General features: G+C 40.9%; 57 protein-coding genes (1 of these 57 running past the window's edge). 30 read left to right on the forward strand and 27 right to left on the reverse strand.

The window, feature by feature from the left end; translation table 11 throughout:
• The 4 genes from BGO42_RS06470 to BGO42_RS06485 form a co-directional block, all read left to right on the forward strand.
• On the forward strand, positions 1-218 hold a 218-nt coding region (locus BGO42_RS06470), incomplete at its 5' end, for a hypothetical protein (protein WP_286748953.1).
• A 201-nt stretch (positions 219-419) separates the two neighbouring features.
• Complete coding sequence (locus tag BGO42_RS06475; protein ID WP_273246057.1) at positions 420-1,040, forward strand: DUF6705 family protein; 621 nt, start codon at positions 420-422, stop codon at positions 1,038-1,040.
• A 117-nt stretch (positions 1,041-1,157) separates the two neighbouring features.
• A complete protein-coding gene (locus tag BGO42_RS06480; RefSeq protein ID WP_273246058.1) occupies positions 1,158-2,186 on the forward strand; it encodes a hypothetical protein in 1,029 nt (342 codons plus the stop codon).
• The gene (locus BGO42_RS06485; RefSeq protein WP_273246059.1) at positions 2,146-4,455 is read left to right on the forward strand and encodes a hypothetical protein; all 2,310 of its coding nucleotides are present in this window, start codon (positions 2,146-2,148) and stop codon (positions 4,453-4,455) included. Before BGO42_RS06480 ends, BGO42_RS06485 begins: the two co-directional genes overlap by 41 nt.
• 35 nt (positions 4,456-4,490) lie before the next feature.
• Here the strand turns inward: BGO42_RS06485 and BGO42_RS06490 are convergent, their stop codons facing one another.
• Together BGO42_RS06490 and BGO42_RS06495 are read right to left on the reverse strand one after the other, a co-directional pair.
• Positions 4,491-5,009: a DUF6265 family protein gene (locus BGO42_RS06490; protein ID WP_273246060.1), complete on the reverse strand. Its 519-nt coding sequence runs from the start codon at positions 5,007-5,009 to the stop codon at positions 4,491-4,493.
• Positions 5,010-5,023: 14 nt separating this feature from the next.
• Positions 5,024-5,518 (reverse strand): SRPBCC family protein, encoded by a 495-nt coding sequence (locus tag BGO42_RS06495; RefSeq protein ID WP_273246061.1) that lies wholly within the window; start codon positions 5,516-5,518, stop codon positions 5,024-5,026.
• A 108-nt stretch (positions 5,519-5,626) separates the two neighbouring features.
• Here BGO42_RS06495 and prfA point away from each other — a divergent pair, with 108 nt between their 5' ends.
• The 3 genes from prfA (at position 5,627) to BGO42_RS06510 (ending at position 8,673) form a co-directional block, all read left to right on the forward strand.
• On the forward strand, positions 5,627-6,700 hold the full coding sequence (gene prfA, locus BGO42_RS06500) for a peptide chain release factor 1 (protein ID WP_177733249.1): 1,074 nt from the start codon (positions 5,627-5,629) through the stop codon (positions 6,698-6,700).
• Positions 6,701-6,831: 131 nt separating this feature from the next.
• Complete coding sequence (gene pyrF / locus BGO42_RS06505; protein ID WP_273246062.1) at positions 6,832-7,650, forward strand: orotidine-5'-phosphate decarboxylase; 819 nt, start codon at positions 6,832-6,834, stop codon at positions 7,648-7,650.
• 225 nt (positions 7,651-7,875) lie between these two features.
• The gene (locus tag BGO42_RS06510) at positions 7,876-8,673 is read left to right on the forward strand and encodes an ABC transporter substrate-binding protein (protein ID WP_273246064.1); all 798 of its coding nucleotides are present in this window, start codon (positions 7,876-7,878) and stop codon (positions 8,671-8,673) included.
• Between the two features lie 51 nt (positions 8,674-8,724).
• Here the strand turns inward: BGO42_RS06510 and BGO42_RS06515 are convergent, their stop codons facing one another.
• The 7 genes from BGO42_RS06515 to BGO42_RS06545 form a co-directional block, all read right to left on the reverse strand.
• Positions 8,725-9,330 (reverse strand): hypothetical protein, encoded by a 606-nt coding sequence (locus BGO42_RS06515; protein ID WP_273246065.1) that lies wholly within the window; start codon positions 9,328-9,330, stop codon positions 8,725-8,727.
• A 44-nt stretch (positions 9,331-9,374) separates the two neighbouring features.
• Entirely contained in the window at positions 9,375-10,871 is a 1,497-nt protein-coding gene (locus BGO42_RS06520; RefSeq protein WP_273246066.1) for a DUF3570 domain-containing protein, read from the reverse strand.
• A 3-nt stretch (positions 10,872-10,874) separates the two neighbouring features.
• Entirely contained in the window at positions 10,875-11,081 is a 207-nt protein-coding gene (locus tag BGO42_RS06525; RefSeq protein WP_177733260.1) for a DUF4266 domain-containing protein, read from the reverse strand.
• Entirely contained in the window at positions 11,078-12,073 is a 996-nt protein-coding gene (locus BGO42_RS06530) for an FAD:protein FMN transferase (protein WP_177733262.1), read from the reverse strand. The genes BGO42_RS06525 and BGO42_RS06530 overlap by 4 nt, the downstream gene beginning before the upstream one ends.
• Entirely contained in the window at positions 12,070-12,504 is a 435-nt protein-coding gene (locus BGO42_RS06535; protein ID WP_273246067.1) for a thioredoxin family protein, read from the reverse strand. The genes BGO42_RS06530 and BGO42_RS06535 overlap by 4 nt, the downstream gene beginning before the upstream one ends.
• 9 nt (positions 12,505-12,513) lie before the next feature.
• Complete coding sequence (locus tag BGO42_RS06540) at positions 12,514-13,872, reverse strand: GEVED domain-containing protein (RefSeq protein WP_273246068.1); 1,359 nt, start codon at positions 13,870-13,872, stop codon at positions 12,514-12,516.
• A 138-nt stretch (positions 13,873-14,010) separates the two neighbouring features.
• Positions 14,011-15,402 carry an HTTM domain-containing protein gene (locus tag BGO42_RS06545; RefSeq protein WP_273246069.1) on the reverse strand — a complete coding sequence of 464 codons (1,392 nt, stop codon included), beginning with the start codon at positions 15,400-15,402 and terminating at the stop codon, positions 14,011-14,013.
• Positions 15,403-15,505: 103 nt separating this feature from the next.
• Here BGO42_RS06545 and BGO42_RS06550 point away from each other — a divergent pair, with 103 nt between their 5' ends.
• The 3 genes from BGO42_RS06550 to BGO42_RS06560 all read left to right on the forward strand — a co-directional run bounded on the left by BGO42_RS06550 (position 15,506) and on the right by BGO42_RS06560 (position 19,515).
• A complete protein-coding gene (locus tag BGO42_RS06550) occupies positions 15,506-16,864 on the forward strand; it encodes a putative porin (RefSeq protein WP_273246070.1) in 1,359 nt (452 codons plus the stop codon).
• A gap of 30 nt (positions 16,865-16,894) precedes the next feature.
• Positions 16,895-17,989 carry an imelysin family protein gene (locus BGO42_RS06555; RefSeq protein ID WP_177733271.1) on the forward strand — a complete coding sequence of 365 codons (1,095 nt, stop codon included), beginning with the start codon at positions 16,895-16,897 and terminating at the stop codon, positions 17,987-17,989.
• 143 nt (positions 17,990-18,132) lie between these two features.
• On the forward strand, positions 18,133-19,515 hold the full coding sequence (locus tag BGO42_RS06560; protein ID WP_273246071.1) for a di-heme oxidoreductase family protein: 1,383 nt from the start codon (positions 18,133-18,135) through the stop codon (positions 19,513-19,515).
• A 236-nt stretch (positions 19,516-19,751) separates the two neighbouring features.
• Here BGO42_RS06560 and BGO42_RS06565 read toward each other — a convergent pair whose 3' ends face one another.
• Positions 19,752-20,471 (reverse strand): DUF4197 domain-containing protein, encoded by a 720-nt coding sequence (locus BGO42_RS06565; protein ID WP_273246072.1) that lies wholly within the window; start codon positions 20,469-20,471, stop codon positions 19,752-19,754.
• Positions 20,472-20,682: 211 nt separating this feature from the next.
• On the opposite strand from BGO42_RS06565, the gene BGO42_RS06570 reads away from it, so the two are divergent.
• On the forward strand, positions 20,683-22,170 hold the full coding sequence (locus BGO42_RS06570) for a catalase (protein ID WP_273246073.1): 1,488 nt from the start codon (positions 20,683-20,685) through the stop codon (positions 22,168-22,170).
• A gap of 194 nt (positions 22,171-22,364) precedes the next feature.
• Positions 22,365-25,793 (forward strand): methylmalonyl-CoA mutase family protein, encoded by a 3,429-nt coding sequence (locus BGO42_RS06575; RefSeq protein ID WP_273246074.1) that lies wholly within the window; start codon positions 22,365-22,367, stop codon positions 25,791-25,793.
• 71 nt (positions 25,794-25,864) lie between these two features.
• Here the strand turns inward: BGO42_RS06575 and BGO42_RS06580 are convergent, their stop codons facing one another.
• From BGO42_RS06580 to BGO42_RS06595, 4 genes are all read right to left on the reverse strand, one after another.
• Positions 25,865-26,941 carry an endonuclease gene (locus tag BGO42_RS06580; protein ID WP_177733281.1) on the reverse strand — a complete coding sequence of 359 codons (1,077 nt, stop codon included), beginning with the start codon at positions 26,939-26,941 and terminating at the stop codon, positions 25,865-25,867.
• A 213-nt stretch (positions 26,942-27,154) separates the two neighbouring features.
• Positions 27,155-28,249, reverse strand: coding sequence for an endonuclease (locus BGO42_RS06585; protein ID WP_273246075.1), 1,095 nt, complete (start codon positions 28,247-28,249; stop codon positions 27,155-27,157).
• 14 nt (positions 28,250-28,263) lie between these two features.
• Positions 28,264-29,478 (reverse strand): RsmB/NOP family class I SAM-dependent RNA methyltransferase, encoded by a 1,215-nt coding sequence (locus BGO42_RS06590; protein ID WP_273246076.1) that lies wholly within the window; start codon positions 29,476-29,478, stop codon positions 28,264-28,266.
• A 49-nt stretch (positions 29,479-29,527) separates the two neighbouring features.
• Positions 29,528-30,400, reverse strand: a complete 873-nt coding sequence (locus BGO42_RS06595) for a helix-turn-helix domain-containing protein (RefSeq protein WP_273246078.1) — start codon at positions 30,398-30,400, stop codon at positions 29,528-29,530.
• A gap of 103 nt (positions 30,401-30,503) precedes the next feature.
• Between BGO42_RS06595 and BGO42_RS06600 the strand changes: the two genes are divergently transcribed.
• Complete coding sequence (locus tag BGO42_RS06600; RefSeq protein WP_273246079.1) at positions 30,504-30,863, forward strand: DUF983 domain-containing protein; 360 nt, start codon at positions 30,504-30,506, stop codon at positions 30,861-30,863.
• A 43-nt stretch (positions 30,864-30,906) separates the two neighbouring features.
• Positions 30,907-31,980 (forward strand): WD40/YVTN/BNR-like repeat-containing protein, encoded by a 1,074-nt coding sequence (locus BGO42_RS06605; RefSeq protein WP_273246080.1) that lies wholly within the window; start codon positions 30,907-30,909, stop codon positions 31,978-31,980.
• A 25-nt stretch (positions 31,981-32,005) separates the two neighbouring features.
• Here BGO42_RS06605 and BGO42_RS06610 read toward each other — a convergent pair whose 3' ends face one another.
• The 3 genes from BGO42_RS06610 to BGO42_RS06620 all read right to left on the reverse strand — a co-directional run bounded on the left by BGO42_RS06610 (position 32,006) and on the right by BGO42_RS06620 (position 33,508).
• A complete protein-coding gene (locus BGO42_RS06610) occupies positions 32,006-32,449 on the reverse strand; it encodes a sensor of ECF-type sigma factor (protein WP_177733293.1) in 444 nt (147 codons plus the stop codon).
• 4 nt (positions 32,450-32,453) lie between these two features.
• The gene (locus tag BGO42_RS06615; protein ID WP_177733295.1) at positions 32,454-32,867 is read right to left on the reverse strand and encodes a hypothetical protein; all 414 of its coding nucleotides are present in this window, start codon (positions 32,865-32,867) and stop codon (positions 32,454-32,456) included.
• Positions 32,868-32,965: 98 nt separating this feature from the next.
• Positions 32,966-33,508, reverse strand: coding sequence for an RNA polymerase sigma factor (locus tag BGO42_RS06620; RefSeq protein ID WP_177733297.1), 543 nt, complete (start codon positions 33,506-33,508; stop codon positions 32,966-32,968).
• 189 nt (positions 33,509-33,697) lie between these two features.
• On the opposite strand from BGO42_RS06620, the gene BGO42_RS06625 reads away from it, so the two are divergent.
• A complete protein-coding gene (locus BGO42_RS06625; protein ID WP_177733299.1) occupies positions 33,698-34,369 on the forward strand; it encodes an HAD family hydrolase in 672 nt (223 codons plus the stop codon).
• A 34-nt stretch (positions 34,370-34,403) separates the two neighbouring features.
• On the opposite strand, the gene BGO42_RS06630 is transcribed toward BGO42_RS06625, so the two are convergent.
• Together BGO42_RS06630 and BGO42_RS06635 are read right to left on the reverse strand one after the other, a co-directional pair.
• On the reverse strand, positions 34,404-35,690 hold the full coding sequence (locus BGO42_RS06630; protein ID WP_273246081.1) for a cryptochrome/photolyase family protein: 1,287 nt from the start codon (positions 35,688-35,690) through the stop codon (positions 34,404-34,406).
• Positions 35,691-35,700: 10 nt separating this feature from the next.
• Positions 35,701-36,189 carry an SRPBCC family protein gene (locus BGO42_RS06635; RefSeq protein ID WP_273246083.1) on the reverse strand — a complete coding sequence of 163 codons (489 nt, stop codon included), beginning with the start codon at positions 36,187-36,189 and terminating at the stop codon, positions 35,701-35,703.
• Positions 36,190-36,323: 134 nt separating this feature from the next.
• Here BGO42_RS06635 and BGO42_RS06640 point away from each other — a divergent pair, with 134 nt between their 5' ends.
• The 6 genes from BGO42_RS06640 (at position 36,324) to BGO42_RS06665 (ending at position 42,056) form a co-directional block, all read left to right on the forward strand.
• Positions 36,324-37,169 (forward strand): DUF2911 domain-containing protein, encoded by an 846-nt coding sequence (locus tag BGO42_RS06640; RefSeq protein ID WP_177733304.1) that lies wholly within the window; start codon positions 36,324-36,326, stop codon positions 37,167-37,169.
• 164 nt (positions 37,170-37,333) lie between these two features.
• Positions 37,334-37,900 (forward strand): RNA polymerase sigma factor, encoded by a 567-nt coding sequence (locus BGO42_RS06645; RefSeq protein WP_273246084.1) that lies wholly within the window; start codon positions 37,334-37,336, stop codon positions 37,898-37,900.
• Positions 37,897-38,439, forward strand: a complete 543-nt coding sequence (locus tag BGO42_RS06650) for an anti-sigma factor (RefSeq protein WP_273246086.1) — start codon at positions 37,897-37,899, stop codon at positions 38,437-38,439. Before BGO42_RS06645 ends, BGO42_RS06650 begins: the two co-directional genes overlap by 4 nt.
• Positions 38,420-39,478: a hypothetical protein gene (locus BGO42_RS06655; RefSeq protein WP_273246087.1), complete on the forward strand. Its 1,059-nt coding sequence runs from the start codon at positions 38,420-38,422 to the stop codon at positions 39,476-39,478. Before BGO42_RS06650 ends, BGO42_RS06655 begins: the two co-directional genes overlap by 20 nt.
• Positions 39,479-39,562: 84 nt before the next feature.
• The gene (locus tag BGO42_RS06660) at positions 39,563-39,691 is read left to right on the forward strand and encodes a hypothetical protein (protein ID WP_273246089.1); all 129 of its coding nucleotides are present in this window, start codon (positions 39,563-39,565) and stop codon (positions 39,689-39,691) included.
• A gap of 22 nt (positions 39,692-39,713) precedes the next feature.
• Entirely contained in the window at positions 39,714-42,056 is a 2,343-nt protein-coding gene (locus tag BGO42_RS06665) for an outer membrane beta-barrel family protein (protein WP_273246091.1), read from the forward strand.
• 46 nt (positions 42,057-42,102) lie between these two features.
• Here the strand turns inward: BGO42_RS06665 and BGO42_RS06670 are convergent, their stop codons facing one another.
• Genes BGO42_RS06670 through BGO42_RS06680 form a run of 3 tightly spaced genes read right to left on the reverse strand, consistent with a single transcriptional unit; the run spans position 42,103 to position 43,857 of the window.
• Positions 42,103-43,071: a hypothetical protein gene (locus BGO42_RS06670; protein WP_273246092.1), complete on the reverse strand. Its 969-nt coding sequence runs from the start codon at positions 43,069-43,071 to the stop codon at positions 42,103-42,105.
• Positions 43,072-43,074: 3 nt separating this feature from the next.
• Positions 43,075-43,389 carry a DUF3817 domain-containing protein gene (locus tag BGO42_RS06675; RefSeq protein WP_177733316.1) on the reverse strand — a complete coding sequence of 105 codons (315 nt, stop codon included), beginning with the start codon at positions 43,387-43,389 and terminating at the stop codon, positions 43,075-43,077.
• Between the two features lie 3 nt (positions 43,390-43,392).
• Positions 43,393-43,857 carry a hypothetical protein gene (locus BGO42_RS06680; protein ID WP_273246093.1) on the reverse strand — a complete coding sequence of 155 codons (465 nt, stop codon included), beginning with the start codon at positions 43,855-43,857 and terminating at the stop codon, positions 43,393-43,395.
• Between the two features lie 164 nt (positions 43,858-44,021).
• On the opposite strand from BGO42_RS06680, the gene BGO42_RS06685 reads away from it, so the two are divergent.
• The gene (locus BGO42_RS06685; protein WP_273246094.1) at positions 44,022-45,323 is read left to right on the forward strand and encodes an Ig-like domain-containing domain; all 1,302 of its coding nucleotides are present in this window, start codon (positions 44,022-44,024) and stop codon (positions 45,321-45,323) included.
• Positions 45,324-45,332: 9 nt separating this feature from the next.
• A complete protein-coding gene (locus BGO42_RS06690; RefSeq protein WP_273246096.1) occupies positions 45,333-46,175 on the forward strand; it encodes a polysaccharide deacetylase family protein in 843 nt (280 codons plus the stop codon).
• On the opposite strand, the gene BGO42_RS06695 is transcribed toward BGO42_RS06690, so the two are convergent.
• Together BGO42_RS06695 and BGO42_RS06700 are read right to left on the reverse strand one after the other, a co-directional pair.
• Positions 46,176-46,778, reverse strand: coding sequence for a TetR family transcriptional regulator (locus tag BGO42_RS06695; protein ID WP_273246098.1), 603 nt, complete (start codon positions 46,776-46,778; stop codon positions 46,176-46,178).
• A 323-nt stretch (positions 46,779-47,101) separates the two neighbouring features.
• Complete coding sequence (locus tag BGO42_RS06700; RefSeq protein ID WP_177733326.1) at positions 47,102-47,296, reverse strand: cold-shock protein; 195 nt, start codon at positions 47,294-47,296, stop codon at positions 47,102-47,104.
• 230 nt (positions 47,297-47,526) lie between these two features.
• Between BGO42_RS06700 and BGO42_RS06705 the strand changes: the two genes are divergently transcribed.
• Positions 47,527-48,249, forward strand: coding sequence for a pseudouridine synthase (locus BGO42_RS06705; RefSeq protein WP_177733328.1), 723 nt, complete (start codon positions 47,527-47,529; stop codon positions 48,247-48,249).
• A 52-nt stretch (positions 48,250-48,301) separates the two neighbouring features.
• On the opposite strand, the gene BGO42_RS06710 is transcribed toward BGO42_RS06705, so the two are convergent.
• Positions 48,302-48,442, reverse strand: a complete 141-nt coding sequence (locus BGO42_RS06710) for a hypothetical protein (RefSeq protein WP_177733329.1) — start codon at positions 48,440-48,442, stop codon at positions 48,302-48,304.
• Positions 48,443-48,631: 189 nt separating this feature from the next.
• On the opposite strand from BGO42_RS06710, the gene BGO42_RS06715 reads away from it, so the two are divergent.
• The 4 genes from BGO42_RS06715 to BGO42_RS06730 all read left to right on the forward strand — a co-directional run bounded on the left by BGO42_RS06715 (position 48,632) and on the right by BGO42_RS06730 (position 53,134).
• Positions 48,632-49,174 (forward strand): helix-turn-helix domain-containing protein, encoded by a 543-nt coding sequence (locus BGO42_RS06715; RefSeq protein WP_273246101.1) that lies wholly within the window; start codon positions 48,632-48,634, stop codon positions 49,172-49,174.
• An 88-nt stretch (positions 49,175-49,262) separates the two neighbouring features.
• Positions 49,263-50,201, forward strand: a complete 939-nt coding sequence (locus BGO42_RS06720) for a hypothetical protein (protein ID WP_273246102.1) — start codon at positions 49,263-49,265, stop codon at positions 50,199-50,201.
• A gap of 299 nt (positions 50,202-50,500) precedes the next feature.
• Entirely contained in the window at positions 50,501-51,316 is an 816-nt protein-coding gene (locus BGO42_RS06725; protein ID WP_502686360.1) for an alpha/beta hydrolase, read from the forward strand.
• Positions 51,317-51,493: 177 nt separating this feature from the next.
• Positions 51,494-53,134 carry a patatin-like phospholipase family protein gene (locus BGO42_RS06730; protein ID WP_273246105.1) on the forward strand — a complete coding sequence of 547 codons (1,641 nt, stop codon included), beginning with the start codon at positions 51,494-51,496 and terminating at the stop codon, positions 53,132-53,134.
• Here the strand turns inward: BGO42_RS06730 and BGO42_RS06735 are convergent, their stop codons facing one another.
• Positions 53,135-54,136 (reverse strand): alpha/beta hydrolase, encoded by a 1,002-nt coding sequence (locus BGO42_RS06735; protein WP_177733339.1) that lies wholly within the window; start codon positions 54,134-54,136, stop codon positions 53,135-53,137.
• 235 nt (positions 54,137-54,371) lie between these two features.
• Between BGO42_RS06735 and cls the strand changes: the two genes are divergently transcribed.
• Entirely contained in the window at positions 54,372-55,847 is a 1,476-nt protein-coding gene (gene cls / locus BGO42_RS06740) for a cardiolipin synthase (protein WP_286748964.1), read from the forward strand.
• Positions 55,848-55,980: 133 nt separating this feature from the next.
• Positions 55,981-56,730, forward strand: a complete 750-nt coding sequence (locus BGO42_RS06745) for a metallophosphoesterase family protein (RefSeq protein WP_273246109.1) — start codon at positions 55,981-55,983, stop codon at positions 56,728-56,730.
• A gap of 8 nt (positions 56,731-56,738) precedes the next feature.
• Here BGO42_RS06745 and BGO42_RS06750 read toward each other — a convergent pair whose 3' ends face one another.
• A protein-coding gene (locus BGO42_RS06750; RefSeq protein ID WP_273246111.1) for a tetratricopeptide repeat-containing sensor histidine kinase crosses the window boundary here: on the reverse strand, positions 56,739-57,671 show its final stretch. Its footprint extends 1,065 nt past the window's final position; only the last 933 of its 1,998 coding nucleotides appear in the window; its start codon lies beyond the right edge, outside the window — the gene reads right to left on this strand; its stop codon occupies positions 56,739-56,741.

Below are 57,671 nucleotides of genomic sequence, written 5' to 3' on the forward strand. Positions count from 1 at the left end.
AGCCATATAAGATGAGTGGTTTCGTTTATGATATTACTGGAGTAGTGAATCCTGCTTATCCTTTAGGTGTAAAAGGGCAGTTGAGTATGGAAATAAACCCAGTTAACCTGAACACAGCGCAATGGAAAGTAATATTACCTATGGGAATGCGTGGCTCAGACGAACCAAGTACTTTTACGATACCCACTAACATAACACTAACAAAAGTTAATCAGTAACATAAAAAAGCCGGGAAGTTTTATCGGGTTTTATATACTTTTTGGGACTACTATTCAATGACGATATTGCAGCAATTTGTTTGTTACAACTGACCTAATTGCTATCAGGTTTTTGTGTTATATCATATAGACATATTTTTTAATTAGTGATTATATATCCGTTTAGTCTGAGATAAGTTAATCCTGTTAAACTCATATATTATGAAAAAAATAGTATACCTGTTTTTATTAATATTTACAGTCTTTTTTTCTTATGCACAGACAGAGAAAACAGTGGACATAAGACAATTTTACAACTCTAATTTTAAAAAGAGTCCTCTAATCGCTTATTACTACTATAAGGATGTAAACAATTATTTTACTCCATTTATCGGAACCTGGATTTATCAAAACGGAAACCAAACTTTTGTTATAAGATTTTGGAAAGAAACGAAAGCCAGCTACATCAATGAAAATCCGAAGTTTTATATAGATGAATTATGCGGACACTATAAATTAGTTCAGAATTACGGGCAGCCAAATGAACAGGTTATTTATACATCTGAAAAAAATATAGGTAATTCAGTCACCCCATGGTCGACAATTATTATTGCGGGTAAAGCGTTAGAGAATTATAAGATGACAGGACAAGTATTTGATGTTGCCGGTGTCTTAAATCCTTCATACCCAACAGGAGTAAGGGGAAATTTAGAAATGACAATCAATCCGGTTAATCCTGATACGGCGCAATGGGAGGTAACTTTACCTATGGGAATGCGTGGCTTAGGCCAGCCAAGCACTTTTACAATACCCACTAACATAACACTAACAAAAGTGAATTAAAATAACAATAAAAAAAGCTCGTTTTAAATATTAAAACAGGCTTTTTTTGTTGTTAATACATTCAGAAAATAACATAACTTTAATACGGATTTATCTTAAAAAGAAATACAGGCTAAAATGAAAAATGTTATATTCTCAGGAATGGCTGCCTTGCTGTTTTTGTCATGTCAGCACAAGATTGAAAATGTGGAAAAAGCGTTCTATTACTGGAAAAGTTATGATGGGTATTTTTCAAACAGGGAGGATTCGATTGTTAAAAAGCTGCAGGTACAAAAATTATATGTCAAATTTTTTGAAGTTGACAATAGCAATGAAATGGGAAATTATCCGGTTTCAAAGACCAATCTGAATTTTTCAATGCCCAAAGGCAATCTGCATATTATTCCGACGGTTTACCTGAAAAACAAAGTTTTCAGTCAAAGCAGTAAGGGAAGTCTGGATACACTGGCAGACAATGTTCATTTCCTGATTGAGAAATATTGTAAGGAACGATTCGGGAAGCAGCCGGAAGTTAAGGAATACCAGATGGACTGTGACTGGACTTTAAAAACGAAGGACAATTATTTCTATTTTTTAAAGAAACTCAAATCCCTTTCCGGGAAACAGATCAGCTGTACGCTGCGCCTGTATCCGTATAAATACCCTGATAAAATGGGTGTGCCTCCGGTGGATAAAGTGACGTTAATGTGTTATAACCTGATTAATCCGCTGGAAAGTTCCCGTAAAAATTCGATACTGGACCTTGAGGAATTAAAAAGCTATTTGCCTGCTAAAAAGAAATATCCGCTGCATCTGGATGTTGCGTTACCGGTTTATTCCTGGCTGCAGGTATACCAGAACAATCAGTTTTCAAAAGTGGTTTATACCGATATTAAAGCGGTAAAGAAAATCCTGAAACCTGTAAAACCGTTATGGTATGAAATTACGAAAGATACGGTTGTGGAAGATGTGTATCTGCGGATTGGCGACCGGGTTAAACTGGAAGAGCTTACTGCCGGAACGATCCGGCAGGCTATCCGGATTATCAAAAAGAATGTGGCCTTTGATAAGACAACCACAGTGACCCTTTTTCATTTAGACGAACAACAATTAAGCAATTGCAGCGATGAAGAACTTTCTGCTTTTTATTCTGATTTTAGTCAGTAAACCGCTTTTTGCCTGCGGGTTTTATCCTTACGGAGAAGAACTGCGCTTTTCATTCTTTAATCCGAATGTTTTCCGTTATTACGGCTATTCGGAATTTAATTATTCTTCGGATTCGTTTAAGCCAAAAGCGCTATATGAAGAGGAAGAAGCAGAATTATCGCCTAATGAGGTGTTGTGGCTGCGGTATTGTAACCATAAAGTTCCTGCTTCGGCTGTCTGGGAGGTTTTGTATGGAGATAAAACGATCGGGAATGATAATAAAATGCTGCAGTATTTGCACCGGCAGCAGGATTGGGAAGCAATCAATTACCTGAAATTTGCCAAGAGCTGTGAGTTTTTTAACACCTGGCTGGATGATCCCTGGGAACGCCGCTCGGGAGCAATATTGCCGGAACGGACCAAACAGATCGACAAAGCCATCCGGCTGTCTAAGCAGGTTGCGAATAATGAAATAAAACGCCGCTATACTTTTTTAGCCATTCGGCTGGCCTTTTACAATAAGGATTTTGCAACCATCCGGAAGTTGTATGATACCGTGTTTAAGAATCAGGGCAATCAGGATATTCTGAACTACTGGAGTTTGTATTTCAGAACTTTGGCTGAAACAGACAAGGCACTGGCTAATTTTTATGCCGCCAGGGTTTTTGAAAATGCCCCGGACAAACGTTTTATGATTGCCCAGCAATATAATACAGCTGTTCCTATTGATCAGGTTTTGAAATATGCTGCAACAAACCAGGAAAAAGCAAGTGTTTATTTTTTAGCCGGTATTTTAAAACACGACAGAGCTTTGGAAAATCTGGAAAAAACATACCGGTACAATCCCAGATCGGAAGCGGTAAATTTTCTTTTGTTGCGGGAAGTCAATAAAATTGAAGACTGGATTTTTACGCCTTATTATTCCTTGTTCAGTCCGTCCGTAACGTCATTTTGGGAAGATAATTCCGTGAAAATTGTTTTAAAAAGGGTTGAAAACGACAGGGACTATGCCCGGAAAGTTTTGCGTTTTGTCAATACCGTGAATATAAACAAGGTTGAAGATGCCGTATTCTGGAAAACTACTAAGGCACATTTGCTTTTTATCACGAAAGACTATTCGGAAAGTTTGGTACTGATCGGGCAATTGGCTCAGGAAAATAAATCGAATACAGCCCTGTTAAAACAGTTAGCGCTGCTAAAGGCATTAAATCTCACCGCTAATCAGGCAAACGGGAAGGCTGTTATTCCGGAAGAAGTACAAACAATCATTCTTAAGAATAAAGACAACCAGAAATTTATTTTTGCTTTGGGCAGGGAGTTAGAGTATAAAGGAAATACAACAGATGCCGCTTTGCTATATACCCGATTAGGAAATGGTGATCGTTACAGTTCGGAGGTGGTTTGGAAAACACAAAAGAACAAAGGGGATACCTATTTCGATTTTTATGACAATTATTTTGATTATGTGAATGTCATGTATACTCCGAAACAACTGGAACGGCTGATAGGCGATATACTGGCTAACCGAAATAAAAAGGACGTTTTCTCTGCCTGGAAATATAACGGATTGCAAAAGGAAATACCCCGCTTGTATGATTTGCTCGGTACAAAATACATCCGCCGGAATGAGTTGCCTGCTGCCCTGGCGGGTTTTAAAAAAGTAACGCAGGATTTTTGGGATAAAAAATATACAGCCTGGGAAAAAACAGCTAGTTATTGGGATTACAGCAATGTGTTTGACAAAAATCCATTTTATGAATTGAATTATACCCCGAAATTTATTGCGGTAAAAGATTCGATGCGACTCACCAAGACCAGTATAACCCGCCAGCTGATCAGGTATCTCAATAAAGCAGATAATCCGGCAGAGCAAAACCGGGACTATTATTATTTTCTGGCCGCCAATTGCTATTACAACATGACGCAATATGGGAATGCCTGGATGATGCGGCGTTATTCCTGGTCAAGCAGCGGCAATCACAGCGTACTGGAAGATGAATCGGAATATTACGAATGCAATCTGGCTAAAAAATATTACAGGCTGGCACTGGAAAATGCTAAAACCCGGAAGTTTAAAGCGTTGTGTCTGCGAATGATCGGGAGATGTGAAAAGAATAGATTGGCCTATCGTTATCCGGATCGTTATGGCTCGGACATAAAGGATTATGACAGCTATCTTCTGGGTAAGAACCGCTATTATTCCGATTTAAAGAATAATTACAGTGACGATTATACATCGTTAACCAGCGACTGTTCTTTCTTTGAAGATTATTTCAAAGCACGCCGCTAACAAAAAACGCGTCATTTATGACGCGTTTTTTGTGGTTATGATTTTTTCTTCATCGGATAACTTTCCTTGCTTTCTTTTCCGTTTTTCATTCCGGAAATTGCTGCGACCAGGCTATCGTTTGTAATCTTGTTATACGTGATCTTCTGCGGGAAATCATGTTTCGGGTTTTCAAAAACCAGAAGCTGATCTGTGCTGCTGGTCAATTTAAAAGTAACCGGCTTGCCGTCGTTTTGATTTTTAACGGTAGGGATATAAAACAAACTGTCCATTTTTTGTTCCAGTACAACACTTTCGGTATGAACGGTGTCTTTACCCGTCACAAAGTAGGTCTGTGCGGTTAGCGTACTGTCGTTTAGTCTGGTCCAGGTTTCGGTTAAAACACCTTCTTTGGAGGTATTGCCCCATTCGCCAACCAGCCAGGAAGCCTTGTCAATCAGGGCATAGGTTTTTGCTGCGGGTTCCGGGGCTGTGGTTTCCGTTTTTTCTTTTTTCTGGCAGGAAACCACCAGAGCCGTCATTGCGATTGCCGCCAGTGTGATACTTTTTTTAGCCATAATTATCAGGGTTTTTAGTTGTTGAGCATTGGTTTTAAATTAGGATTCCTGTTTCTTAAATCCAGTCCGCCTTCATAAACGGATTTCAGATTCACCAGATAAAAGGACCAGCCGCTGTGACAGCCCAGACGGATTTCTTTTTTGGAATGATCATCTGTCGGAATGTCTTTTTGAGTCAGTTCGACCAGTACATATTCTTTGTGGTCGGTAAGTTTGATTGCAACCAGGCACGATCCGGCAAAGGTAAACTGAAGGGCATCCCTGCCGTTAGCTTCGGTAAATGTTCCCATCTCCATGACATCATACAAATACCAGTTCCATTCATAGCGAAACCCTTTTTGAACCGGGGTGTTTTTAGCGATGATATTTCCGTCGGGATCGAAATTATTGGCATTGCTCAGGAACCATTTTTCTATTTCGGAAGCCTGTGTCCAGGCAGCATAAAGTTTTGAAATAGTAGTGTTTATGGCAATCCTTATCGTGAATGTAGTCCAATCGAAATTTTCCATAACCGCTTGATTTTAATTTCAAATGTATAAAAAAAATCTACAGGGCTACTGTTAGAAACTAAACGGATTTTTTTGTAATTTTGCACTCCAATAAAGGAGAAACAAAAGATGTTAGACAGACTTCAAATAGTAAAACAACGTTTTGATGAGATTTCGGACTTAATTATCCAGCCGGATGTTATTGCCGACCAGAAGCGTTATGTACAGTTAAATAAAGAATACAAGGATTTAAAAGCATTGGTTGAAAAACGCGATGAGTATGTAAATCTTGACGGGAATATTAAGGAAGCGAACGAAATAATTGCCGACGGTTCTGATGCGGAAATGGTAGAAATGGCCAAATTGCAATTGGATGAAGCAAAAGAACGCTTACCGGAACTTGAAGAAGAAATCAAGTTCTTGTTGATCCCGAAAGATCCGGAAGATGCTAAAAACGTAATGGTGGAGATCCGTGCCGGTACCGGAGGAGATGAAGCCAGTATTTTTGCCGGCGATTTATTCCGTATGTATACCAAATACTGTGAAGGTAAAGGATGGAGAACATCTGTAGTGGATATGAACGAAGGAACTTCGGGAGGATTCAAAGAGGTTATTTTTGAAGTAACCGGAGAAGATGTGTATGGTACTTTAAAATTTGAAGCAGGTGTTCACCGTGTACAGCGTGTTCCGCAAACGGAAACTCAGGGACGTGTTCACACTTCGGCAGCGACCGTTATGGTACTTCCGGAAGCAGAAGAATTTGATGTACAGATTGATATGAATGATGTGCGTATTGACTTTTTCTGTTCGTCAGGTCCTGGTGGTCAGTCGGTAAATACAACAAAATCGGCTGTACGTATGACACACATTCCAACCGGTTTGGTGGCACAGTGTCAGGATGAGAAATCGCAACATAAAAATAAAGATAAAGCACTAACGGTATTGCGTTCCCGTTTATACGAAATGGAATTGGCAAAGAAACAGGAAGAAGATGCTAAAAAACGTAACTCACAGGTGAGCAGCGGTGACCGTTCTGCTAAAATCCGTACCTATAACTATCCGCAGGGACGTGTTACCGATCACAGAATCGGATTGACATTATACGATCTGGACGGGGTAATGAACGGAAGCATCCAGAAAGTAATCGACGAATTACAATTGGTAAGCAACACCGAGAAATTAAAAGAAAGCGAAGTATTTTAATTTTTTTTAAATGCAATACTATCAAAAAATGTCACACGGAAGAACAATCTAAGTGTGGCATTTTTTTTAACCTTTTGGCAGCTTTCTGAAACTTTCCGAAATTTGCCAGTAATCATAAACAACACACTACTTTGACAACACAACAACTAATTCAGCAGATTCAACAAAAAAAATCATTCCTGTGCGTGGGCCTGGATGTCGATTTGAATAAAATTCCAAAGCACCTTTTAGCACTGGAAGATCCTATTTTCGAATTCAATAAAGCAATCATCGATGCCACACACGATCTTACCGTTTCCTACAAACCGAATACAGCTTTTTATGAAGCTTACGGAATTAAAGGCTGGCAGTCACTGGAAAAAACAATCCGTTATATTAATGAAAAGTATCCGGACATCTTTACAATAGCCGATGCTAAAAGAGGAGATATCGGAAACACGTCGTCTATGTATGCAAAAGCTTTTTTTGAAGATCTGAATTTCGACAGTGTAACCGTGGCGCCATATATGGGGAAAGACAGTGTGGAACCGTTTTTAGCTTTTGAGAACAAACACACGATAATGCTGGCCTTAACGTCCAATGAAGGAGCCTTTGATTTCCAGACCCAAATGGTGGATGGCGCAGAGCTGTATAAAAAAGTAATTGCAACTTCCAAAGAATGGAAGAACAGCAGTAACCTGATGTATGTGGTTGGGGCAACCAAAGCAGAATATTTTACGGAGATCAGAAAGATCATCCCGGATAGTTTTTTATTAGTTCCCGGAGTTGGCGCACAGGGCGGCAGCCTTTCGGAAGTATGTAAATACGGTATGAACGACAATGTAGGCTTACTGATCAATTCGTCACGCGGTATTATTTATGCTTCAGACGGGACCGATTTTGCCGAAAAAGCCAGAGCCGAAGCACTAAAAATGCAACAGGAAATGCAAGCCATCCTGGCTGCAAAATAAAATTACCTTATAAGGTTTCAACCCTGTATTTCATCCGCCGGATAAAACAGGGTTGAAGCAAATGGGGAAAACCGCAACCATTCCCGGTTCCTGATTTAAGACAACCATTTTTTGTTTTTAGCGGCCAATACCCATAAACACAAACAGTCCCGAAAACCAAAATAAAAGTTTTCCATTCAGGCTGATTTTTCATTACAACGATAGCGCTTTTTGTATTTTTGCACTATGAAAATGTTCACAGATCAATTAGGAACACTGCATTCTTTTGAAACCACTCCCAAAAGAATAATCTCTCTGGTGCCTTCGCAAACAGAATTACTTTTCGAATTAGGATTAGAGGAAAATATTGTCGGGATAACAAAATTCTGCATACATCCGTATCATTTAAAAGCAACCAAAAAGATCATTGGCGGTACTAAAAAAGTACATGCCGAAAAGATCCGGTTACTCGAACCGGATATCATTATTGCCAATAAAGAAGAAAATACCCAGGAAATAGTGGAGGAGCTGTCTAAAATCTGCCCGGTTTGGGTGACCAATATTATTACGATTGAAGACAATTTAAAAATGATTTCCGACTTCGGACAATTGTTCAATAAACGCACCGATGCCCGGAAATGGATCGATAAAACCAATTATGCCTACGAAGATTTCAAACGGTTCATAGCAGACAAACCCGTCAAAAAAGCGGCCTATTTTATTTGGAGAGATCCGTATATGGCGGCCGGTTCCGATAATTTTATCAATGAATTATTAAAGCTGAATAACTTCCATAATATTTATGAAAGTAAAGGACGTTATCCGGAAGTCGAACTAAAAAAGATTCGTCTGGAAGGCGATCCGGACCTGGTTTTTCTTTCGTCGGAGCCGTATCCGTTTAAGGACGAGCACACCTTTGAGATCGGCAGGTTTACCCATCATGCCAAAACCGTTTTTGTAGACGGTGAAATGTTTTCGTGGTATGGAAGCCGCCTCGTTAAAGCCTTCGAATATTTTAAACAACTGCACGGCAGGATAGCATAAAAAAAAGCTGTTTGAATTTCAAACAGCTTTTTTGTTTACAGGCAATTATGATTATTGTCTTTTGAAAACATATTTTTTAGTTACGGTCACACCGTTAACAGTAGTAGTTTTTTCATAGTAGAACTTATTCCCGTTATCGGTAAAGATAATATTTTTAGTATCTGTGATGTTGGTACTGGTCAGGTGGTAAGCGTTTTCTGCATTTGCCCAGTAACCGATAACTGTTTCAGCCAGTACACAAGTTCCGCTTCCGTTACCGCCGTGATCGTCATCGTCGTCGTCGTCACCGCCTCCGTTACCTGGATTTGGATTAACCGGTCCGTGATCGTCATCGTCATCGTCGTCGTCTCCACCGCTTCCGCCGTGATCATCGTCATCATCGTCGTCTCCGCCTTTTTGAGCCAAAGAATCGTCAAATTTCATTTTTCCGGTATTGGAATATGCTTCGTGTGTGAATTGTTGTTCCCCGAAAATATAGGTTTCCTGCAGGTTACAGTTGTTTAAAACAACTAGCTGATTGTTGCTGTATTCCTCAACAAGCTTCCAGGTCCCGATAATCGGATTGCTTTGCAACGCAACAGTATCTTCATCTTTGTTACAGCTAAAAAAAGTAATAGCCGTAATAATGGTTAACATTAAAAATAGTTTTTTCTTCATAAGAGATAACATTTAAATTAATTGATAAATTATTTGGTTAGTATTTATTGTACAAATTTGATCCCCAGTGAAAAGATGTCGGCTTTTAAAGCATCGCTTCTTTCATACCGGTTGTAGCGGAAATCAATATTCTTTAATCCGAATTTCAGGACCCGGGCGTGGGTCAGGATATCCGAATAGCTTAACCCGATTCCGTACTGATGACTGTCAAATGACGACAGGTCATAATCGGATGTATAATACTTCTGAAACGAATAATGCTTTTCAAACGGAGCGAAATAGCGAACCCCTTTTTGCGTATAAAAACGGTACATCGGCAGTATGGTGAAATATTCAGAAATGCGGTACGGAATTTCAATACTGGCAGTATGAGCCTCAAGTCCCCAATCGTCAGCATAGTAACGATAGTAACTTCTAACGACAAACTGCTCGTTGATATAATAATTCAAACGGGCGCCCACAGGAACCTTAAAACGGGTTTTCGGCAGTCGCTCCACATCATCCGCCAATCTGAAAACACCAACATTCCCCGGACTATCATAAATAGGGATATAGCGCGGTTGTCCGATATAGTAATTCGCCTTATCGGCAAAATAAATACGGTGGTAAGGTGTAGAAAGTAAACCATCCTGATAAAGAAGATCCATGAATACGGACGCCTGCAGGTTCTTGGTCAGTACTTGCGAGAACCCTAAAGACATCGAATAGGAATTTCTTTTCTCGTTTGAAAAAGGATGGAAGGATTTCGGCAGGTAATTCGTTGTGGCCATACCGTATTCGTCCAGGATGTTTACTCCTTTAAAGTAGCCGCTATTCTGGAAATGCATCCCGTATAAAGAATACTCGTGCAGCTCTGTTGGATAAATAGCATACCATTTGTCAAAATAGGCACTGGCTTTCAGACTGATCTCCGAGTTTTTATCGTTAAAAAGCTTCGCAAGGCCTGCGCCAACGCCAAAGGACTGGTAGTCATATTCTTTAGAAACACTGGCATTCGCATTCCAGATCGTATTACGGTTGTCGGAACTGTGACTGTAGCTCGCCGAAAGTGTTTTTAAAACATCCTTGCGCGAAGCACCGGTCGATTCTATCCACGGACTTCCGTATGGTGCCGGAACAGTTGTTGTTGTATTGTAGTAATCATCGTCTTTATTCGTATACGGCGTGTTGGAATTCATACTTCTTGAAGCGCCCGTATTGTTGTTATTGGTCGTGGTCGTAAAAGAACCGTCACTAACAAAAGGATTGATGTTACTGGAAGAAGCAGAAGTATAGGCCGAAAAACCGGCATCGATGGTTAAAACACCATCATCACTCACCGGAATGGACAATACAATATTAGAAGTGTAATCTTTTAGTTCTTCACTACCAATACCGCCACCCACAGGGGAATGTTTCCCGTCCTGCTGGTAATAACTTCCTAAAAACTCGATTTCGGCTGTTTCTAAAACTCTTTTTTTATAAACAGCGGTGCTGTCTTTTTCCTGTGAATTTGCTGAGGTAAGATAAAAAAGGCTTGTAATAAATAGAATTTTTTTCATGATTTAATTGCAGCCACAGCCTCCTCCTGTTTTTCCGCCATTGGCACCGGAAGCGCCTTCGCGATAAATTTGAAAATTAGTTTCATATCGTTCGGACGAACGGGCAGAAAGTTTCATATCGGGATCATTGATGTTTTGCTTTTCATATTCCTTAACGGTATTGCAGGAATAACAAACAAGACACAATAAGCAGAGTATTGTTAATTTCATTTACGTAATTTTTTTAATTTCTTAATATGGGCATTCCTGGAATAATAAACCTTTCCGGCATCGTCAACAATTACGGCACTTACCTGCGGAATCTGGTCGATCAGGTTCATTCCGGTTTCGCGGCCCAGTACCACTACGGAAGTTGAAAGACCGTTAGCCATTTCGGCACTTTTGGCAAATACCGTCACACTGGCAATTCCGGTAGCCGGGTAACCGGTTCTGGGATCGATAATGTGGGAATAGCGTTTGTTGTTGAGCATGACATATTTTTCATAATTGCCGGAAGTTACCACGGCACTGTTTGTTAAAGGAAAAACAGCAAAAACACGGTCTTTATTCATCGGATTGGTAATGCCAACGGTCCATTCTTTGCCATCCGGCTGTTTTCCCCAGGTATTCATATCGCCCGAAGCGTTAATAATACCGGCGACAACACCTTTAGCCATCATGAAATCCTTGGTTTTATCGGCTGCATAGCCTTTTCCGATAGAACCGAAACCGATTTTCATACCCGGAAGTTTTAAGAATATGGTACTCTTTTCCCTGTCCAGGATAATGTTTTGATAGCCGATCTTTTTTACCGATTCTTTAACGGCTTCCGGCGAAGGCAATTCGGTCATGCTGCCGTCGTATTTCCAGATCTTATCGGCAGCGGCAAAGCTGATGTCGAAAGCACCGTCCGTTAGTTTTGAAAAACCAATGGCCCTTTCGGTCAGGTCAAACAGCTCTTTGTCTACCACTACGGGTTTGATTCCGGCATTCTGGTTGATTTGGGAAACCTGCGTATGCGGCATCCACTCGGAAATAAGATTTTCAATTCGCGTAATTTCAGCAACAGCGGTATCGATGTAGGCATCTGCCGTTGGAGCATCTTTGGCGACTATGGTAATGTCAAACCGGCTTCCCATTAGTTTTACAACTCTTTTCTGGGCAATCTGGGCAGAAAGGGTGGTGAGGCTAAAAAGACAAAAAAGAAGAATTAACCGTTTCATATTTTCTTTTCTAAAGTGTGTAATAATTTGATGTATTCTTCCGGATTAACGTTTTTGTAACCGGTTTTTCCCAGTACTTTTCCGTTTTTATCCAAAACCACAACCAGCGGAAAATGGCCTTCTTTATTATATTGTTCTGCCAGAGAGGCATTCTGGGATTTCAGGGTTTCGGACAGTGCCGCGGTTTTCTTCTTCGGAAAATCGGCTTTTACCAGTACCCAGTTGGTTTTTGCTTCTGTTTGAAAAGCTTCCGAACTCCAGATGGCCTTGTCTAATTTGATGCAGGGTGCACACCAGTCGGAACCGGAGAAAACCAGGATAATATTCTTGTTTTCTGCCGCAGCACTTTTTTTACTTTCTTCAAAATTTGTTTCCCAGTGCTGTGCATAACTAAACGTACTCAACAGCAATAGCAGGCAGGTAATTTTCATGGTAATAAACTATTTTTTAATAATCTTTTTAAACTGGATCTGTCCGTTTTCAAATTCAATTTTAACCGGATAGATTCCCTGGGTGTAAGCCGATAAATCGATTTGATTTTCTTTGCCCGATATGATCTGCTGACCCAGTGGTGTGTATACGGAAATGGTTTTTATTGTTTCTGAAGATGCAATGGTCACAACATTTGCAGTGGGATTCGGGTAAATTTTTACGGCAGTTTTATCAAAATCCGATACTCCCATAGGCTGTTCGGCGATGTTTACTGTATAATCTTCTACTTCTCCGCGGGCACTGCCAATGAATTCACAGGATTCTGCAGCAGTAACACCGGTTAATCTTTTCGAACGGATTCGCATCCGGGTGGTTCCGGTTTGTGCCGTTGCCGGAATCTGTATCGCTGCACTGCTGAAAACAGTACTGTTGCTGCTGTTTTGCGTTCCTAAACTAAAAAACTCCGAGCTTTCAAAAATACCATTTTTATTAAAATCGATCCAGGCACCCACACCGCCGCTATTTCCCGGATTGTCAACGGTTACGCTTAAAGTATAGGCAGCCCCTTTGGTAACCTGTGCGCCATTAACCGCCTGCGTATAGTCGATATACGAATAGTTGTCCTGGCTGCATTCGGTGGTATTGTTAATTCCGGCAAAGGTAACGTTCGTTACCGTTCCGCCATACAGGCAGCTGTTGTTGTTCCCGATAGGGCAGTAGCTTACCGTTGTGGCCATCGTTACACGAAGATTCGGACGGTAGAAAAAACGATCCATGCTCGTCGTACTGGTCCACGGCTGGGCAGTAGGGTTAAAAAAGTTGACTCCATTGCTGTATTTACGGGACAAATAATTCGGGTTGGTTGTTGTTGCTCTGAAACGCGGATAGTTGTTATCGTCTTTGGTAGCGGCATCTCTGACAACCAATACCGACAGGTTACCGGCACTTTTATTATAAGCAAACGGTGTGTTAAGCGTTATTGTATTCCAGCCCGCTGTAGCGATTGCCGGAAGGCTGCCGGAATAGACTTCGGTATAGCCTGCAAAATCGGTAGTTCCCACAGCACCGGTAGGTAAACTGTTGAGGCTGGATAACTTTAAATAAACTTTCAGATTGTTCGTCGCAGCGGCATTAAAAGTCGAACTGTGCTGCCACGATAGTGCGGTTATAGTCCCGGAAGTATTGATTTCACTGGAAAGGTAAACACTTTCGCTGGCAGATTTTTCATAAACGGCGTTTAGTGGAGCGTCGTTGGTAATATTATTGCTCGTTTCATTTCCAATGGTAATTGTCTGCGCCTGCAGGATACTATTTTGACCCAACAGGGAGAATGTTAAAAAGAAAATGGCGCGTAAAGTTGTATTCATGAGTAAGTTATTTTTATTTATACTAAATCTAAATAGAGAGTGCAATACTACTAATTTTATTTAGTATTTGTTCCAAGTTTTTTTACTTTTTTTAAGAATAGTTCAAGGTTTTTCGGATTTTAGAGTGTTTTGTTGCTATTAATCGTATAATAGAATCCATTCATTATGAGAAAAGTAATTCCATTCTGCCTTGGCAAAATCGACATTGGGATCAATAAGCCTTCGGAGCTGCTTTTTATTAATAGCCACTTTTGAATCGATATAAATACTCACTTTTTTTCCTTTTAGCTGATAGTGTTCCTTGATTTTTTGGGCTGTCTGCCAGATCATATCCGGTTTGGTCTGCATCCCGCGGATCTGTTTTTTGGTAAGCAGTTTTTTCAGCTTGAAATAATGCTGCCTTCCGGTTTCGTTATTGACCACTAAAAATTTGGTATAGCCGCTGCGGTTGCGCAGCATCATCCGCCAGCTCAGGCGGTGTCCTTCTTCGGTCCAGAGCACGTCGCCTTTAATTACCCAGTGCCGCAAAGGGCATAAAACCTGGAATATAAAAAACGGAATAAAGAAATACAGCACCATTTTTCTTCCGTAATCGGGTTTCAGCGGTGTCTTTTCAACAGCAGTTCTATTCCGGAAAAACAGCTTTCGGATGGTTTCCGGCGGAAAGAAAAAGATCGAAAAGGACAATGCCATAAACGGGAAGATACCAATGCCCAGGTGCAATTTGTTGAACAAATGGAAAAACAGCGAAGCCATAAAAGCATATTTCCGGGTTTTGTGCCATAGCAATGCCGGCACAATCAATAAGTCGAATAAAATTCCGGCATAGGCAATAAACAGATAAAACCACTGCTGGTTGTATAAATTTTCTAAAAGCGGAATGGCATTTTTGTGCAGCATCCCTTTGGTAAAACTGCCATCCAGCCAACCGGAATAGAGTTTAGCAACTGTAGCAAAAAAATAGACAATGGCGATTTGCAGGATCATAACCCAGATGCACCAGGAAGGAACCGTATTGCTGCGGATGTCCGGATTTCGTCTGGCATCTACAGAATGGGAAGCATTGGCAGGGAGAAACAGCATGATAATGCAAACCAGCAATAACAAATAGTGATGATTGTTATAGGCTGTTTTCTGCATAAAATAAGCACCTGCCCATAAAAGGGTAAACAGACCGAGGCTCCAGCGGTAAAATAAACCAATGGAAATAAAAACACCCAAAAGTGCCATAAAATAGAAATAGTAATGCATGCCTTCTCCCGGCAGCGGTTGCAGCCATTCCATCCCGATATGGGAAAAAGTATAGGTGGGCAGTATAAAATTGCGTCTTACCCATTCGTTCATAATGCACTGGATGCAATGCCATGAAATCAGTATTCCGAAAACTATCCGGAATAGAATTAACTGCGAATTATCAATCGGGGTGAATAAGGCAGAACGGCATTTTTGAAAACGGTTTTCCAGGTATTTTTTTAAAGAAATGAAAATGCTGAGAAGCGTATCGTTAGCGGATTCGGACTCTTTTAACATAAAAAAAGCTTAAATAAAAGTTAGGGCAAAGTTAAAAAAATAATGAACTTATTTAGACTTATTAAAAATAAATATATAGCTTTGCCGAAAATTTCAAAATTACATGAACCGAATATTACTTTTATTACTAGCCATTTTTACTTTTAACGGATACGCGCAAAGCGTTGACTCTGTAAGCGTTAAGAAGCTTAAGGAGGAGATAAAAAAAGAGTTGAGAGAAGAACTGAAACAACAGGTTAAAGCCGATTTTATTAAAGAAAATAAAACCCTTTTTGACTGGAGTAAGTTTACTTTAAGCGGATACGGAGTTGTTAACTATTACAACTACAGACGTTACGATACCGATTTGGGAATGAAAGATAAATTTGATGCGGAACGCCTTAATTTATACCTGGGATACAATTTCAATGATTGGATCAGTTTTAAATCGGAAATAGAATTTGAACACGGCGGAACCGGTTCCACAGTAGAGCTGGATACCCAGGAAGAAGCCGGAGAATATGAAAAAGAAGTGGAAGCCGGAGGAGAAGTGAAGATCGAGCAGATCCACATCAACCTGGCCGTTCGTCCTTACTTCAATGTGCGGGTGGGAAGAATGAAGATCCACTTTGGACTTGCTCAGGATTTAGACCGTCCGATCTCTTATTTTACCACACACCGTCAGGAAATGGAAAACGAAATCCTTCCTTTGGGATGGTATGAAAACGGCGTACAGTTCCACGGAACCTTCTGGAAAAAAAGATTCAAATATGAAGTGTCCGTTACCAATGGTTTAGACGCTTCAGGATTTAGCTCAAGAGGCTGGATCAAAGAAGGATACCAGCAGCGTTTTGAAATGTCTGTGGGCGAAAGCTGGGCATTTACAGCCCGATTGGACTACAAATTCGGAACCCATAAAAATACCTATTTCGGAGCGTCAGCCTATATTAACGATGCGGCTGCAAACAGACCGAAAAACGACATGAAAGAAAGTGCTTATGTAACCATTTTTGAAGGACATATCACTTATGACGAAGATTACCTGCGTTTCAATTCCATTATCTTATACGGAAATCTTGAAAACTCGAATATCGTTTCCAGAAAGAACGCCAGTTTATCAAACAACTTAGGGGTGAAAAGAACACCGGTTGGAAAAAGTGTTTTAGGATTTTCGGCAGAAGCCGGATACGAGATCCTGCATTTCTTCAACAAAACGACCAAACAAAAATTCTATCCGTTTATGCGATACGATTACTACGATACGATGCATGGAGTGGAAGGAAACGTTGTTAAAAAACCAAGATGGGAAAGAAGTGCTATAACCGGAGGATTCAACTGGTTTGTACACCCGCAGATCGTGTTAAAAGCACATTATCAGAACAGAAATTTAGGTTCGTATCAGTTTGATCCGGTAACCGCATTGAATACAGGAGAGAAACAACAGGAAAATACATTTTCTGCCGGTATTGGTTTCTCCTTCTAAAAACAGATTACTAACACAAATATTTTATAAATGAAAAGAAGAGTTTTAAGTTTAGGATTTATTGCAATGGCATTAGCATTAGTAAATTGCAGTAATAACGACGACACAAATTATGTAGACCCGAATGCGTCATTATATTCAAATGTAATTAGTAATGTTGCCTCTAACGTTGTAGTGGAAACATATAAAACACTAAACCAAAGAGCAACGGCGTTAAGAACAGCTATTAACACTTTAGCAGCTGCACCAACTCAGGATAATCTTGCTGCTGCAAGATTAGCATGGAGCGCAACCAGAAAACCATGGGAACAATCGGAAGGATTTTTATACGGACCGGTAGCAGATGATGCACTTGGTAACGGAGGTTTGGATCCTGCCATGGATACCTGGCCGGTAGATGTGGAAGCGATGAACAACATCCTGTCCAGTGGCCAGCCAATCACTGCTAACGTTATTGCATCTAACCCGGAAGCAAGAGGATTTCACCTTATAGAGTTTTTATTATGGGGAGAAAACGGAACTAAAACCGTTGCTCAGATTACAGCAAGAGAATTTGAATACCTTAAAGCTGCTGCTGAAGATTTACAGAACAATACACAAACATTAATTAACGGATGGAGCAGTTCTGCCGGAAATTATGTAGCTTACTTCTTAACAGCCGGAAATGCTAATAATGTGAAATACCCGTCACAGAAAGCGGCGTTAGAAGAATTCGTACATGGAATCATCACAATTGCCGATGAGGTTGCCAATACTAAAATCCAGGAGCCTTTAAACGGTCCTAACGGAGAAGGAGTTTCGCCACAGGCTGAAGAATCACGTTTCAGTAAAAATTCATTATTGGATTTTGCAGACAACATCCGTAGCGTTCAGAATGTTTATTTAGGAGATTATAATGCTATAGACGGTAAAGGACTTACCGATGTGGTTGCGGCTAGAAACCCACAATTGGATGCTACTATCAAAGCGAAGATCAGTGAAGCAATTACAGCAATTGAAGCCATCCCGGTATCGTTTACAGATGCGATCTATAACAACAGACCGGCAGTGGAAAATGCTCAGGAAAAAGTAAATGAATTATTCAATTTATTACAGACTCAGTTATTACCGCTAATTAATAATTAACGAATAGTATTGCCATAGTAACTATAAATAAGACTGTTATAATATAGGCTCAGGGATTGAGGAATACCAGCGACTATTATTATGATGTCTTTTTAATACCTCACTTATTTATTAAGTGGGGTATTTTCTAATTTATACCAATAATGATAAAAAAATACCTAGTATTAAGTTTTTTGAGTGTCGCTTTCCTTTCCTGCGATAATAGTGACAATGATGTTTATGAAGATATTCCTGATTTAAACGATCGGTTACTGGCAGGTGGTGGTACGACCGTATTTTTAGCGACAAGTAATGCGTTTAGTACTCCGGCGCCCAATCTTGATGCCGAAAGTTTAGGAATACATTTGGCTGGTGATGTACAGTTTGAAGCTGTTTTTGTAACAGCTCCGGCAAATGTGAATCCCGGTTTAGGACCTATTTTTAATAACTCTTCCTGTATTGCCTGTCATCCCAGAGACGGGCGTTCGGCCTTTCCGGTGATGATTAACAACCGAAGCGGATTGCTGGTCAGAGCCAGTATTCCAGGAATGGACAGTCACGGCGGACCGCTTTCGGCACCGGGCTTCGGCTTACAGATTCAAAACCAGGCTTTGTTTGGTTACACACCGGAAGCAGCCTATCAGGTTGTGTTTACGGAAAAAACGGAAACACTGGCAGACGGTACCGTTATAACCTTACGAAAACCGACAATAACCCTGGTGAATCCTTATATTCCTTTACCGGCAAACATGATGCTGTCCCCAAGAATCGGAACTCCGGTTTTCGGATTGGGATTACTGGAAGCCATACCGGAAGCCAATATCCTCGCTTTACAGGATGTTAATGATGCCGATGGTGACGGGATTTCCGGGAAAGCAAACTTTGTCTGGGATCCGAAACTGCAGCAAACCGTATTGGGAAGATTTGGCTGGAAAGCCAATACCGGAACCATACTGGTACAATGTGCGGCGGCTTATGTGGAAGATATGGGGATCACGAATCCGGTCTTTCCTAACGAAACCGGTTACAATCAGTCCAACGGGCAGGACGGTCTGAACGACGATCCGGAAATCAACAATGATGTTTTAAACCAGGTGGCGCTTTACTGCAGAACTTTAGCTGTTCCGGCACCGCGTAATATAAACAACAAACCGGTAAGAGAAGGGGCTAAGATTTTTGACCGCATTGGCTGTGCAAAATGCCACACGCCGAAACAGGTTACCGGATATCATGCCATTGCGGCCTTGTCCAACCAGACAATTTTCCCGTATTCCGATTTATTACTGCACGATATGGGCGATGATTTAGCAGATAACCGACCGGATTTCCTGGCAAATGGAAAAGAATGGAAAACACGTCCTTTATGGGGAATCGGATTAACGGAGCTGGTAAACGGGCATACCAATTTCCTTCATGACGGAAGAGCGCGAAATATAACGGAAGCCATATTGTGGCACGGTGGTGAAGCCCAGCAGCCTAAAGAAAGGTTCAAACAGCTCACCACATCAGAAAGAGCTTCTCTTTTAGCCTTTTTGAATTCATTATAAGATATAGATAAAATAAAAAAGCCGGTGATGAGAAGCACCGGCATTTCTTTTTTTAACTAACCCTAACCAAATGAGAAATCATTTATTACTCTGCAAATGTCCGACATTTTTTTTAGCCCAAGTGTTAACAGAATGTTATTTGTATGTTATTGATAATTAAAAATTTAGATTTCTAAGAATATTTAAAGATTTTTCTTTCCGATCTGTATATTTTTCCATTTTTAGCAATTTCAGGACTATTTTTTATCCTGTAAAGCGAATACTTTTTTAAGCAGTCCGGAGGTTCTCGAATTCAGATTGGTTCGGATGTTTTTCTCTTCTACAGAGATCATTTTAAAAACACCTTCCATCGCTTCATTGGTTACATAATCCGTTAAATCCGGGTTTACTTTTTTAACAAGTGGGATACTGTTGTATTTTGTAATGATCGTACTCCATACCTTATCTGCCCCTACTTTATCAAAAGAACTTTTAATTACCGGGTTAAATTTGCCATACAAAGCTGTTGTTGTAGAAGTCTGTAAATAGGTCGTTGCCGAATTGTCACTTCCCATCAGGATGTTCTTGGCATCGGTAATGGTCATACTCTTTACCGCATTCACAAATATCGGTGTCGCTTCTTTTACAGCGTCCTCAGCAGCTCGGTTCATCATTTTTATACCTTCATCGGCAAGACTTCCCATCCCGATACTGCGCAATGTTTTGTCTACTTTCTGCAATTCTTCCGGCATCAGGATCTTGACCATTTCATTTTTATAAAAACCATCAACCTGCGTTAGCTTTACAACCTGTTTTTCCACACCATTGTTTAAGGCCTCTTTTAGTCCGGCAGCAATATCCGTCTGATTTAAAATACCGGAGGTTTTAGCCTTATTCGGTAACTGATTGAAAATTTGCTGTGCTTCTGCACATCCGAAAAACGGTAAAAAAGCAAATAAGAAAATAATTTTTTTCATATAGGGAGAATTTGATAGGCAAAGGTAATCAAAGTTCATACCAATTTTAAGTATAGTTTTTTGCTATTAAAAAATAAAAACAATCGATTTGATTTATAGTTTTGATGCGGTTACATTGGATAAATTTGAGTAAATTTAAAGTGCAATAGAAATTGATGTTCAGGACTTTAAATGTGATTCCAGTATTTATTAACTAAAAACAGCAATACAAATGAAAACTCACAACAAACTTACTACTGCCTCAGGAAAGCCTTATGTTGAGAATGAAAACTCACAAACAGTCGGAGCGCGCGGCCCCATTTTACTTCAGGATTTTATTCTGCACGAAAAAATGGCCAGCTTTAACAGGGAACGTATTCCGGAAAGAGTGGTACACGCCAAAGGCTCCGGAGCATACGGAACATTTACGGTAACCCATGATATTACAAAATATACAAAAGCAAAAGTATTTAATACTATAGGGAAAGAAACAAAAGTATTCCTGCGTTTCTCAACCGTTGGCGGCGAAAAAGGATCGGCCGATTCGGAACGTGACCCGAGAGGTTTTGCGGTAAAATTCTACACGGAAGACGGAAACTGGGACCTGGTTGGAAACAATACACCCATCTTCTTTATTAAAGACCCCAAAAAATTCGGGGATTTTATCCACACTCAGAAAAGAGATCCGCAAACCAATTTGAAATCACCAACGATGATGTGGGATTTCTGGTCGTTAAACCCGGAAAGTCTGCACCAGGTACTGATCTTAATGTCCGATAGAGGGACGCCAAACGGTTACCGGTTTATGCACGGATTCGGAAGCCATACCTTTTCGATGATTAATGCCGGTAATGAGCGTTTTTATGTGAAATTCCACTTCAAATCGGCGCAGGGAATAAAAAACTTTACCGGGCCGGAAGCCGATCAGATGCGGGCACAGGATATGGATTATGCACAACGTGATCTTTTTAATGCCATTGAAGACGGACACTATCCGAAATGGAACCTGAAAATCCAGGTAATGACCGAAGCAGAATCCAAAACCTATCATATCAACCCTTTCGACCTGACAAAAGTATGGCCGCATGGCGATTACCCGTTAATTGATGTGGGTGTGCTGGAACTGAACCAGAATCCGGATAACTACTTCCAGGATGTGGAACAGGCGGCTTTTGCACCGGCACACGTTATTGACGGAATCGGTTATTCGCCCGATAAAATGTTACAGGGACGTTTGTTGTCCTATCCGGATGCACACCGCTACCGTTTGGGAAGCAACTTCGAGCAGATTCCGGTAAACAGATGCCCGTTTGCGGTAAACAATTACCAAAGAGACGGTAAAATGCGTGTGGACGGTAACGGAGGAAGCAATCCGAACTATTTTCCAAACAGTTTCGATGCTATAGAAGTCGATCAGGCTTATAAAGAACCGGCATGGGATTTAGGAACCGGTCTGGCCGATTGGTATGACAGAAACGCCGAAGGAGAAAACGATCATTTTACGCAGCCCGGAAACCTGTTCCGATTGATGACACCGGAGGCACAACACAATACGATCAACAATATTGTAGGCGCGATGAAAGGAATAGGCGGACCAAAAAGACTGGAAATCATTAACCGCCAGCTTTGCCACTGGTTCCGGGCCGATGCAAAACTCGGAATGGGAATTGCACAGGGACTGGGTGTTGAAGTGGATATGGATAGTATTCACAAAGCATAAGGCTGCCGGACAAATAGCTTCAGGACACACGATATCGCGAATATCGTTTTTAAATAAAGATCGGCTCACTTTGGTGGGCCTTTTTTGTTATAAAAATGCCTGAAATACTTCCTGAAAAGCATTCTATTAACAGTATATCGCTTTTTTAATTTTTAATTATTCACTACATTGCGACCTCAAATTCAGTAACAAAAATGGAACAAGCACAACCTTACCAACCTATCAATAAAGTCCGGATTGTAACAGCAGCGTCTTTATTTGACGGTCACGATGCGGCCATCAACATCATGCGAAGAATTATTCAGGCAACCGGTGTTGAGGTAATTCACTTAGGACATGATAGAAGTGTGGAAGAAGTGGTAAACACCGCTATTCAGGAAGATGCCAATGCAATTGCGATGACTTCCTATCAGGGAGGACACAATGAATATTTTAAATATATGTACGACCTTTTAAAAGAAAAAGGCGCCGGACATATTAAGATTTTTGGAGGCGGTGGAGGAGTAATCCTTCCGGAAGAGATAAAAGAATTACACGAATACGGAATCACAAGAATTTATTCTCCGGATGACGGACGTGAACTAGGGTTACAGGGGATGATTAACGATTTGGTACAGCGCTCGGATTATCCGGTTGGCGATACCTTAAACGGAGAAATCAACCATCTGGAAGAAAAGAACCCAACGGCAATTGCCCGTGTTATTTCATCGGCAGAAAACTATCCGGAAGTAGCGAAAGCAACGCTGGATGCCATCCATCAGAAAAATAAAGAATCAAACATTCCTGTTTTGGGTATTACCGGAACGGGTGGTGCCGGAAAATCCTCTTTAGTAGACGAATTAGTACGTCGTTTCCTGATTGATTTCCCGGAAAAAACAATCGGATTAATTTCGGTTGACCCTTCCAAAAGAAAAACGGGCGGTGCTTTATTAGGCGACAGAATCCGAATGAACGCCATTAATAACCCGAGAGTATACATGCGTTCCCTGGCTACGCGTCAGTCCAATTTGGCATTGTCAAAATATGTAGCGGAAGCCATCGAAGTATTGAAAGCCGCTAAATATGATTTGATCGTATTGGAAACTTCCGGTATCGGACAATCGGATACGGAAATCTTAGAACACTCAGATGTGTCATTATATGTGATGACACCGGAATTTGGTGCGGCGACTCAGTTGGAAAAAATCGACATGTTGGATTTTGCCGACCTGGTAGCGATTAACAAATTTGACAAAAGAGGGGCTTTGGATGCCATTCGCGATGTAAAAAAACAATACCAGCGAAATCATAATCTTTGGGACGTAAATCCGGATCAAATGCCGGTTTTCGGAACAATAGCCTCACAGTTTAACGATCCGGGAATGAACACGCTTTACAAATCCATTATGGATAAAGTAGCAGAAAGAACCGGAGCCGATTTACAATCTACTTTTGAGATCACTCGCGAAATGAGTGAGAAAATATTTGTAATTCCGCCACACAGAACCCGTTACTTGTCGGAAATTTCAGAAAACAACAGAAAATACGATGAGCAGGCCTTAAGCCAGCAGGAAGTAGCACAGAAATTATACGGAATATTCAAAACCATCGAAACGGTTTCCGGTAAAGTACCGGTAATCAATAAAGCCGGAATTGATGAATATTCCATCGCGGTAACCGATAAAGAGAAAGAACCGTTCCTGTCGTTGCTGACCAAAGAATTCGACAGGGTAAAAATGAATTTAGACCCGTACAACTGGGAAATCATTTTAACGTGGGATGAAAAAGTAAACAAATACAAAAATCCGGTTTACTCGTTTAAGGTTCGTGATAAAGAAATTAAAATTGCGACACATACGGAAAGTTTATCGCATTCTCAGATACCAAAAGTTGCCTTGCCGAAATACAAAGCCTGGGGTGACATATTACGTTGGTCGCTGCAGGAAAACGTACCGGGAGAATTCCCTTTTGCATCCGGATTATATCCGTTTAAAAGAGAAGGTGAGGACCCTACGCGTATGTTTGCCGGAGAAGGCGGACCGGAGCGTACAAACCGCCGTTTCCACTATGTGAGCTTGGGAATGCCGGCAAAACGTCTTTCAACAGCTTTCGATAGTGTGACCTTATATGGTAATGATCCCGGACACCGTCCCGATATTTACGGTAAAATTGGAAATGCCGGGGTATCGATCTGCTGTCTGGACGATGCTAAAAAACTATATTCCGGATTCAATTTAGCACACCCGATGACTTCGGTGAGTATGACAATTAACGGTCCGGCGCCAATGTTGTTAGGATTCTTTATGAATGCAGCAATCGATCAGCAATGTGAGCTATACATTAAAGAAAACGGTTTAGAAAAAGAAGTTGATGCTAAGATCAACGCTATCTATAAGAAAAAAGGAGTGGAACGTCCTCGTTACAATGGCGAATTGCCACAGGGTAATGACGGACTTGGACTAATGTTGTTAGGAGTAACCGGAGATCAGGTTTTACCTGCCGACGTATATAGCGATATTAAAATAAAAACCCTGGCACAGGTGAGGGGTACTGTTCAGGCAGATATCTTAAAAGAAGACCAGGCGCAGAATACCTGTATTTTCTCTACAGAATTTGCACTGCGTTTAATGGGTGACGTTCAGGAATACTTCATTAAACAAAATGTACGTAACTTCTATTCGGTTTCCATTTCCGGATACCATATTGCAGAAGCAGGAGCGAACCCGATTACACAGCTGGCTTTCACGCTTGCAAACGGATTTACTTATGTAGAGTATTATCTGAGCAGAGGAATGAACATTAACGATTTCGGTCCGAACCTGTCGTTTTTCTTCTCAAACGGAATCGATCCGGAATATGCGGTAATCGGACGTGTGGCCCGTAAGATCTGGGCAAAAGCCTTAAAAAATAAATACGGTGCCAACGAAAGAGCACAGATGTTGAAATACCATATTCAAACATCCGGACGTTCGCTTCACGCACAGGAAATCGACTTTAACGACATCCGTACTACATTACAGGCATTGTATGCGATTTATGATAACTGTAATTCATTGCACACCAATGCTTATGATGAGGCGATCACAACACCTACAGAAGAATCGGTACGTAGAGCAATGGCTATCCAGTTAATCATCAATAAAGAATTAGGATTGGCTAAAAACGAAAACCCGATCCAGGGATCATTCATTATTGAAGAACTTACGGATTTAGTGGAAGAAGCCGTTTTAACCGAATTTGACAGAATTACGGAAAGAGGTGGTGTATTGGGGGCTATGGAAACCATGTACCAGCGTTCGAAAATCCAGGAAGAAAGTTTGTATTATGAAACATTGAAACATACCGGAGAATTCCCGATCATCGGTGTAAATACCTTCCTGAGCTCAAAAGGTTCGCCTACGGTAGTTCCGGCTGAGGTTATCCGTGCTACGGAAGAGGAAAAACAATTCCAGATCCTGACCTTGGAAAACCTTCACAAAGCAAATGCGGATGAAGTGGCGCAACAACTGGATATTATCCAGGAAGCTGCGATTCAGAACCAGAATATCTTTGAGAAATTAATGGATGCTGCTAAATATTGCTCTTTAGGTCAAATCACGGCTGCTTTGTTTGAAGTAGGCGGTCAGTACCGAAGAAATATGTAATTCATTTGTGAGATAACCATAAAAAAAGGAGTGCTGATTCAGCACTCCTTTTTTAGTATAGTATTATCGTATTAGTTAACGATTATCTTTTTAGTTGTCGTTTGGTTTTCTGCAGACAATTTCAATAAATAGAAACCGTGAGGCAGGTTATCTATAGTATAGGTTTCCTGATTGTGAACCGGTTTTTTGATTTGTTGTACGATCTGACCGCTAATGTTGATTAACTGAATTTCATCCAGCTCTTTTTCAGAATAAATATTGATTCTCTGGTCGTTAGACGGATTCGGATATACGGATACATTGGCTAAAGCATCGAAAGATTCGGTTGCCAAAGCTGCTCCCCATACGGACTGCACATATTCCGGGTGGTCAATATACGGGTTACGGTTGTGCTGACGGTTGTAGATAGCATTATTACGATCGATTTCACGTTGGCTAACCGGGTCTAAATTGTGCCAGTTTACTAATATTTTAAGGAAAGTATTGGTGAAAACCTGATTGCTGGTTCCGTTAAACATAGGGTATGTATAACCGCTTACAACATTTTCGTAGCGTGTCGCAAAATAAAGGTACATTCTGGCAATATCGCCTTTAAACTCGTCAATTGGTTCAAAAACAGTTCCGGTATATCCGGCTGCATAACCGGAGTTTGAAGCCGCTCCCAGTTTGGATCCGTTTGTTGAGGTCCACGTTGCCGTTCCTACCATACCATGCGGATAATTGTCTCTTCTGTTGTTTACATAACCATCTGTAGGTGGAATATGATGCGCATCAGAATACATCGGAACCTGAGAACCAAATACCGATTGAGGAATGGTATGTTCTCTGTTGTAACAGCTGCCTTCGCCGGTGTAATTTCCACATTGGTCCGTGCTGTAAGTATAGCTGTAAGCGTCCGGTCCTGCCGGTTTTTCCGAATAGATGTCTAAAATAGTATTGTCATTCTCATAGTAGTGATCCCTGTCGGCTGTACTGTAAGTGGTCCAAAGACCATTATACCCCAGATCCGAGTGACCTTTGATAATATTATACAATTGGGTTTTTAATGTATAACCGGTGCCGGTAGCACTGTTATAATAGCCCACAGGAATTTGGGCAAAACCCATAAAAACCGACATCAACAAGACGGTAGTGTAAAGTTTTTTCATAGTGGATGAATAATTAGGATGTAAAATTATAGCGTTTGCTGTTATAAAAAAAGAATTTTAACTATTTAGATGTTAGTGAATTATGACTTTTTGCGATGTTACAGGGTAAATGAGGTTAAAAATGTTTTATTTGTAACTTTTTGAAATAATTATAAAAAGGCATAAAAAAAGCCTGTTATTGAAGACAGGCTTTTTATAGTTAAAGGAACTCCTTTAATTGACAATAATTTTTTTGGTAGTGGTCAGGTTTTCAGACGAAATTCGAACCAGGTAAAAACCTTGCGGCAGGTTTTCTATCGTGTAAGTCTGCTGATAGTGTGCCGGTTTTTTGATTTGTTGAATAATCTGACCGTTAATATTGATTAACTGGATTTCATCCAGTTCTTTTTCAGAATAAATATTGATTCTCTGGTCGTTAGACGGGTTTGGATAGACCAGAACACTTGCCAGAGCATCGAAGCTGTCTGTAGCCAGGATGGATGGCCAGCGATTTTCGGCTACCGGACCGCCCCAGATAACAGTTGCTAAATACGGATTGTCAATAAATGGATTTCTGTTCCCCTGACCGTAAGTATTACCGGCATTTCCCAAATAGGTATTTCTTCTGTCTTCAAATTCCGAAACCGGGTCTTCGGCATTCCATTGCAGGAATAGCGCAATCATATTGGCATCGGAAGAAACGGTCGAACCGGTACCTACATTTTTAGGCAGGCATCGGGTTGGATAGCGCAGGTACATATACATGATCATACGGGCTACATCGCCTTTCCATTCGTCACCCGGATACCATCCGCCGGAAACAGGTCCTGAATTACCGGAACCCGGAGCAAATTTTAAACTTCCTCTGGCACCGTTACGCTGTACGTCTGAAGCTCTTAAATGGTGTGCATCTGCACCAGGGCCCGAAGTTCCTAAATCCGGAGTTCCCAGTGATTTTGCAAAAGTATGTTCCCTGTTCCATTCGCAGGTGGTACCGCCGCCGTTACTGTTTTTATTTCTTCTTCTGTGATTGTTGTCATCAGAAGTGGAAGCCGGACACATCGTGCTGCTAAATCCGTAAAGCAATAAAACATTGGCATTGGAAGCATCATTCGGGTCCAGGTCAATGATCTTGTCGGCATCCCAAACGTTGTCATAGCTCAGCGTTTTGGTATGCGTATTCGTAATTTTGGTAGCCAACGCACTTTTTAACGTACTCCCGGTTACAGTCCAGTTAAACCCGTTGTAATAAGGAGACGCCGGCGCGCCAGCTTGAGCGTAACCAATCAGTGAAGTGATTGATAACGCTAAAGAGTAGAGTTTTTTCATGTAAGTTTTGTTTATTATATCTTCCGATCAAATAAAGCCATGTAAAATCCGTCAAACCCTGATTCGGATGCCAATACTTTTACATCTTTTACAAATTCGAAGTTTTTACCCGATTCTGTAGCAAGGAATTTTTTGACTTGTTCCTGATTTTCCGATGGAAGAATAGAACAGGTAGCATATACCAGTTTTCCTCCGGGTTTTACAATTTTTGAATAGCTTTCCAATACTTCAGCCTGAACTTTTCGGATGTTATCGATAAATTCCGGCTGTAGTTTCCATTTACTGTCAGGATTTCTTTTCAGTACTCCTAAACCACTGCAAGGTGCGTCAATTAAAACCCTGTCGGCTTTTTCATGAAGCTTTTTAATAACTTTGGTTGTATCAATAATACGGTATTCAATGTTGAATGCCCCGTTTCTTTTGGCGCGAAGTTTTAATTGTTTTAGTTTGCTTTCATATAGGTCCATCGCGATAAGCTGCCCTTTATTTTCCATCAGCGATGCCATGTGAAGTGTTTTTCCGCCGGCTCCGGCACAGGTATCCACAACGCGCATACCCGGTTTTACATCCAGAAAACGGGCCACTAATTGTGACGAAGCGTCCTGAACTTCGAAAAAGCCGTCTTTAAAAGCCTGTGTCAGGAAAACATTAGCACGCTCTTTAAGTACCAAAGCATCCGGATATCCTTCTACGAATTCCGTTTCGATGTTCAGGTCCATTAAAATGGCACGAAGTTTTTCTTTCGTTGTTTTTAAAGTGTTCACACGCAAAATAACTTTGGCCTGCTCATTTTGTGAAGCCAGCTCCTTTGACCAAAGTGCCTCTCCTAATTCCTGAACACCCAATTCATCCATCCAGTCCGGAATGGATTCTTTGTATTTTCTGATTTTTGACAACTCGTCGAAACGGCCTTTGATTTTTCGAACCGGTGTACTTTCAAAATACTTCCAGTCCGGAAGCGTATAACCGCGCAAAACTGCCCAAACTGCAAAAATCCTCCAGACATTATCCCTGTCATAAGGTTCTTTTACCTCTGCAATTTCGCAGTATAAACGTTTCCAGCGTACTATTTCATAAATGGTTTCCGCGACGAATTTTCTATCGCTGCTTCCCCATCTTTTATCTTTTTTTAATGCTCTCGCAACAACCTTATCGGCATATTCTCCCTCGTTGAAGATTGCCATAATGGAATCTATAACGGTAAAAACTAAGTTTCTGTGTAATCTCATCTGTGTAAAAATCAGCTTGCAAAGATAAGCAAATTATTGTCTTGATTGCCTATCTGTATTTGTTAATAAACGCCGAAGGTGTTTCCCCGCATTTTTTCTTGAAAAGTTTAGAGAAATAGGCATAGTCGTCATAGCCCAATTGGAGGGCAACTTCGGCAAAATTATTCTTGAAACGGATCAGTTCCCTTTTGGCTTCCAGAAAAACACGGTCCAGTATCACATCGGAAGTGGTTTTGCCAACCATGGACTGGGTAATACGGTTAAGGTGCTTGGGACTCACGTTTAGCCAGTCGGCATATTGCGAAGGCGATTTTTCGGTTTTATAATGCTTTTCAATTAATTGTTCCAGTTCCTGGAAACGGATGGCATACGCATTCTGGGTTATTATTTTAGGAGTGTTTTTTTCAATATAAAGCCGCGTACTTTCAATATAAAGCCGGTCGATGCTGTTAAGGATTATTTGGTTTTTTAAAAAGTGATCTGCGTGGTTTTCGGTATAAATATCCCGGAACATCGATGTAAAACCGGAACAGTTTTTTTCATCCAATTCCAGATAAGGCGAGTTTTGAACACTATAGAAAAAAGGAAAATGCGTGACCCTGTTGCGGGTAAAGTGCAAATCGTAAAAAGCCTGGGTGTGAAAGAAGATATAACCGCTAATGTCTTCGGAAAGTTCCCAGTGATGGGTTTGTCCGGGATTCAGAAAAAACAAACTGCCTCTCTTTACTGCATAAGTCGTGAAATCGATCTCGTGAATTCCTGTTCCCTGCGTGAATAGTACAGCAAGATAGAAATTGTGTTTATGGGGTTTGTGAATGTTCCGGTGGTTGGTAATGATATGATTTTCAATAGTATTCACGTAAAACTCTTTCCGGTTTCCGGTGGCGTCGAATTGCCTGATATCGAGAATAGCCGTTTGCATGGGGTAAGGGAGGGTTGCTTTTGTGTCCGAAAAGTACAAAATATAGTGTAATTAGTCTATAGCTAAAACGGGAATTCTTGTGAAATTTGTATAAAAAAAGAATATGTCAGTTTTAAAGAATATTATTACCGAGAAATGTCCTAAATGCGGAGAGGGAAAAGTTTTTGAGAAAAAGGGAAACATACTGCTTTTTCAAATGCCGAAGATGAACAAACGCTGTTCGCATTGCGACCATCAGTTTGAAAAAGAACCGGGTTACTTCTTTGGTTCCATGTTTGTGAGCTATGCAGTAGCCGTAGCGGAAATGGTTGTTTTCTTCCTGATCATTCAGTTTTTCGTACACAGTTTTGTCACAATCGTGGTTTTAATTGCCATCATGTCCGTATTGCTGAGCACGTTCAATTTCAGGTTGTCCCGAATGTTGTGGATGCACCTTTTGGACGGTAAAAATAAAAGACTGTAATCGCAGCATTGTTTTTGTAAATTAGCCTTTTAAAATTTTATAAATGAAAAAAGGCTTTTTGCTTGCCATTATCTGTATTTGCTTTTCGTGTAAACTGAAAACAAAATCCGATAATCCGGAAACGATCACCACCACACCCAGGTCCGGCTTTACAAAAGTTATTGCGGACACTTTACTGACGGAGAAAATCAGTATCCGGGCAATTGCTGCAGACAGCAACCGGATCTGGTATGCCGGAAACAACGGGAAGTATGGTTATGTTACGCTGGATAAAAGCAAAACGTTTACCGGTCATGTGGCCAAAGACGATTTAAAGTTAGAATTCAGAAGTATTGCCCAGACAAAAGAGCATGTTTTTATACTGAGTATCGGTAACCCCGGTTTGCTGTACCGGATTTCAAAAGACGGGAAACATACGGCTTTAGTGTATGCCGAAAAAGGAGAAAAAGTGTTTTACGACAGCATGCAGTTTTGGAATGATAAGGAAGGAATTGCTGTGGGCGATCCGGTCGAAAATTGTTTTTCCCTGATCATAACCCGGGATGGCGGAGAAAGCTGGACCAAAATAAACTGCGGTGCTTTACCGGAAATCGCTGCCGGAGAAGCTTTTTTTGCAGCCAGTAATACCAATATTATTATAAAAGGCACGCATACCTGGATTGTTTCCGGTGGGAAAAAATCAAACGTTTTTTATTCACCAGACAAAGGAATGACCTGGAAAACGTATGCAACGCCAATAGTTCAGGGCGAAGCGATGACCGGAATATTTTCGGCTGCTTTTTATGATGAAATGACCGGATTTGCAGTGGGCGGGAACTATGAAAAACCGGAACAGAATTTTGGTAACAAAATCAGTACTGCCGATGGCGGTAAAACATGGAAACGCATCGCGGAACATGAAGGATTCGGGTATGGTTCCTGTGTACAGTTTTTTCCGGACAGTAAAGGACAGGAATTACTGACAGTGGGAGTTTCGGGAGTTTTTTACTCAGCTGACCAGGGAACGAGCTGGCGTAAAATTGCAGACTACAAAGATTTGTTTACCCTGCGTTTTATGGACTCCAAAACGGCAGTTGCTGCCGGAAATAATAAGATAATACGATTTCGATTTCAATAAAAAAAGGAGCTGAATGCTCCTTTTTTTATTTTCGGTCCCTCATCTGTCGCAACAGCTTTCGGTTAAAATCGTCTTCTGCTTTTTTGAATTTTAAGATCTTGGTAGGACTTAAAACCGTTTTTAAATCGGCTATCAGTTTCAGCCTCAGGTTAAACAGTTCCTCTTCCGTATTTTCAATCTGGTTTAGAAAAGCAAGTGCTTCTTTTTCGGTCATTTTATCAATGGCATCATCCTTCATATTGTTCTGGAAACCGCGCATTTTTTTATGTCTCAGTTCAAACTGCCTTTCGTCAAAAGTATTGTAAATAGGCCAGAATTTAGTGGCTTCTTCGGTTGTTAGTCCTACTTCTGTCGTAATAAAAGCAACTTTAAGCTGTTTTATCTGCTCTCTTTTTTCTTTGAAATCCTGTCCGAAACCGGTGATGGAAATCAGTAAAAGTATAAACGGTAAGATTCGTTTTGCAATCATGGTATTATTCGTTTAAATAAAGGTCTAAATTGTTGTTATCGGATAGATAGGACTCTACGGCATCGTCGCTTAAAACGATGGATTTTTCAAGTTCTTTAATATCTTTTTCATCAAGATGCTGGATAATGTCGAAAGAATTCACATTGGCCTGCAGGTAGGATTCCACCACGGCATCGTCTAAATTTCCGGTAGACGGTGTGCCGGCAAAATAATAAACAGACAATCCGGATACCAATAGCAGGGAAGCGGCTATGCCCGACATCCAGACTACTTTTCGCTGGGGCAATGCGATGACCTTACCACTTTCTGGTACCGGTAGTTTCGCCATTATCTCCGCAGCGGATTTTTCAAAATAAGCATCCGGAGTTTTAAAACCGGAGGTTATTTTCGGATCGTTATGTAAATCAAACTTTTTCATTATTCTCAGTTTTCGTGCTTCATAAACGGTATTTATATAGTAAAACACCGCTATTTCATATTCATGTTATCTATTTGACAAGGTTCCGAAAAAAAGGTTTAATCGGAATTTAAATATTCTTCAATTTTTTTAACAGCATGATGATACGACGCTTTTAAGGCGCCTACGGAGGTTCCTAAAATTTCCGACATATCTTCATATTTCAGTTCTTCAAAATATTTCATTTTAAAAACCAGCTGTTGTTTTTCCGGTAAGGTAGCCACAGCTTTCTGTAATTTCAGCTGGATGACATCACCGTCATAATCCACATCGGCTTCCAGGTTATTCACGGCTTTCGATTGCAGCTCTTCGCTGGAAACACCGGCTTTCCGGGCTCTCTGATGGATAAATGTAATGGCTTCATTCGTAGCAATACGGTAAATCCAGGAAAACAATTTGCTTTCGCCTTTAAAACCATTCAGATTATTAAATACTTTGATAAAAGTGTTTTGTAAAACATCGTCGGTATCGTCGTGATTGATAACGATGTTCCGGATATGATTGTATAGCGGACGCTGGTATTCGGATAGCAGCTTTCGAAACGCTTCATTCTGCGTTTTCGGATTCAATAATTCGCTGATAAATGTTTTTTCGTCCTGCAAAAGCCATGCTGTTTGTGAATTAGACTAAAGGTAAAGGAAAAAGTTTAATTAAAAATTCATTTTCAGCCGAAAATCGTTTGGAAGTGTTATTATTCAGCCGGATAGAACCGTTATAAAAACGGATTGTTCGCTTCCGCTTTGGAAAAATAAAACAATAAGCCGTACTTTTGCACAAACAACGACAACACAATGATTAAAACAGTGATTTTTGATATGGACGGCGTAATCGTAGATACGGAACCGGTTCATAAATATGCTTACTACAAACATTTTTCAGAATTGGGAATCGCAGTCTCAGAAGAAATGTATGCCACTTTTACCGGGAATTCCACCCGTAATGTTTTCCAGAAATTAAAAGATGCTTTCGGTTTGCCGCACGATGTGGAAGAACTGATCCTTCGGAAACGTTTTTTATTCAACGATGCTTTCGATACTAAGGAAGATTTAGAACTGATTGAAGGAGTGCGTAAATTAATCGTGGATCTTCATGGAAACGGGATGCAGCTTATTTTGGCATCTTCAGCTTCCAAAGGTACTATTGAAAGGGTTTTTAACCGTTTTGAACTGCATCCGTATTTTACACATACGGTGAGCGGAGAGGATTTTCCGAAATCGAAACCGCATCCGGCCATTTTTCTGCATGCCGCTTCGTTATCGGTGGCGCCAAAAGAAAACTGTATCGTTATTGAAGACAGTACCAATGGGGTAAGAGCTTCCAAAGCGGCAGATATTTTCTGTCTGGCCTATAACAGTGCCAATTCCAAACTTCAGGATTTAACAGAAGCCGATTTTGAAATCAACCATTTTGATGAGATCAATTTTGAAACGGTGAAAGGGATAAAAAACAGGATCGTTTTATAGAATAACAGGTATTGAGCCGTGGACTAATGTAAAATTATCCCACGGCTTTTTTATAGACGCTAAGGCATTTTTCCCGTGCCTCTTTATGGTCGACTATCGGTTTGGGATAAAGAGAGGTTTCCAGCTCCGGGATCCATTTTTTTATGTATTTCAAATCCGGATCAAATTTTTTGATCTGTTCGGTGGGATTGAAGATCCTGAAATACGGAGCGGCATCAACACCGGAGCCCGCTGCCCATTGCCAGTTGCCGACATTGCTGGATTGTTCGTAGTCCAGTAAATGCTGTGCAAAATAGGTTTCGCCCCATTTCCAGTCTATCAGCAGGTGTTTGCATAAAAAGCTGGCAACAATCATGCGTACGCGGTTGTGCATGTGGCCGGTGGCATTCAGTTCCCGCATTCCGGCATCAACAAAAGGATAACCGGTTTTTCCCTCACACCATTTTTGAAACAGAACTTCATTGTTTTCCCAAACAACAGCATCGTATTTTTCCCGGAAACTGCGGTTTACCGTATGTGGAAAATGCCACAGGATCTGCATGAAAAATTCACGCCAGATCAGCTCGTTTAAAAAAGTTTCATAACGGCTTTCGGACGCTTTTTGAACCATTTTCCGGATGCTTACCGCTCCAAAACGCAGATAGGTTCCCAGCATTGACGTTCCTGAAACAGCAGGAAAGTTGCGGGTAGCTTCGTAATGGTCAATTAATTTTTCGGAAATATCAAAAGGGCTTACCGTAATAGCCGATTTTTTAAATCCAATGTCCTCCAGACTTAAAAACGGATAGGCGTGGATGCTAATGTTGTCCAGATAGTCTTCAGAAGGATACCGGGACAATTGAATGCCGCGGAATTTTTCTTTCCATTTTTTGGAATAGGGAGTGTACACCACATAAGGCGTTCCGTCGTCTTTAACCACCTCATTTTTTTCAAAAATAACCTGGTCTTTACTGGTTTTAAAAGCAATATGGTGTTCTTTTAGCAGGCTATAGATTTCCATATCCCTTTTTCGTGCCAGCGGCTCATAATCATGATTGGTATAGACGCTGCTGATGTTATGACTGGCAATAAGTGTTTGAAAAACCGCCTGCGGCTTTCCGTGAAATACTGCCAGGGATTTTCCTTTCTTTAGGAGCTGTTCCTGGATTTTAGACAAAAGGGCGTGTATAAAAGTTACGCGGGCATCGTCTTCCGGCAGCTGGGTAAGGATATCAGGATCAAAAATAAAAACAGGGAGTACCTGTTCCCCGCTGTTGAGTGCGTGGAACAAACCGATATTGTCTTCCAGTCGTAAATCTCTTCTGAACCAAAAAATAGTCATATATAATTTGTTATAACCTTGATGTTTTAATATTCGGATCGTATTCCCCGAAGCGCTTGATTAATGCAGCTTTCCGGTAATCGAAAATAGCTTTCAGTCTGGGTTTTACGATAAGCGGATGAAACGATTCGCCTAAAACACCAAAAGGAACCTGATAATGTACTACGTCTTCCATTTCAACGCCGCCTTCAATGGCTTTGAAAAAATGTTTGTGGTGCCAAAACTTATAAGGACCAAACCGCTGTTCGTCCACAAAGAAGCTTTTTTCCTGAACATGTGTGATTTCGGTAACCCATTGCATCGTTATTAAGGGAAAAGGAGAAATCCGGTAATGGATGATCTGTCCGGCAAACATTTTTTGCTTATCTCCGGATAGGGTCCGGAATTTCATGTTATCCGGTGTAATCACATTCAGATTGCCCGGATCTGAAAAGAAATCCCAGGCTTCATCCACTGTAATGGGAAGCTTTTGTTTGGTATGTAAGGTATAAAGTCTCATACTTTTTTGGTAAAAGTACAACTGTTTAATTTTTTTAGGAAATCGTTAAACAGCATTTTTTTCTTTTAAATTAAAATTAACATTTTAAGTGTTAATTTTTAGTAAATTCGTTCGCTAATAAACAGACAATAGTTATGAGAAAAATTTTTATAACTGCAGCATTTTTTATGGCAACTTTAGCCATTGAAGCGCAGGTAAAAGCACCACAAGCGAGTCCAAAAGCAGAATTGGAACAAGTAGTTGGTTTGACCCAGGTGGAGTTGGATTATTCCCGTCCAAGTTCAAAAGGGAGAGCAGTATTCGGAGAATTGGTTCCTTACGGAAAGATATGGAGAACCGGAGCAAACGCGAATACGACGATCTCTTTTAGTGATGATGTTGTAATTGACGGTAAAACGTTGAAAAAAGGAAAATATGCCCTTTATACACTGCCAAAAGCGGATTCATGGGATGTGATTTTTTACACTTCAACAGATAACTGGGGGAATCCTGAAAAATGGGATGAGTCTAAAGTAGCGTTGCGTACAACGGTAAAACCGGAAACGTTAGGCCGAAAAGTAGAAACTTTTACTATTGCGGTAAACAACCTGGATAACGACTATGCTAACCTTGAAATTTCATGGGAAAAAACATTGGTAGCCGTTAAGTTTGAAGTACCTACACAAAAAATAGCCGCTAAGAGCATCGAAAATGTTTTAGCAGGTCCAACAGAGAATGATTATTTCTCAGCAGCTCAGTACTATTACCAATCCAATGGTGATATGAACAAAGCTTTAGGATGGGTTAACAAAGCTATTGAAATGAAAAAAGAACCACCTTTCTGGTATTTGCGTTTGAAATCATTGGTTCAGGCGAAACTGGGCGATAAAAAAGGCGCTATTGATACAGCAAAATTATCGTTGGCAGGTGCTGAAAAAGAAAACAATGGTGACTATGTTAAGATGAACAAGGATTCTATCCTGGAATGGTCTAAAAAATAAGTATTGTTATCACGATACGATGAAAGCCGGCTTAGTGCCGGCTTTTTTTATGCGCTATAATTTGAGGAGATAGTGGTATCTTTTTAATATTGATACTATTTTGCATATTATTTTCTGAAAAGTGTAACATTTCAAAAAAAGTACTGTCTTTATATAAAAACCTGATGCTTTCATTGGAAACGAAACCAAACGATATCGACAATTTAATTATACGCTGCCAGAACGGAAGCCGGGGTGCCCAATTTGAAATTTACAATCGGTTTTATAAAGCGATGTACAATACGGCCTATCGTATTGTGAAGGATGAGCATTGGGCGGAAGACATTATGCAGGAATCGTTTCTGAGTGCCTTCCTGAATATGGACGCATATAAAAAGGAAGTTTCTTTTGGAGCCTGGCTTAAAAAGATTGTCGTGAACAAGAGTATCGACAATTACAAAAAGAGGCATAAAATGGCAACGGAAGCATTGCATCCGGTGTTGAATAAAGTAGAAGACATTCCGGACGATAACACGCAAATGGATTACAGCAGCCTGAAAGCACAACAGGTTATGAAAACAATTCAGTCACTGCAGGACAATTACAGGATCGCTTTAACGCTGTTTCTGATAGAAGGATATGATCAGGAAGAAATCAGCCAGATCATGGGAATAACAGAAATGAACTGCCGGACAATGATTAGCAGGGCAAAAGATAAATTACGAATAAAACTAAATGAAGCCGTAAGATGAAAGAGGAAAAAGACAACTTAACAACGCTGTTTAAACAGTTGGAAAAAGACTGGGATTTTGAAGAACCGGAATCAGGACACCAGGAGCGTTTTTTTGATAAGATACAACAGAAAAAGAAAACCAGATATTGGATGCCGGTAACTGTAGCGGCTTCCGTTATCCTGTGTATAGGGTCATATTTTATGTATTATCAGCACCAGACTCCGGCAGCAAAAGAATGGGCAGATACTTCTCCGAAAGTACAGGAAATACATTTCTATTTTACAGCGATCATTGACAATGAATTGGAAAAAGTAACGGAACGCGATACGCCCGAAAACAAAAAAATCATAGCTGATGCGATTATACAGATGCAAAAACTGGATAGCGATTATGAAAAAATTAAGCTCGAGCTTCTTCATAATGGTGAAAACAAGCAGCTGATTTTTGCAATGCTCACCAATCTGAAAACAAGAATATCCTTTTTGGAAGATGTATTGCATCAAATAGACAATAATAATAAACTAAATAAGAAAACACATGAAAACAATATGCTCTAAAATAATGCTGTTTCTTTTAATAGTACCGTCTTTCCTTATTGCAGGTAATGGCAATCCGGGTAAATACAGCAAAGAAAAAAAGATTGAAAAAACATATTTAGTAAACCCGGATGCCCATCTGGAAGTCAGCAACAGTTTTGGAAACATTTATGTGACGACCTGGAATGAGGCTAAAACGGCCATTGAAGTATTCATTAAGGTTAGCGGCAACAACGAAGCGGCCGTTAACAAAAGAATAGAGGCAATCCGTATTGATCTGGAAGCTTTGAAAAACAGGATAACGGCCACAACGGTTCTGGATAAAATGGGTGAAAGCAAATCCAATTTGAGTATCGAAATCAATTATACGATTAAAATTCCCAAAAACGGAAGCGTAAAACTGGCAAACAAATTTGGCAATATAACGGTCGATAAACTGCTGGCAGAAGCAAATATCAACTGTCGTTACGGTAAGCTTACGGCTAATGAACTGCTTGGCAGCCGCAACACTATCGAGATAAGCTATTCCAGTGCTTCAACTATCGGTTACCTGAAAGAAGGTGTGCTGACAGCCAATTATTCGGATTTTACACTGAATAAATCCGATAAATTAAACCTGGTGAATAACTATACGCAGGCAAAAATCAAAGAGGTCAATGTACTGGATTTTAAATCAAAGTACGGCGGGCTTACTATTGGCAGTGCCGACCTGGTTAAAGGGGATGGTGATTACACAACAATGGTTTTCGGACAGCTTTCAAAAGATATCGCGCTTACGTCCGATTACGGGCAGATAACGATTAATGGGATAGAAGCAAAAGCGAATAATGTGAGCATAATTTCCAGATATACCGGAATTACAATCGGTCATGCCGATAACTATCCTTTTAATTATAATTTTGAGCTCACGTATGCCGATTTAACGGACAATTCCGATCTGGATGCCAACAAAACAACGGTTAAAAATACGACTACCTATACCGGATTTTACAAGAAAAGCGGTGCCAACACGATGACGATTAAATCTACTTACGGCAACGTAAAAATCATGAAAATGTAAGCGTAAATTACGACAGCCTTAAACAGGCCAACCCTTCGTTGTTAACCCTGATAGTTTCCTGTTTTTTAAGAACATCCGTTCCGGATGCGGGAAACTATTGCCGGTGCCGAAACAACAGGACTACACCATGTACCCTCTTTTGATAAAGAACAGGACAGGAAGACTATTGCCGTAAAACAACTAAAAAGCTGTTTCGAAGCGGAACAGCCGTAACCTCAAAAAATCAAAACAAAATATGCGTCTACTTTTTATTGTAATAGCCCTTGTTACTGTTTGGAGTAGGGCACAAGCCCAATATACGGTTTCCGGAAGAATTGCCGGTTCAGTCGATCTGGCGGAAATTCTGCTCCAAACAAACGACAGCCTGATCGTAAAAAAAGAATTCTCCGATGAAAAAGGCAATTTTAAAATAATAGCAGCTGAAGGCAATTATACGCTTAAAATTAACCGGCTTGGCAAAACGGTTTACCACAGCCCACTGCAGCTGGACAAGAATATCGATTTAGGCGACCTGAAAATTGGAAATACAGAAGTATTACAGGAGGTAGTGATCGAAAAGAAGAAAAAACTCATCGAACGGAAAGTGGACCGGCTGGTTTTTAATGTCGAAAACAGCGTTGCTTCCCTGGGAATGGATGCCACACAGGCTTTGAGCAATACCCCGATGGTAAAAGTAGATGCGAATAACGGGATTTCGATTGTCGGGAAAAGCGGTGTTTCGGTTATGGTCAACGACCGGATGCTTAACCTTTCGGGAAGTGAACTGGTCAATTACCTGCAATCACTCCGTTCAGAGAATATTGCCAAAATAGAAGTGATCACAACGCCTCCGGCAAAATATGAAGCCCAGGGAAATAGCGGAATCATTAATATTATCCTTAAAAAGAATCCGGTTTTGGGATGGAGCGGGAATGTATCGTCCACCTATGTGCGCAAAACGTTCAACGGTTATATAAACATTGCAGCCTTGAATTACCAGTCGGAGCGGTTCAGTACTTCGTTAAAGCTGCGGCATTACGACCGTAAAAAGAAATCGGTAGAACGAACCAGTGTTCAGGGCGATAATTCCGTTTACAGTACGGATGTCCGGGAAGATATGAATAAGGGAATAGGGGGAAATCTGAGCCTGGATTATACGCTGTCTGAAAAATCTAAAATAGGCGCTATTTATGATTTTAATATGGGGAAACTCAATATGGATATTCATAATGCGTCCATTTATAAAACCGGAAGCGAGACAGATTCACTGCTGACAACCAATTCGCAACACCGCTATAATGTTCCGTCGCATACGCTGAGTGTATTTTATGAACAAAAACTGGATACTTTAGGCAAAAAGCTAAACATTACCGGGAATTATTTTTCCAATATTCCGGATAACAAAATAAACTTCCGGACACTGAATACACAAACGGAGCAAAGCACAACCGTTCGCAATTACAGCGTCATTGATTATGCCATCTGGTCCGGTCAGGCCGATCTGGTATTGCCATACGACTGGGTCAATCTGGAAACCGGAACAAAATATACACTATTCCGGAATGCTTCCGATATTCAGTATTTCAACTTTTTACAGCATGAATATGTACTGGATCCGAACAACAGCAACCTGTTTCGTTACAACGAGCAAAATCTGGCAGGCTATCTCAGTATGCATAAAAACTTCAGTGAGCAGTGGTCGGCAAAAGCGGGGCTGCGTTATGAATATTCCATTATTGAAGGCTTGACGCCGGCAACAGGAGAGAAAACAACAAAGCATTACGGGAAATGGTTTCCGTCGCTATATGTGGTTTACAAACCCACTAATAATCACGCACTTTCGGTTAATTATTCCAGACGGATTAACAGGCCGTTTTTCAGAGCATTGAACCCATACCGCTGGTATTCCAATACCTATACTTATGCAGAAGGAAATCCGTTGTTGCAGCCGTCCTATAACGACAATATAGAATTGGGCTATTCGTTTAAAAATAAACTATCGTTTACGCTTTACCAGCAATTCAGTGACGATAATTACGGACAGGTAGTAAACTTTAATGACGGCTATAAAATTGTAGGCTACCAGAATTATTTCCGCGAAAGCAAAACCGGGTTAACGGTGAATTATGTTGATACGTTTTTCAGCCTCTGGGAAAGTTCCGTAAATCTGAATACCTATCACACCCAAACGAAAGGGCTATATGCTGACATTGTGGGGCAGCAGTCGTTTTCCTTTTACTATACGACCAATAATACGATAACGCTGAATAAGGACAAAACCATGTTCCTGTTGCTTAATTTCTGGCAGGCATTACCGTACACCTATGGAAATTCCTATATAAAAGGTTCCTATGAGTTTTCTCCCGGTTTAAAAATGGCGCTATTGGATAAAAAGTTACAGGTTAATGCCGTTATAAACGATGTATTCCGTTCCGACAGAGGCAGAGGAAATACCACCTATACAACCATCAGCACAACATACGATAACTATTATGACGGGCGGACACTAACGCTGAGTGCTACCTACAACTTTGGTAACAACAAAGTAAAAGGCGCTACAAGCAACATTAAGTTTGACGAAAAAAACAGGGCAAATTAACAATAAGAGTTTTCAATCATCAATCAAATCAAATCAAAACCTGTTTTTAATTATTTAGGCTTTTAATGTAGTTTTTCACGAGTGTCAGCCCTGCGGTATCGGTAACGGTGGTTCCTAATTTAGGCATGTGGAAATCCCCTTTGGTTTCCATACGGTAAATAATATTGAGTTTGTTTATGGCAATACCGCTTTTCCCGAAAGGAACGGCATAGTCCAGTTTTAGTGTCTGATTACCGGCCATTCCACCCGGATTGTGGCAGTGGGCACAATTGAGGTCCATATACGCCCGGGCACGTTGTTCCAACGGAATGCCGGTATCGTTATAATTGGGTAATGCGGTAATTTTTGGGGAAGCAGTGGTATTGTTTAGCAAACCTTTGGCCTGCAGTACATCCAGTTGGTTGTGCTGTTTTCCATCCAGCATTACCAGCCGGTTGAGGTTGCGTATTTTCGGACCGATTGGCAGTAAAACATCGCCAGCACGATGGCAGGAAGTACAGGCTGTGGCCGACGGAATCTGGTAGTTAATCACTGTGTCGTCAGCCAGGTTTACGGTTACGGTAGCACCTTGTGTAATCAGGAATGCTTCCGTTTGTTCGCGGTTCCATTGGTAGGTAACCGCATTCCATTTGGAATTTTTAAGCAGTAAAATACGGGTTTCGATCAGTTGTCTTTTGCTGTTGGCCAACGGGTAATAAAATGTTTTGGCAAGCAATGTCCCTTCCGGAAATAGAGGAAGTCCGTCGTCTTTAACAACTAGTTTTGTTCCTTTTGGGAGCCGTATAAGCCGTTGTTTTTCGGCATGATCGGTAAACAAGGTAGCCGAAAGTTCCAGTACTTCCAAACCTTCAGCCGGGGTTAAAAGCGACATCGGACCGGCAAACAGCTGTAAAGCCGACAGTTTTTTCGGGAAGGCATAGCTGTTTTGAATGGGGCGGGAGCCCCGTACACTAAAGTAGGTAACGGTAACACTAAAAAGCAGCAATAACACGACAACCCATTTGGCATTTTTCATGGCTTAATCGGTATCTTTTATTTTGCGAAGCAGGGTGTGGTCAATATAAAATGTGCCAAACGGAATAACACAGGCGAGTAAAACTTTCCAGGTGGTTTCCCGGAAGGTCCATTTTTGCTGGACGCCAACGCTTAAGACATTGAACACAAAAAGAAGAAATAAAGCCCCGTGAATCGGACCTAAGGTTTTTGACAGTTCCGGATGGTTTAGAAAATATTTAAAAGGAACGGCGATAAAAACTAATGCCAAAAGACTAATGCCTTCCAGGAAAGCAATGATCCGTAAACGGCCGATAGCGGATTTGAAATAGTGCAGCATGATTTAAAAAGGTCTTAAAAGTGGTCGGTTGGCTAAAGGCGAAAAAGGCCATGGAATAGCAATGAAGATAATCACAAGGGCTATGAAAAACCAAACGAGCATCGTTTTGAATTTGTCCCGGTCTGCTGTTACTCTTTTTGCTTTGGCAGAACCGATGGAGATAAAAACGATGGCAAAAAACATCAGGACAATATGAATAGCACCAAAAAACAGTGCTTCGATGGTCAGCTTATCCGTTTTGTAGGTATCATAAAAATAGGTCACAAACGGACTTTGGGTATACAGCAGCATCCCGATTGCCAACTGGATATGGGAAAGCGTTGCGGTCCAGTGCCGGATCGCATTGTCGGTTTTGGTGAACACCGTTTGTTTGTAATAACCTGTAAACGATCTGAAAAGGGCGAGTAATAAGGCGAACAAAACCAGCCATCGGAACAGGGAATGAAATTGTAGTAATAAAGTATACATCACCGTTGTTTTTATATGGTGACAAATGTAAATAAAAAAACATACTAATTGGTATGTTTTTAAAAAAGATTCATTTTCAAATAATGGAATTCAGCGCAATTTGTTTGTGCTTAGCATAATTCCTGTTATATTTAGGAACCTTTTAAACAGCAATCAGCAACAGTATGGCAAAACGGAAATTAGCAGTATTTTTTTTCTTTTTATGGGCAGTAATGGCAGCACAGGATAATAAAACAACAATTATCGCCACTGATGTTACCAACTTCTGGAATGCCTACGATAAAATAACGGCAACAACAGACAGCGTTAAGCAGTATGATATACTGCAAAAAATGTATTTTGATAAAGGAACCGAAGGCCTGAAAAACATAATGCAGGCAAGGCGTTATACTGCTAAAGACTATATAAAGGCAATAAACAATTATCCTGAGTTCTGGAAATCGATCCGGAAAAACACCCTTCAAACAAAAAAGCTGGCTTCGGAGATTGAGCATGACATCGCCAGGCTAAAAGCAGCTTATCCGGCTTTGCGCCCGGTTCCGGTCTATTTTACAATAGGAGCTTTCCGCACCAATGGTACAATTTTGGACAATACGGTATTGATTGGCAGTGAAATGGCCCTGGCAGATAAGGCTACCGTGATTAGTGAGCTGCCGGAAAACCTGCATTATTTTTATAAAACGTTTACGCCGATTAAAGAAATAGGTCTGTTGTGTACGCATGAGTATGTGCATACCCAGCAAAAAACACTAACGGGCAGCTTATTATACTATTGCCTGTATGAAGGTGTAGCGGAATTTGTTTCGACAAAAGTAACCGGAAAACCTGCTGCCACACCAGCCATCGCTTTTGGAAAAAAGCATGAAAAAGCGGTCCGGGAACAGTTTGAAAAGGAGATGCAGGTAATGGACAACACCTATAACTGGATTTGGGGCATAAACCAAAACGACTTAAAAGAAAGGGATCTGGGTTATTATATCGGCTACGCGATATGCGAGCGCTATTATGAAATGGCGGCAGACAAAAAACAGGCGCTTAAAGAAATGATAGAACTGGATTATACCCATGAGAAAGAAGTAGCTGCTTTTGTGGATAAAACAAAATTCTTTTCCCGCACTTTAGCGCAGATGGAAACGGATTATGACAACGCACGGCCGCAGGTTGTCAGCGTCACCCCGTTTTCAGACGGAAGTAAAAATGTAAGCCCCGGACCGGTTCGCATTACCCTTCACTTTTCGGAGGTCATGCATAAAAATTTCAGGGGATTCGATTTCGGCCCGTTGGGAGAAGAACATGTTTTGCGGGTGGCCAATGTTATCGGATTTTCGGAGGATGGAAAGTCATTTACCTTTGAAGCCGATCTAAAACCCGGGAAACACTATCAATCCTATGCAACCAGCCGTTTCAGAACAGTTGACGGTATTCGCTTAAAACCGTATCTGATAGACATACAGACCGCTGAATAAATTTGAGATATGAAGAAAAATATAGTCATTGCCTTTCTGTTATTCATTCCGGTAGCCGCCTGCCTGGCACAATCCGGCATTTATACCAATACCGTTTTTCTCCGTCAACTGTATCAGGACAAGTCTTACCTGAGGGAAAAAGACTGTATCAGTACTGTTTTCCGTAATGCTTTACCCGGTCATTGGGGAGAATTTGTAAAAGGCGTAGACGAAGACCTGGTTACCCGGCAAAAAATACTGGCTTTAACCTTTGATGCCTGCGGCGGACCGCATGGCGATGATTTTGATAAAGAACTCATTGCCTTTTTAGAACGGGAAAAAATTCCGGCAACCCTATTTGTTTCCGGAAAATGGACCGATGCCAATCTGGAAACCCTGAAACAGCTAAGCAAAAATCCGCTTTTTGAAATTGAAAACCACGGACTGAATCACCGTCCCTGTTCGGTTGACGGGGAAAGTGAATATGGAATAAAGGGCACACCCGATGTTCCGGATGCTTTTGATGAAATAGAAGCAAATGCCCGAAAAATAAAAGCAATTACCGGAAGACGTCCTGTTTTTTACCGTTCGGCTACAGCCTATACCGATGAATCCTGTGCGAAAATTGCCCGTTGCCTTCATACGACCATCATCAGTTTTGATGTACTTTCCGGTGATGCGATCCCTTTTTCGCCGGTAAAAACAATTGTCAATAATGTCCTGACTACCGTAAAACCGGGTGCCATTATCATCATGCATTTTAACCGTCCGAAATGGAATACGTATGAAGCGCTGAAAGTAATCGTGCCGGAACTCAAAAAACAAGGCTATTCTTTTGCACAGCTAAAAGACTATCCGCTCAAAGGACGATAATTAGTTTTGAATGGCTGGTTTCAGACTGTCTAAATAAGCTTTTAACTGGTCGAGGTAGCTGTTGTAATAACTTCTTCCGCCTATTTTTCCCAGGTTGCGGATACCGCCATAGCCCGAAATGATAAAAACGGCAACCTGTTCGGCATTGGTTTCCGGTTTAATAAGCTGCCTGCTTTTTGCTTTATCAATGCTGGTTACGATAGCCGCTTTCCAGTCGGACATTAAAAGGGAAAGCGCTTTGTTGAATGTCTCGCTTAACGGGGCAATTTCTTCAATCAGGTTAATGGCAGGACAGCCGTATTTCACATCAAAAAAAGTAGTATCCTGCAGCAGATTCGTCATCATCAAATAGATCTCGTCCATTGGATGTTCTGCTTCAATGAGCGGCCTGATCATAATGGTATGCATTTCCGGACGCATGTGTTCCCGGATCAGTGCCAGTGCCATTTCTTCTTTGCTTTTAAAATGATAATAAAAAGCCCCTTTGGTAACCTGTGTTGTAGCCAGTATCTCATCAATACTGGTTGCCTGATAACCTTGCCGGTAAATCAGATCAAACGATTTCTGAAGAATGGTCATTCGGGTATTCGCAGCTTTCGACATAAGATACTGATTGGTATGATTTGACGAAGGTAGTATAAAATTACCGGGGACTCAAAAAAACCGGCAGTATTCATAAACGCTGTCCGGCGGATTATTTCCAGAAAGGTTTTGTCTTCAGGTGTTTGGTATCCCAGTTTTTTTCATTGCGGAAATAATGCTGCAAAGCGATGCAGGCTTCCGGATGACCGGTAATATAAGCAAAGGGCAAAGGGCAAAAAGCAAAAGGTAAAAGGCAAAAAGCAAGGGGCAAGCCGGAGCTATATACTAATAAAAAAACCTCATCGCTTGTATGAGGTTTTTTTGTACTGGTGTCCTTTATAAATCTAGTTAATTAGTTTTACATTAGTTGCCGTTGGTCCTTTTTTACCGGTTTCGACTGTGAAGGATACTTTGTCATCTTCTTTAATACGGTCAATTAACCCTGTAGAGTGTACAAAGCATTCTTTATTCTCATCATCGTGTTTGATGAATCCATACCCTTTTTCTTCATTGAAAAATTTTACTGTACCTGTAATCATTGTGCTGTTTTTTAAAAATTATAATGGTAAATCTAAATATAAAAATTAACAAATTGTTACGTATAATTACGGAATTCGACAAAAATCAGAATTTATTTTTTTAGAGCTATTCGGGCATATAATTGGGTGGGACAGCTATTACGGAACGGTTAGCTGTATTTTAATTCATCATGGCTTTTGGGAGGCATTCTGAAAAAAACGCTTACTTTTGAACGGTTTTTTATACGATTATGTTAGAGATTATTTACCAGGACGATTATTTAGTGGCAATCAACAAACCGCACGGGCTTTTGGTGCACCAGTCTCCTATTGCAAGGGATGCTTCCGAATTTGCGATTCAGCTGCTGCGGGATCAGATCGGCAAAAAAGTATATCCTGTTCATAGGATTGACCGTAAAACGTCCGGCATATTGCTTTTTGCACTGGATAAGGAAGTAAATAAAAGTCTGACGGAACAGCTCACCTTAAAAACCGTTGAAAAAAAGTACTGGGCCATCGTGAGAGGGTTTACTCCGGAGGAATTGCACATCGACTATCCGTTATATAAAGACAACGGTGTGCTACAGGAAGCACAGACTACCATCAAAACGCTGGCACAAACAGTATTGCCCATTCCGTCCGGAAAACACGATACTTCCCGGTATTCCTTTATAGAGGCTTCCCCGTTAACCGGTAGAATGCACCAGATCCGCAAACACCTGGCGCATGTTTTACACCCGATTATCGGCGACCGTCCTCACGGCTGTAACAAGCAAAACAAGATATGGCTTGAAAAATTTGAAATGAATACGATGCTGTTGCATGCTCAAAAACTGGTTTTTACACATCCTGTTACAACTAAAGAAGTGGTGCTTACCGCCCGTCCGCATAAAGAATTTCTAAGATCGGCCGGTATATTGGGTTTTGAAATGGATAAAACCGGTGGGGTTACTGCTGCAGTATCAGAAAATTAATTGCAATTACGCAAAGTTTTCACAACTTTGCGTAGCAGATTACTTAAACCTTTTAATCTTTAGGTTTATGTTTATGAGGTTTTAAAGTAGGATGCTTTGGCTTGTTGTCCGGTGTAACACGCTGTCTTTTATCATCCTTTCCTTCTTCTGTTTTTCTTTTTGGTCCGGGTTTAATTGCTTGGATTGTTTCCATGATACTTGTTTTTATGTACTATTAATATTATTACGCAATGCCAAATAAAAGCAAATAAATCGCTGTGTAATTACGGGAAACCATAATTCAATCATACTAACAAACCTGTGGATTTTCAATATTTTATTTAGTTTTGCTAAGCAACACTACAAGTAGCGGAAAGTTTATAAAAACCGATCTCTATAAAAAATGAAGAATAGGATTAAAATTTTGAGAGAAGAGAGAAATATGACTCAAAATGAACTTGCCGAAAAGTCAGGGCTTTCCCTGCGAACCATCCAGCGGATTGAAGCCGGGAATGCTCTCAAAGGGTTTACCTTAAAAGCAATAGCCCGATCATTGGAAACCGAACCCGAAAAGCTGCTTGCCGGTAGCGATGAAAATACCGGAATTGACAGGGCAAAATTAATTAACCTTTCGGCTTTATCGGGTCTTGTACTGCCATTTGGCGGGGTGATATTGCCTTTGATTTTAACCTACAAAACAAAGGACGCAAAAAATAAAGAACTGGGAAAAAACATCGTCAGTATTCAGATCCTGCTGAGCCTGATTACTTCTGTCCTGATGATCGTCAGTCCGTTTGTTCAAAAAGCATTAGGACTAAAATTCCCGCTGTTTATCCTCTTTTTAATTGCATTTCTTTGTCTGAAACTATGGGTAGTCATCAAAAACGGCATCAGTCTGAATCAAAAAAATGATTTGTGTATCCGGTTGAAAAACAGTTTTTTATAAATGATGTCATAAAGATGTCGTAAAAATGGCGTAATGTTTTTACCGTAAAACTGAATGGTAATGCTGAATCTTGCAAAAAAATAGCAGCATGAAAACATTCAGAAAAATAGCATTGGCTATCGTTATCATTATCGTATTATCCCTATCAGGAGGGTATCTTTATTTTGAAAAAAAGTTTGCACCGCCTGAAAATTACCTAAGTGTTTCCGGGTTTACAAAAAACGTGGTAATACGGTGGGTTGCTGCCGACGGGAATCCTTATGCCGCCATGCTGCTACCCGTTCAGCTCGCCGGGATGGACCAGACATTTTATATGCAATTGGATTCGGGTTCCCCAACGACGGTGTTTTATAAAAAAACATTGGCATCTTTACCGGCAAAATTCCGGAATCAGCTTCAGGGACATAAGAACCCGAACGAAATTTCAACAGGTTTTAACATTGGGAACATGCAGGTGGCTTCGGATCGTTTTACAGTATTGGATTATGGTAATAAGATTGATATTGAGCATCCGGATACCGATAATATCATCGGAACCATCGGAACCGATTTGTTGGAAAAACGGACAATTGTACTGGATTTTAAAAACAGTTTATGTTCCTTCACCGCAGACATCCGGGATGGTGAATTTACCGGATTGGAATTTAAAAAACGCAGGATTATATTTCCGGCGACAATCGGAAATGAAAGCCTGAAATTGCTTTACGATTCGGGAACCAGCGGCTATGAGCTGATTACGAATAAAAAGGAATGGGAAAGCTATAAAACACCGAATGGAAAAATAAAGACAGAAAAAGGCAATTCCTGGGGGAATATACTAACCGTTAGATCCGCTCCTGCAGCTCTCAAAATAAAAATAGGGAACCGGGAGCTGAAGCTTTCCGAAGTGACCTATATAGAAGGAACATCGGCAATGCAGAACTTTTTAATGAAAAGATCCGGAATGCAGGGAATGACCGGGAATAAACTTTTTATAAACCACAAACTGATTTTAGACTGTAAAAACAAAAAATTTAAAGTGGAATAACGGTTTGAGCTGTATTTTGTAAAAACAAGTCAGGAATCAAAAGGATATATTCAGTGCTTTTCTTTAGATTTGTTTTATAGCCGGTTTAAAGGCAGCATCCTAAAAAATAAACAAGTACTGCTCTCAAAAAAGGAGTGTAAAAAAAAGAATATTATGCGATTTTTCTTAGTATTGCAGGAATAATAGCGATATATTTTTTTTCTGTTATGAAAGGAAAAAATACCTGAGAAAGAAAAAACCACTGGCAATTAGTTTTTTTAGGCATAGTAAAATTAAAAACCGCGATAAACAATAAAAATATGAATATGAAAATTTTATATGGTATTTTGCTGATATGCACTGTACTGACAGGTTGTGGCAATGTTTCACAACAGGATCCTGTTCCGGCTCACGATAGTTTTACGATGCCTTCTAAACAAGTTGGCGAAACAAGAACGATTAATGTCTGGACGCCGGCAACCTATAAGACCGATACGATTTCATTGCCGGTTATGTATATGGCAGATGGTGGTTTAAAGGAAGATTTTCCGCATATAGCCAATACCATTGCGGCACTTGTAGCAGCTAAGGCTATTCCGCCGGTAATTCTGGTAGGGATTGAAAACACGCAGCGGGCAAGAGATCTGACCGGGCCAACCGAAGTAGCAAAAGATAAAGAAATAGCCCCGGTTGTAGGCGGTTCAGAAAAATTCAGAGCCTTTATAAATGATGAATTGTTTCCGGAAATAGACAAACGCTATCGGACTTCCGGTAAAAAAGGAATACTTGGCGAGTCGGCATCAGGACTTTTTGTAGTGGAGACATTTTTCCTGAAACCCGAAATGTTCGACTATTATATCGCCTTTGACCCGTCATTGTGGTGGAACAATCATGCTTTGGTAAGGACTTCAAAAGAACATTTGGCTAAGTTCCCGCCAACGGCAAAAAGATTTTGGTTTGCCGGTTCGGATGCCGCGGATATTGCCCCTTATACAAAGGAATTGTCGGATATTTTAAAAAGGGAAAATCCTGCCGGTATAAAATGGAACTATGCCGACGAACCAACAGAAACACACAAAACAATTTTCAGGGCAACAAAAGAAAAAGCGATAAAATGGACGTTGGGCAGCAATTAAAAAAGCATAATAACAGAATCAGCATTACGTTTTAATACGCTAAAATAGTTTGTCAGATATCAGAATTTGTGTTTTTATTTTAAAAGCGAACCCTTTTAGTTATTATTCTTTCGGAACCCTAAAAAAAGTTTGTTCGTTTTATGCTAAAGAGTAACTTTAGCAGGCTAAAATAAAAATATGAAAAACATTGCGCTTGCTTTTTCAGGTGGCGGCTTTAGAGCGGCAGCCTATAGTTTAGGGTGTCTGTCGTACCTGAACCGTGTACCGTTTGACGGAAAACCCTTATTGCACAATGTGACTTATATTTCTTCGACTTCCGGCGGCAGTATTACAAATTTACTGTACAGCGCTTTTCTGTTTGAGAAAAAACCGTTTGAGGCCTTTTATAAATTCCTGTCCGAAAAATTGGATGGGGATACCCTTTTGGGGGAAGCTGTTAAAACCTTGGGCGACCGGTCGCAATGGAAAGACCGGCCGCAAAAAAGCGTTAACCTGATCAATGCTTTCAGCCTCGTATATGATCAATTGCTGGAAGGAAGAACTTTTGGCTTGTTTTCGCATCCCGATCCGGCCACACATCTGGAAGAGATCTGTATCAATGCGACGGAATTTTCGAACGGTTTGCCGTTTCGCTTTCAGTCGCAAAACCGGACCGAAGGTTTTTCGAACGGGAAGATCGGGAACCGCTATATTTATTTTAAACCGAAGAGCAGGGAAATGGCTTATAAAATGAAGCTCGCCGATATATTAGCCTGTTCGTCCTGTTTCCCTTCCGGATTTGAACCGATGATTTTTCCGAACGATTTTACCTATGCCGGCATTGATACGGCAAGTCTGGAAGATGCCATCACCTATAAAGAAAACGAATATACCCTTGACGACTATAATAGTGCCGACTTTTTTAAGAATAAAAATTTTGAAAAAAAGCAGTTTGGCATTATGGATGGCGGTATTACCGATAACCAGGGAATCGGATCCTTTTTAAAAGCCGACCAGCGGAGAAGTAAAGAGAAAAAATTTGACCTGTTTATCAGTTGCGACGTCAGCAGCTATTTAATGGATGCCTATACCTTACCGGTGTATACCCGCCGATGGTATAACGATTTCACGCTGCAAAAACTGGGGTATTGGGTTTTAGGGATTGGTTCCGTTTTACCGCTCATGCTGCTGTTTCTGGATGACTGGAAACCCTGGCACTATGTGGTGGGAACCTTAACCGGAATTTTTAGTGCGGTGGTATTGGGATATGGCTTCTCCTTTCTGGTAAAAGCCGTTTCCGATGAAAAAGAAAGCTCCGGTTCCTGGAACACCGTTTTTAGAAAATATAAAAGTGTCTTTTTCCGGCTGCGGTTTGATATCCTGAAACAAATGGTATTGTCGCGGGCAAAATCAGTATTCATCCTGGCGAATGATGTTTACCTGAAACAGATCCGGAGAATGTACTATGAAGGACTTTTTTCCAATAAAAAATACAGAAGTAAAGTAATTCAGAATACAATTTATGATCTGAGCAGTGCCAAATTTCCACCGGAAGCCAAATCCAGTGATTCGCTGCATCCCTCTCCAAAAATGATAGCGGTAGCCGAAAAAGCCCGTACCATGAGCACTACTTTATGGTTTGATAAAAAACATCAGGCAGAAAAACGAAAAGAATGTATTATTGCTACCGGGCAGTTCACCACCTGCTATAACCTGCTGCATTATATAAAAGAGATGGATATAACTTTAAAAACGGATGCTGTATTACAGCTGGAGCGCACTTTGCTGCAGGATTACGAAGCTTTTAAAGAAAACCCTTTCTGGCTGATGGAAGCCTGATCAGGGCTGTTCGTTAATAAACGCCGCCGTACGTTCCAATGCCAGCTTACCGGCTTCCGTGTCCAGATCAAACTGGTATTCGTGCGGCAGCTTCGGTGTGTAAGTTTTCGGAAAAAACAGGCTGTCTACCGTTACGCCAAGCCGGCCAAGATGCTGGGCGAGTACCTGCGATTGCAATAGCAGACTGTCGCCGTTTCCGGCAGAAATAAATGTCGCCGGGAAATCTTTGGTTACATAACGGTTCACGGAGGCCAGTGCAAAATCGGGATGGGTAGTAAAATCTTTAGTACCGCAGTAGGCCCATAAAATTGATTTTGCCAGTCCGTTAAACCCGGTTTCTATATCAATTTTACCAAGATCATAAGGACCACAATACAACAATACGCCGGTTAAGGCTTTTTGGGCGATAGCCGGTTTTATCCCCATACCCGCAGCATATGCCGGTGAGGTACAGATTGCCGCCAGCTGGGCAGTGATATGCGCACCGGCAGAATCACCGGCCAGTACCATTCGGTTGGGAGTAATGTGCAGCTGCCGGCTGTTTTGAAGCAGGTAGCCTAAAGCAGTATTGAGCTGTTTTACCGGTGTGGGATAATGAGCAGCCGGAGCTAAGGCATAATCGATCGCAACGACCGTAAACCCTTTTGAAGCCAGAATCTTACAGTAATTGGCAAGCTGTTCCTTATTCCCGGATAACCATCCGCCGCCATGTGTCCAGACAATGGTGGCCGATGACGAAGCTGCCGCCGGATAGTAAACATCCAGCCGGGCATCACTGTCCGCAGCATCATATTGCCGGTTGTACAAGGCGGTAATACCGGCAGGGACATATTTTTCGAGGTTTCCGGACTTTTTTTCGGCTCCGGCATCAAAAGCATAACGGAGTACCAAAGCTGTCGGCCAGGGACTGACTTTATAAGCGGTATAGCCTATGATTCCGAGCAGCAGCAGCGTACTGAGTAAGCGGAACAGCAATTTTTTAAGATGGAATCCCTTTTTCATAACAGCAGGAATTTAAAGTCTGGCGAATGTTATTATCCGGTAGCCGTTTTCAATTAATTGATCTTCCAAAACACTTTTACGGACGACATTATATTGGATTCTAGCGGCTTAGGGCTTCTTTTTAATCAGGAAAGAAAAGCTCCTGTCAAATATAAACAATTCTGTTTTTCCTGTTAAAATTTGTGGCTCTAAATAAAAGGAACTACATTTAATAGTGAATTTTAGAGAATCTCAAATGAGTATCGATTTCTGGACGACACATTGGAGTAGCCTGCTGCTGGCAATTTACTATTTAATAGTATTTGCTGTTTGCTGTATCGTGATCTATAATACCAAGTCGCCGGCAAAAGCATCGGCCTACCTGTTACTGGTGACCTTTTTACCGGTAGCCGGAATTTTTGTGTATTTCTCTTTCGGATTTAACTACCGCAAACGCGAGATCTATTCCAAAAAAATAATCAGGGATGACAACCTGCTTCATCAGGTTATCCGGGCGATTAATGATAATTCCATAAAGATTCTGAATGAGAATAGTGCGGTTTTCGGCAATTTCGACAGGGTTGCCAGGATGATCCTGAAAAATGAAAACAGCCTGGTATCCGACAATAATAAGATTGATCTGCTGATTAACGGAGAACAGAAATTTCCACGGCTGAAAGAAGATTTGCAGCAGGCAAAACACAACATCCACCTGGAATATTACATTTATGAAGATGATATTATCGGAAATGAGATTGCGGCCATTTTAATCCAAAAGGCGGCCGAAGGTGTAAATGTCCGTTTTGTATATGATGCTTTCGGAAGTTCCGGAATTAAAAAATTGGCCGGGCGCCTGCGGGCAAACGGTGTAGAGGTATATCCGTTTTATAAGATCATTTTTTCACTGCTGGCCAATCGGGTCAATAACCGGAACCACCGGAAAATTGTGGTTATTGACGGCCGGATCGGTTATGTGGGTGGTATCAATATCAGTGATAAATACAGCAACGAAAGACGTCTTGAAAATGACCTTTACTGGCGGGATATGAGCATCCGGATTGAAGGAACGGGTGTTTACAACCTGCAATATACTTTCCTGAGCGACTGGAATTTTGCTTCGGGACAATCCTTACAACCGGAAGAAGCCTTTTTTCCGGCGGGTTTAAACCGGGAAAATTTCGGGGATAAGATTGTTCAGACCGTTGTGAGCGGAGCCGATTCTAAAATACCATCCATCATGTTGTCGATGGCGCAGTGTATCGCCATTTCCAGGAAAGAAGTGTTTTTAACCTCGCCCTATTTTATTCCGGATGAAACGATACTGAATGCGATAAAAGTTGCCAGCCTTAGCGGTGTGGATGTCAAAGTACTGGTTCCCGGAATTTCCGACTCCCGTATTGTCAATGCGGCTTCCAGTTCCTACTATAAAGAGCTGCTGGAATCGGGTGTGGAAGTGTACCGCTATCAAAAAGGATTTGTACATGCCAAAACAATGGTTTGCGACAGTCAGCTGAGTATGGTGGGCTCTGCCAATATGGATTTCAGAAGCTTTGATCTGAATTTTGAAGCCAATGCCATTATTTACGATCCGGAACTCTCTGGAGTACTGCGGGAACAGTTTTTAAAGGATCTGGAAGATGCCGAGAAAATCGATCCTTACCAATGGCGCAGGCGCTCCAAAATGGAAAAGTTTAAAGAGCGGTTGGTACGATTGGCAGCACCTTTAATGTAAAAAAATGCGGTATCGTTTTTTAGCTGTTAAAAAAAAGGAAGATTAACAGTGTTACTATTAATAAAAGATAAGGCGCATGACAAACAATAGTAATTGCTTAAATTTGTTTATATAGAATTATACCCCGAATCCTATGAGTCTGATAGCTGTTTTTAGCGATGTTCACGGCAATCTGCCGGCACTTCGAACGGTAATGAATGATATTGAAAGCCGGAAACCGGACCAGGTATATTGCCTGGGTGATCTGGTTGATTTTGCACCATGGACAAATGAAGTGATTGCGCTGTTGAGAAATTCGCACATTCCCTGTATTATGGGGAATCACGACGAGCGCATTGCCTTTAATTATGATGTTATCCCGCTCAGCAAACACAGTGAAGCGGAAACCATGGCAAGAATTCAGGCTATTGATTATACCCGCAAAACGATTACACCGGAAAACAAACTGTTTTTAGGGAAACTACCCCGTAAAATAAGACTCACCTACACCCAGCAGGGGATCGAAAAAGACATACTGCTGGTACATGGCAGTACCAGAAGCAACGAAGAATACATTTATGAAAACCACAGCGAAGCGGACCTGTATGAAATGATGCAGCAGGAAAAAGCAGCAGTGCTGATCATGGGACATACCCATTTATCCTATATCCGCAAGATACAGCCGGAAAACGGACAACCGGAAAAGCTGGCGCTGAATTGCGGTTCTGTGGGACGTTCCAAAGAAGGCGAATCACAGGCAACTTATTTGCTGCTGCACATTGACGAGCAGACCACAACGGCAGAACTGGTCAAATTAGCCTATCCGGTAGAAGAAACCGCCGAAGGCATTATGGCGAGTGATATTCCGGAGTTTTATGCCAATTACCTGCTGTATCAGAAATAAAACGGTTGTTAAAACCGGATTTCAATAGTTGTTCCTTCTTTTATTTTTGAAACAATATTGATGGTTCCGTTTATGGCTTTCACTCTTTCGGTTATATTTTTTAAGCCCAGTCCCTGCTTTATTTTCAGCGGGTTAAATCCCTGTCCGTTGTCCCATATTCGTATAGTGGTATAGTCGCCGGTTTTCAGTACAGAGACAAAGCATTTTTCTGCCCGGGCATATTTATTGACATTTTGTATCGCCTCCTGTACAATCCTGTAAATATTGATCTTGCATTCGATGGTAATGGAAGACCAGTCAATGTATTTATCTATAATAGTGTCAAATTTTGTATTGAAATTATTCTGTTGCCCGTTAACCAGGCGGGTAAGGATTTCGGGAAGATTCCGGTCGTCAATAAGCGGGTCGTCCATTAAATTGTGGGATATTTTCCGGATTTCGGTTTCCGTTTTTTCCAGCTCCCGGATGAGCTCCGTTTTTTTACTTTCCGGCTCGGCTTGTAACTGTATCAGGTTAAAACGTGTTGTGAATACGCTGTTAATGATCCCGTCATGCAGTTCCATAGCGATACGGTTCCGCTCTTCTTTACGGGCTTTTTCCGTTTCGGCCTGCTGCGCAAAGAACAACCGGTAGATTTTTTCATTGGCCGTTTGCTGTTCCTGAAAATAATTCAATTCCTTATTTTTCATTTTTAAACGGTATATCACCAATAAGGAACCCAGGAAGAAAAAAAGCACACATGATCCAATGATAATCTTGGTGTTCTTGTCGGACAGTATCCTGTTTTCCTCTTCCACCTGTTTGGTTTCATAAGCAATCCGGGCAAAGGTGTTTTTGATCTCCCTTTCCGATTTTTTAATACTGTCATTGAACTTTATAAATCTATTGGAATAGTAAGCATTGTTTTTAGTGTCGTTTTTGATCAGTAATTTTAAAGTGGT

Source organism: Flavobacterium sp. 40-81 (assembly GCF_001898245.1).
GTDB lineage: Bacteria > Bacteroidota > Bacteroidia > Flavobacteriales > Flavobacteriaceae > Flavobacterium > Flavobacterium inviolabile.

What these genes read in the sequence shown, in the direction of transcription:
- BGO42_RS06745 (WP_273246109.1), top strand. Translation starts at nt 55,981, where the DNA reads ATGAGTCTGATAGCTGTTTTTAGCGATGTTCACGGCAATCTGCCGGCA.
- BGO42_RS06625 (WP_177733299.1), top strand. Translation starts at nt 33,698, where the DNA reads ATGATTAAAACAGTGATTTTTGATATGGACGGCGTAATCGTAGATACG.
- BGO42_RS06545 (WP_273246069.1), bottom strand. Translation starts at nt 15,402, where the DNA reads ATGTTAAAAGAGTCCGAATCCGCTAACGATACGCTTCTCAGCATTTTC.
- BGO42_RS06720 (WP_273246102.1), top strand. Translation starts at nt 49,263, where the DNA reads ATGAAAACATTCAGAAAAATAGCATTGGCTATCGTTATCATTATCGTA.
- BGO42_RS06635 (WP_273246083.1), bottom strand. Translation starts at nt 36,189, where the DNA reads ATGAGACTTTATACCTTACATACCAAACAAAAGCTTCCCATTACAGTG.
- BGO42_RS06690 (WP_273246096.1), top strand. Translation starts at nt 45,333, where the DNA reads ATGAAGAAAAATATAGTCATTGCCTTTCTGTTATTCATTCCGGTAGCC.
- BGO42_RS06660 (WP_273246089.1), top strand. Translation starts at nt 39,563, where the DNA reads ATGCGGGAAACTATTGCCGGTGCCGAAACAACAGGACTACACCATGTA.
- BGO42_RS06580 (WP_177733281.1), bottom strand. Translation starts at nt 26,941, where the DNA reads ATGAAAAAACTTTACACTACCGTCTTGTTGATGTCGGTTTTTATGGGT.
- BGO42_RS06475 (WP_273246057.1), top strand. Translation starts at nt 420, where the DNA reads ATGAAAAAAATAGTATACCTGTTTTTATTAATATTTACAGTCTTTTTT.
- BGO42_RS06655 (WP_273246087.1), top strand. Translation starts at nt 38,420, where the DNA reads ATGAAAACAATATGCTCTAAAATAATGCTGTTTCTTTTAATAGTACCG.
- BGO42_RS06485 (WP_273246059.1), top strand. Translation starts at nt 2,146, where the DNA reads ATGAAGAACTTTCTGCTTTTTATTCTGATTTTAGTCAGTAAACCGCTT.
- BGO42_RS06550 (WP_273246070.1), top strand. Translation starts at nt 15,506, where the DNA reads ATGAACCGAATATTACTTTTATTACTAGCCATTTTTACTTTTAACGGA.
- BGO42_RS06615 (WP_177733295.1), bottom strand. Translation starts at nt 32,867, where the DNA reads ATGAAAAAGTTTGATTTACATAACGATCCGAAAATAACCTCCGGTTTT.
- BGO42_RS06560 (WP_273246071.1), top strand. Translation starts at nt 18,133, where the DNA reads ATGATAAAAAAATACCTAGTATTAAGTTTTTTGAGTGTCGCTTTCCTT.
- BGO42_RS06735 (WP_177733339.1), bottom strand. Translation starts at nt 54,136, where the DNA reads ATGAAAAAGGGATTCCATCTTAAAAAATTGCTGTTCCGCTTACTCAGT.
- BGO42_RS06535 (WP_273246067.1), bottom strand. Translation starts at nt 12,504, where the DNA reads ATGAAAATTACCTGCCTGCTATTGCTGTTGAGTACGTTTAGTTATGCA.
- BGO42_RS06730 (WP_273246105.1), top strand. Translation starts at nt 51,494, where the DNA reads ATGAAAAACATTGCGCTTGCTTTTTCAGGTGGCGGCTTTAGAGCGGCA.
- BGO42_RS06605 (WP_273246080.1), top strand. Translation starts at nt 30,907, where the DNA reads ATGAAAAAAGGCTTTTTGCTTGCCATTATCTGTATTTGCTTTTCGTGT.
- BGO42_RS06585 (WP_273246075.1), bottom strand. Translation starts at nt 28,249, where the DNA reads ATGAAAAAACTCTACTCTTTAGCGTTATCAATCACTTCACTGATTGGT.
- BGO42_RS06610 (WP_177733293.1), bottom strand. Translation starts at nt 32,449, where the DNA reads ATGATTGCAAAACGAATCTTACCGTTTATACTTTTACTGATTTCCATC.
- BGO42_RS06685 (WP_273246094.1), top strand. Translation starts at nt 44,022, where the DNA reads ATGGCAAAACGGAAATTAGCAGTATTTTTTTTCTTTTTATGGGCAGTA.
- BGO42_RS06630 (WP_273246081.1), bottom strand. Translation starts at nt 35,690, where the DNA reads ATGACTATTTTTTGGTTCAGAAGAGATTTACGACTGGAAGACAATATC.
- BGO42_RS06510 (WP_273246064.1), top strand. Translation starts at nt 7,876, where the DNA reads ATGAAAATGTTCACAGATCAATTAGGAACACTGCATTCTTTTGAAACC.
- BGO42_RS06640 (WP_177733304.1), top strand. Translation starts at nt 36,324, where the DNA reads ATGAGAAAAATTTTTATAACTGCAGCATTTTTTATGGCAACTTTAGCC.
- BGO42_RS06600 (WP_273246079.1), top strand. Translation starts at nt 30,504, where the DNA reads ATGTCAGTTTTAAAGAATATTATTACCGAGAAATGTCCTAAATGCGGA.
- BGO42_RS06670 (WP_273246092.1), bottom strand. Translation starts at nt 43,071, where the DNA reads ATGAAAAATGCCAAATGGGTTGTCGTGTTATTGCTGCTTTTTAGTGTT.
- BGO42_RS06650 (WP_273246086.1), top strand. Translation starts at nt 37,897, where the DNA reads ATGAAAGAGGAAAAAGACAACTTAACAACGCTGTTTAAACAGTTGGAA.
- BGO42_RS06565 (WP_273246072.1), bottom strand. Translation starts at nt 20,471, where the DNA reads ATGAAAAAAATTATTTTCTTATTTGCTTTTTTACCGTTTTTCGGATGT.
- BGO42_RS06515 (WP_273246065.1), bottom strand. Translation starts at nt 9,330, where the DNA reads ATGAAGAAAAAACTATTTTTAATGTTAACCATTATTACGGCTATTACT.
- BGO42_RS06645 (WP_273246084.1), top strand. Translation starts at nt 37,334, where the DNA reads ATGCTTTCATTGGAAACGAAACCAAACGATATCGACAATTTAATTATA.
- BGO42_RS06680 (WP_273246093.1), bottom strand. Translation starts at nt 43,857, where the DNA reads ATGTATACTTTATTACTACAATTTCATTCCCTGTTCCGATGGCTGGTT.
- BGO42_RS06725 (WP_502686360.1), top strand. Translation starts at nt 50,501, where the DNA reads ATGAATATGAAAATTTTATATGGTATTTTGCTGATATGCACTGTACTG.
- BGO42_RS06555 (WP_177733271.1), top strand. Translation starts at nt 16,895, where the DNA reads ATGAAAAGAAGAGTTTTAAGTTTAGGATTTATTGCAATGGCATTAGCA.
- BGO42_RS06525 (WP_177733260.1), bottom strand. Translation starts at nt 11,081, where the DNA reads ATGAAATTAACAATACTCTGCTTATTGTGTCTTGTTTGTTATTCCTGC.
- BGO42_RS06490 (WP_273246060.1), bottom strand. Translation starts at nt 5,009, where the DNA reads ATGGCTAAAAAAAGTATCACACTGGCGGCAATCGCAATGACGGCTCTG.
- BGO42_RS06675 (WP_177733316.1), bottom strand. Translation starts at nt 43,389, where the DNA reads ATGCTGCACTATTTCAAATCCGCTATCGGCCGTTTACGGATCATTGCT.
- BGO42_RS06575 (WP_273246074.1), top strand. Translation starts at nt 22,365, where the DNA reads ATGGAACAAGCACAACCTTACCAACCTATCAATAAAGTCCGGATTGTA.
- BGO42_RS06495 (WP_273246061.1), bottom strand. Translation starts at nt 5,518, where the DNA reads ATGGAAAATTTCGATTGGACTACATTCACGATAAGGATTGCCATAAAC.
- BGO42_RS06665 (WP_273246091.1), top strand. Translation starts at nt 39,714, where the DNA reads ATGCGTCTACTTTTTATTGTAATAGCCCTTGTTACTGTTTGGAGTAGG.
- BGO42_RS06590 (WP_273246076.1), bottom strand. Translation starts at nt 29,478, where the DNA reads ATGAGATTACACAGAAACTTAGTTTTTACCGTTATAGATTCCATTATG.
- BGO42_RS06715 (WP_273246101.1), top strand. Translation starts at nt 48,632, where the DNA reads ATGAAGAATAGGATTAAAATTTTGAGAGAAGAGAGAAATATGACTCAA.
- BGO42_RS06710 (WP_177733329.1), bottom strand. Translation starts at nt 48,442, where the DNA reads ATGGAAACAATCCAAGCAATTAAACCCGGACCAAAAAGAAAAACAGAA.
- BGO42_RS06570 (WP_273246073.1), top strand. Translation starts at nt 20,683, where the DNA reads ATGAAAACTCACAACAAACTTACTACTGCCTCAGGAAAGCCTTATGTT.
- BGO42_RS06480 (WP_273246058.1), top strand. Translation starts at nt 1,158, where the DNA reads ATGAAAAATGTTATATTCTCAGGAATGGCTGCCTTGCTGTTTTTGTCA.
- prfA (WP_177733249.1), top strand. Translation starts at nt 5,627, where the DNA reads ATGTTAGACAGACTTCAAATAGTAAAACAACGTTTTGATGAGATTTCG.
- BGO42_RS06530 (WP_177733262.1), bottom strand. Translation starts at nt 12,073, where the DNA reads ATGAAACGGTTAATTCTTCTTTTTTGTCTTTTTAGCCTCACCACCCTT.
- BGO42_RS06705 (WP_177733328.1), top strand. Translation starts at nt 47,527, where the DNA reads ATGTTAGAGATTATTTACCAGGACGATTATTTAGTGGCAATCAACAAA.
- BGO42_RS06695 (WP_273246098.1), bottom strand. Translation starts at nt 46,778, where the DNA reads ATGTCGAAAGCTGCGAATACCCGAATGACCATTCTTCAGAAATCGTTT.
- BGO42_RS06700 (WP_177733326.1), bottom strand. Translation starts at nt 47,296, where the DNA reads ATGATTACAGGTACAGTAAAATTTTTCAATGAAGAAAAAGGGTATGGA.
- cls (WP_286748964.1), top strand. Translation starts at nt 54,372, where the DNA reads ATGAGTATCGATTTCTGGACGACACATTGGAGTAGCCTGCTGCTGGCA.
- BGO42_RS06520 (WP_273246066.1), bottom strand. Translation starts at nt 10,871, where the DNA reads ATGAAAAAAATTCTATTTATTACAAGCCTTTTTTATCTTACCTCAGCA.
- BGO42_RS06540 (WP_273246068.1), bottom strand. Translation starts at nt 13,872, where the DNA reads ATGAATACAACTTTACGCGCCATTTTCTTTTTAACATTCTCCCTGTTG.
- BGO42_RS06595 (WP_273246078.1), bottom strand. Translation starts at nt 30,400, where the DNA reads ATGCAAACGGCTATTCTCGATATCAGGCAATTCGACGCCACCGGAAAC.